Here is a 57,671-nt window from a genome sequence, read left to right on the forward strand (position 1 = left end):
CACCCTGATCGGCAGCGCCATCGCCAATGCCGATGGCACGTTCAGCATCGAGCTGAATCCTGCTCAAGCCAACGGCGAACTGCTGGATGTCGTTGCCATCGATGACAGCGGCGTTTCTTCGCTGCCGACGCAGGTCTCCGCGCCAGACATCACCGCGCCTGCCGCCCCGACTGACCTGGCTGTCAGCGCGGATGGTAGCGTCATCACCGGTCGTGCCGAACCAGGGAGCACTGTGCGTATCCTGGCTGCCGACGGCAGCGAACTGGGCACTGCCGTGGTCGGCCCGACCGGCGTGTTCAGCATCAACCTCAACCCGCCACAAGTCGATGGTGAAGTGCTGCAAACCACGGCAACAGATGCCGCCGGCAACACATCACCCACCAGCGCGGTTACCGCGCCGGACATCGACGGTGTCGATACCACGCCACCGGCAGCCCCGACTGACCTGGTAGTCGGCCTGGCCGGCAGCCAACTGAGTGGCCGCGGCGAAGCCGGCACTACCGTACAGGTACGCGATGCGGCAGGTACTGTGCTGGCCACCGGCACCGTCGGCGCCGATGGCAGCTTCGCAGTTACCCTGACCCCTGCCGTGAACGATGGCAGCGCCTTGCAAGTGACCCTGACCGATGCTGCTGGGAATGTGTCGCCACCCGGCTCGGTCACCTCGCCGGACCTGCAGGCCCCTGCCCAGCCCACTGAGCTGGCCCTGGCCGACGGCGTGACCTTCACCGGTCGCGGCGAACCGGGTACCACCGTGCAAGTGCGTGATGCCGCAGGCACTCTCATCGGCACTGGCACTGTTGGCGCCGATGGCCTGTTCAGCTTGACCCTGAACCCTGCGCAGGCCAATGGCGAAGCCTTGGATGTGCGCGTGGTGGATGCCGCCGGCAACAGCTCGGCGCCGCTGCAGTTCGATGCACCGGACATCACCCCGCCTGAGGCGGTCAGCAACATCGTGGTCGGCGCGGGTGGCACGGCCCTGAGTGGTCGCGGTGAAGCCGGTGCAACGGTCGAAGTGCGCGATGCCAACGGTACCGTGATCGGCACTGGCGTTGTCGGTGCCAACGGCACCTTCCTGATCGACCTTAGTCCAGCTGCACAACCGGGCGAACAGCTGAGCCTGGTGCAGACTGACCCAAGCGGCAACGCTTCCGTTGCCCTTGAATACGATGTACCACTGACCACTGCACCGGTCAGCCCGAGCAACCTGGCCGTCGATGCCGACGGCACCACCCTCACCGGTTCCGCCCCTGCCGGTACTCGCGTGGAGGTGCATGACGCCAATGGCACCCTGATCGGCAGCGCCATCGCCAATGCCGACGGCACCTTCAGCATCGAGCTGAATCCTGCTCAAGCCAACGGCGAACTGCTGGATGTCGTTGCCATCGATGACAGCGGCGTTTCTTCGCTGCCGGCGCAGGTCACCGCGCCGGATATCACCGCACCTGACGCTCCGACCGAACTGGCTGTCAGCGCGGATGGCACCGTGCTCACTGGCCGTGCCGAACCGGGCAGCACCGTGCGCATCGTTGCTGCCGACGGCAGCGAACTGGGCACTGCCGTGGTCGGCCCGACCGGCGTTTTCAGCATCAACCTCGCGCCGCCGCAAATAGACGGCGAAGTACTCCAAGCTACCGCTACCGATGCTGCTGGCAATACGTCCGTGGCCAGCTCGGTCACTGCGCCGGACATCGACGGTGGCGATACCACACCGCCAGACGCGCCTATCGACCTGGTAATCGGCCTGGCCGGCAGCCAGCTGAGCGGGCGTGGCGAGCCTGGCTCCACCGTACAGGTACGCGATGCGGCAGGTACCGTGCTGGCCACCGGCATCGTCGGCGCCGATGGCAGCTTCGCAGTTACCCTGACCCCTGCCGTTACCGATGGCAGCGCCTTGCAAGTGACCCTGACCGATGCTGCTGGGAATGTGTCGCAGCCGGGCTCGGTCGCCTCTACCGACCTGCTGCCGCCTGCTCAACCGACAGACCTGGCCTTGGCCGACGGCGTGACCTTCACCGGTCGCGGCGAGCCCGGTGCCACCGTGCAAGTACGTGATGCCGCCGGCACCCTTATCGGCACTGGCACTGTTGGCGCCGATGGCCTGTTCAACGTTACCCTTGCACCGGCCCAAGCCAACGGCGAAGCCCTGGATGTACGCCTGGTGGATGCCGCCGGCAACAGCTCGGCGCCGCTGCAGTTCGATGCACCGGACATCACCCCGCCTGAGGCGGTCAGCAACATCGTGGTCGGCGCGGGTGGCACGGCCCTGAGTGGTCGCGGTGAAGCCGGTGCAACGGTCGAAGTGCGCGATGCCAACGGCACCGTGATCGGCACTGGTGTAGTCGGTGCCAACGGCACCTTCCTGATCGACCTTAGTCCAGCTGCACAACCGGGCGAACAGCTGAGCCTGGTGCAGACTGACCCAAGCGGCAACGCTTCCGTTGCCCTTGAATACGATGTACCACTGACCACTGCACCGGTCAGCCCGAGCAACCTGGCCGTCGATGCCGACGGCACCACCCTCACCGGTTCCGCCCCTGCGGGTACCCGCGTAGAGGTACACGATGCCAACGGCACCCTGATCGGCAGCGCCATCGCCAATGCCGACGGCACCTTCAGCATCGAGCTCAACCCCGCTCAAGCCAACGGCGAACTGCTGGATGTCGTTGCCATCGATGACAGCGGCGTTTCTTCGCTGCCGGCGCAGGTCTCCGCGCCAGACATCACCGCGCCTGCCGCCCCGACTGACCTGGCTGTCAGCGCGGATGGTAGCGTCATCACCGGTCGTGCCGAACCAGGGAGCACCGTGCGTATCCTGGCTGCCGACGGCAGCGAACTGGGCACTGCCGTGGTCGGCCCGACCGGCGTGTTCAGCATCAACCTCAACCCGCCACAAGTCGATGGTGAAGTGCTGCAAACCACGGCAACAGATGCCGCCGGCAACACATCACCCACCAGCGCGGTTACCGCGCCGGACATCGACGGTGTCGATACCACGCCACCGGCAGCCCCGACTGACCTGGTAGTCGGCCTGGCCGGCAGCCAGCTGAGCGGGCGTGGCGAGCCTGGCACCACCGTGCAGGTACGCGATGCGGCAGGTACCGTGCTGGCCACCGGCACCGTCGGCGCCGATGGCAGCTTCGCAGTTACCCTGACCCCTGCCGTTACCGATGGCAGCGCCTTGCAAGTGACCCTGACCGATGCTGCTGGCAACGTCTCGCCACCCGGCTCGGTCACCTCGCCGGATCTGCAGGCCCCTGCCCAGCCCACCGAGCTGGCCCTGGCTGACGGCGTGACCTTAACCGGTCGCGGCGAACCCGGTACCACCGTGCAAGTACGTGATGCCGCCGGCACCCTTATCGGCACTGGCATAGTTGGCACCGACGGTCTTTTCAACGTTAGCCTTGCACCCGCTCAAGCCAACGGCGAAGTTCTGGATGTGCGCTTGGTAGATGGCGCTGGCAACAGTTCAGCGCCGCTGCAGTTCGATGCACCGGACATCACCCCGCCTGAGGCGGTCAGCAACATCGTGGTCGGCGCGGGTGGCACGGCCCTGAGTGGTCGCGGTGAAGCCGGTGCCACGGTCGAAGTGCGCGATGCCAACGGCAACGTGATCGGCACTGGCGTTGTCGGTGACAACGGCACCTTCCTGATCGACCTTAGTCCAGCTGCACAGCCGGGCGAACAGCTGAGCCTGGTGCAGACCGATCCGAGCGGCAACGCCTCCGTTGCCCTTGAATACGATGTACCGCTGACCACTGCACCAGACAGCCCGAGCAACCTGGCCGTCGATGCCGACGGCACCACCCTCACCGGTTCCGCCCGTGCGGGTACCCGCGTAGAGGTACACGATGCCAACGGCACCCTGATCGGCAGCGCCATCGCCAATGCCGACGGCACCTTCAGCATCGAGCTCAACCCCGCTCAAGCCAACGGCGAACTGCTGGATGTCGTTGCCATCGATGACAGCGGCGTTTCTTCGCTGCCGGCGCAGGTCTCCGCGCCAGACATCACCGCGCCTGCCGCCCCGACTGACCTGGCTGTCAGCGCGGATGGTAGCGTCATCACCGGCCGTGCCGAACCAGGGAGCACCGTGCGTATCCTGGCTGCCGACGGCAGCGAACTGGGCACTGCCGTGGTCGGCCCGACCGGCGTGTTCAGCATCAACCTCAACCCGCCACAAGTCGATGGTGAAGTGCTGCAAACCACGGCAACAGATGCCGCCGGCAACACATCACCCACCAGCGCGGTTACCGCGCCGGACATCGACGGTGTCGATACCACGCCACCGGCAGCCCCGACTGACCTGGTAGTCGGCCTGGCCGGCAGCCAGCTGAGCGGGCGTGGCGAGCCTGGCACCACCGTGCAGGTACGCGATGCGGCAGGTACCGTGCTGGCCACCGGCACCGTCGGCGCCGATGGCAGCTTCGCAGTTACCCTGACCCCTGCCGTTACCGATGGCAGCGCCTTGCAAGTGACCCTGACCGATGCTGCTGGGAATGTGTCGCCACCCGGCTCGGTCACCTCGCCGGACCTGCAGGCCCCTGCCCAGCCCACTGAGCTGGCCCTGGCCGACGGCGTGACCTTCACCGGTCGCGGCGAACCCGGTACCACCGTGCAAGTACGTGATGCCGCCGGCACCCTTATCGGCACTGGCATAGTTGGCACCGACGGTCTTTTCAACGTTAGCCTTGCACCCGCTCAAGCCAACGGCGAAGTTCTGGATGTGCGGTTGGTAGATGGCGCTGGCAACAGTTCAGCGCCGCTGCAGTTCGATGCACCGGACATCACCCCGCCTGAGGCGGTCAGCAACATCGTGGTCGGCGCGGGTGGCACGGCCCTGAGTGGTCGCGGTGAAGCCGGTGCCACTGTCGAAGTGCGCGATGCCAACGGCAACGTGATCGGCACTGGCGTTGTCGGTGACAACGGCACCTTCCTGATCGACCTTAGTCCAGCTGCACAGCCGGGCGAACAGCTGAGCCTGGTGCAGACCGATCCGAGCGGCAACGCCTCCGTTGCCCTTGAATACGATGTACCGCTGACCACTGCACCAGACAGCCCGAGCAACCTGGCCGTCGATGCCGACGGCACCACCCTCACCGGTTCCGCCCCTGCGGGTACCCGCGTAGAGGTACACGATGCCAACGGCACCCTGATCGGCAGCGCCATCGCCAATGCCGACGGCACCTTCAGCATCGAGCTGAACCCGGCCCAAGCCAACGGCGAACTGCTGGATGTGGTCGCCATCGATGACAGCGGCGTTTCTTCGCTGCCGACGCAGGTCACCGCACCGGACATCACCGCGCCCGCCGCTCCGACTGACCTGGCTGTCAGCGCGGATGGTAGCGTCATCACCGGCCGTGCCGAGCCCGGCAGCACCGTGCGCATCGTTGCCGCCGACGGCAGCGAACTGGGCACGGCCGTGGTCGGCCCGACCGGCGTGTTCAGCATCAACCTTGCTCCGCCACAGGTAGACGGTGAAGTACTCCAAGCTACCGCCACCGATGCCGCTGGTAATACGTCCATAGCCAGTTCGGTCACCGCGCCGGACATCGACGGCGTCGACACCACGCCGCCTGAAGCACCGACTGACCTGGTAATCGGCCTGGCCGGCAGCCAACTGAGCGGCCGTGGCGAAGCCGGCACCACGGTGCAGGTGCGTGATGCCGCTGGCAACATCATCGGCACGGGTGTAGTCGGCGCCGATGGCCTGTTCAGCGTGACCCTGAACCCTGCGCAGGCCAACGGCGAAGCACTGGACGTACGCCTGGTGGACGCGGCCGGCAACAGTTCGATACCACTGGAATTCACCGCCCCGGACATCACCCCGCCCGATGCGGTAAGCAACATCGTGGTTGGCAACGGCGGTCTGGCCCTGAGTGGTCGCGGTGAAGCCGGTGCCACTGTCGAAGTGCGCGATGCCAACGGCACCGTGATCGGCACTGGCGTTGTCGCTGCCAACGGCACCTTCCTGATCGACCTTAGTCCAGCTGCACAGCCGGGCGAACAGCTGAGCCTGGTGCAGACTGACCCAAGCGGCAACGCTTCCGTTGCCCTTGAATACGATGTACCACTGACCACTGCACCGGTCAGCCCGAGCAACCTGGCCGTCGATGCCGACGGCACCACCCTCACCGGTTCCGCGCCTGCCGGCACTCGCGTGGAGGTGCATGACGCCAATGGCACCCTGATCGGCAGCGCCATCGCCAATGCCGACGGCACCTTCAGCATCGAGCTGAATCCTGCTCAAGCCAACGGCGAACTGCTGGATGTGGTCGCCATCGATGACAGCGGCGTTTCTTCACTGCCGACGCAGGTCACCGCGCCGGACATCACCGCACCCGCCGCCCCGACCGAACTGGCCGTCAGCGCTGACGGCACCGTGCTCACCGGCCGTGCCGAACCGGGCAGCACCGTGCGTATCGTTGCTGCCGACGGCAGCGAACTGGGCACGGCCGTGGTCGGCCCGACCGGCGTGTTCAGCATCAATCTCAACCCGCCACAAGTCGATGGTGAAGTGCTGCAAGCCACGGCAACAGATGCCGCCGGCAACACATCACCCACCAGCGCGGTTACCGCGCCGGACATCGACGGTGTCGATACCACGCCACCGGCAGCCCCGACTGACCTGATAGTCGGCCTGGCCGGCAGCCAGCTGAGCGGGCGTGGCGAGCCTGGCACCACCGTGCAGGTACGCGATGCGGCAGGTACCGTGCTGGCCACCGGCACCGTCGGCGCCGATGGCAGCTTCGCAGTTACCCTGACCCCTGCCGTTACCGATGGCAGCGCCTTACAAGTGACCCTGACCGATGCGGCTGGCAACGTCTCGCCACCCGGCTCGGTCACCTCGCCGGATCTGCAGGCCCCTGCCCAGCCCACCGAGCTGGCCCTGGCTGACGGCGTGACCTTAACCGGTCGCGGCGAACCCGGTGCCACCGTGCAAGTGCGTGATGCCGCAGGCACCCTCATCGGCACTGGCACTGTTGGCGCCGATGGCCTGTTCAGCTTGACTCTGAACTTTGCGCAGGCCAATGGCGAAGCCCTGGATGTGCGCCTGGTGGATGCCACCGGCAACACCTCTGCCCCACTGCAGTTCGATGCACCGGACATCACCCCGCCTGAGGCGGTCAGCAACATCGTGGTCGGCAACGGCGGCCTGGCCCTGAGTGGTCGCGGCGAAGCCGGCGCCACTGTCGAAGTGCGCGATGCCAACGGCACCGTGATCGGCAGCGGTGTGGTCGCCGACAACGGCACCTTCCTCATCAACCTTGACCCAGCGGTGCAGCCGGGCGAGCAACTGAGCCTGGTGCAGACCGACCCAAGCGGCAACGCCTCCGAAGCGCTGCCTTTCGAAGTGCCGGTAGCCACCACCCCGGAAAGCCCCAGCGAGCTGGTGTTCGCCGAAGACGGCAGCAGTATCAGCGGTACGGCACCCGCCGGCACCCGCGTGGAAGTGCACGATGCCAACGGCATGCTGATTGGCAGTGTCGTGGCAGGCCCGGATGGTAGCTTCTCCGTGGTCCTCGACCCGGCCCAGGCCAATGGCCAACTGCTGGATGTGGTGGCCATCGACGATGCTGGCGTAGCGTCCCTGCCAACGCAGGTCTCCGCACCGGACATCACGGCACCTGTCGCCCCGAGCGAACTGGCCGTCAACGCTGACGGTACAGTAGTCACCGGCCGTGCCGAACCCGGCAGCACCGTGCGTGTGCTGGCCGCCGATGGCACCACCGTGCTGGGTAGCGTGGTGGTTGGCGCCACCGGCAGCTTCAGCATCACCCTCGACCCAGCACAGGTCGACGGCGAAGTACTGCAAGTCACCGCCACCGATGCAGCAGGCAACGCCTCGACCGCTGGGTCGGTCACCGCGCCAGACATCGACGGTGGAGATACCACGCCACCCGATGCACCAGCCAACCTGGTGATCGGCCTCGCCGGCAGCCAGTTGAGCGGGCGTGGGGAGGCCGGCACCACCGTACAGGTGCGTGACGCTGCGGGCACTGTTCTGGCAACCGGCACTGTCGGCCCGGATGGCACCTTCGCTGTAACCTTGTCCCCCGCCGTGAACGACGGCAGCACGTTGCAAGTCACCCTCACCGACGCAGCCGGCAACGCCTCGCAACCCGGCGCGGTCACCTCACCGGATCTACAGGCTCCTGCGCAGCCGACCGAACTGGCCCTGGCCGATGGCGTCACCTTTACCGGGCGCGGCGAACCCGGCGCCTCGGTGCAGGTGCGCAATAGCGCCGGCAACCTGATTGGCACCGGCCTGGTCAACCCAGACGGCACCTTCAGCGTCACCCTGTTCCCGGCTCAGGCCAATGGCGAGGCGCTGGACGTGCGGTTGGTAGATACTGCCGGCAACACCTCGGCGCCGCTGCAGTTCGATGCACCGGACATCACCCCGCCTGAGGCGGTCAGCAACATCGTGGTCGGTGCCGATGGCCTGGTGCTCAGCGGTCGCGGCGAGGCCCGTGCCACTGTTGAAGTGCGTGATGCCGTCGGTACTGTAATCGGCACCGCTACCGTCGGCGCCAACGGCTCCTTCGTGGTCAGCCTCGACCCGGCAGCCCAACCGGGCGCCGCACTGAGCCTGGTACAAACCGACCCGAGCGGCAACGCGTCCGAAGCCTTGCAATTTGAGGTGCCGCTGACCACTGCCCCCACCAGCCCAAGCGACCTGGAAGTCGCTGAGAATGGCACCAGCATCACGGGTTCTGCCCCGGCCGGAAGCCGCGTGGAAGTACACGATGCCAACGGCACGCTGGTAGGCAGTGTGGTGGTGGGTGCCGAAGGTACCTTCACCGTCATCCTCAACCCGGCCCAGGCCAATGGTGAGCTGCTGGAGCTGGTAGCCATCGATGGCACGGGAGCATCGTCCCTGCCGGTGCAGATCAGTGCGCCGGATATCACCGCCCCGGCCGCCCCGAGCGAACTCGCGATCAATGCCAACGGTACCGTCGTCACCGGCCGTGCCGAATCGGGCAGCACCGTGCGTGTGCTGGCAGCCGATGGCACTACCGTGCTGGGTACGGCGGTAGTGGGCGCCACCGGTAGCTTCAGTATCACCCTCAGCCCGGCACAGGTGGACGGTGAGGTGCTGCAAGTCACCGCTACCGACGCCGCCGGCAATGCCTCCAGCGCCGGTAGTGTCACTGCCCCAGATATCGACGGTATCGACATCACGCCACCCCAGGCCCCGACCAACCTGGTCGTCGGCCTTGCCGGTGGCCAGCTGAGCGGCCGTGGCGAAGCGGGCGCCAGCGTGCAAGTGCGCGATGCCCAGGGCAACGTGCTGGCTAACGGTACGGTCAACCCGGATGGCTCCTTCCAGGTCACCCTGGCCCCGGCGGTCGACGATGGCAGTACCCTGCAAGTGGTGCTGACCGATGCCGCCGGCAATGCCTCCACCCCTGGCACGGTGGCCACCCCAGACCTGCAAGCCCCTGCACAACCGACCGGCCTGGACCTGGCCGGCGGCGTCACCTTGACCGGTAGTGGTGAGCCTGGCGCTAGCGTGCAGGTACGCGACGCCTCGGGCAACGTGATTGGCACCGGCGTGGTCAACCCCAGCGGCAGCTTCAGCGTTACCCTGTCCCCTGCCCAAGCCAATGGCGAGGTCCTCGACATCCGCCTGGTGGACGCCGCTGGTAATGTCTCGACCCCGTTGCAGTTCGACGCGCCGGACACCACGCCCCCTGCCGTAGTCGACAACATCGTAGTCGGTGCAGACGGCCTGACCCTGAGCGGTCGCGGTGAAGCCGGGGCAACCGTCGAAGTGCGCGACGTCAATGGCACCGTGATCGGCACTGGCACGGTGACCGCCAACGGCACCTTCTTGCTCGACCTGGACCCGGCCGCGCTGCCGGGCGAGCGCCTGAGCCTGGTGCAGACCGACGCCAGCGGCAACGCGTCCGGGGCCTTGACCTTCGACGTACCGTTGGTGGCCACACCGGCCAGCCCGAGCGACCTGGTGGTCGCTGAGGATGGCACCAGCGTCAGCGGTTCCGCGCCGGTCGGCAGCCGCGTGGAAGTGCATGATGCCAACGGCGCCGTGGTCGGCAGCATCGTGGTTGGCGCCGAGGGCACCTTCACCGTGGTGCTCAACCCGGCCCAGGCCAACGGCGAGTTGCTGGACGTGGTCGCCATCGACAACAACGGGGCTTCGTCACTGCCGGTACAAGTGACCGCGCCCGACATCACCGCACCCGCCGCACCAAGCGAACTTGCAGTCAACGCCGATGGCAGCCTGGTGAGCGGGCGTGCCGAAGCCGGCAGCACCGTGCGCGTGCTGGCAGCCGACGGCACTACCGTACTGGGCAGCGTCGTAGTGGGTGCCAGCGGTACATTCAGCATCGGCCTCACCCCGCCACAAGTGGCGGGCGAGCAGTTGCAGGTGACCGCCACCGATACTGCAGGCAACGCCTCCACTGCCGGCAACGTCACTGCACCGATCATTGATAACGGCGGTGATACCACGCCGCCCGCGCCAGCCACCCAACTGGCCATCAGCGACGATGGCCGCACAGTCTCCGGCCGTGGTGAAGCAGGCACCACAGTGGAAGTGCGCAACGATCAGGGCCAGGTGCTGGTAAGCGGCACCGTTCAGCCCGATGGCAGCTTCAACGTGCAACTGCCAACCCCGGTGGTGGATGGCTCCTCCCTGCAAGTGACGCTGACTGACGCCGCCGGCAACGTCTCTACACCTAGCCCGCTGACCGCGCCGGACCAAGTGGCACCACTGCAACCCGCCGACCTGGTGCTGAGCAATGGCGATAGCCTGGTCGGCACTGCAGAAGGGGGCGCCCGGGTGGAGGTGAAAGATGCCTCGGGCAACCTCATCGGCAGCGCCATTGCCGGGCCGGATGGCAGCTTCAGCCTGACCCTCGACCCGCCACAGGCCAATGGCGAAACCCTGTCCATCACTGTGACCGATGCGGCAGGCAACACCTCGGTGCCGCTAAGCTACGCGGCCCCGGACATCACCGCACCGGCGATCGTCAGCGACGTGGTGGCAGGCGATGGCAGCCTGGCCGTGTCTGGCCGTGGTGAGCCTGGTGCCACGGTGGAAGTGCGTGATGCGCAAGGTACTGTCATCGGTACCGGCATCGTGGCGCCAAATGGCACCTTCGTGGTTGACCTGGAGGCACCGCTGGCCGCAGGTGAGGATATCGTGCTGGTGCAGACCGATGCCGCCGGCAATACCTCGGCAGGGGTCAGCGTGACGGTTGCCGATACACCGCTGCCCGAAAGCCCAAGCGGCGTGGTGGTGGCCGGCGACGGCTCCAGCGTTTCCGGTACTGCACCGGCCGGTACGCAGGTGCAAGTGCGTGACGCGCAGGGCAATGTCCTGGGCAGCATCGAGGCCGGCCAGGATGGCAGCTTCACCATCGGCCTGAGCCCGGCCCAGGCCAACGGCGAGACACTGGATGTGGTCGCGGTTGACGGCGCTGGCAACAGCTCGCTGCCTACCCAGATCACCGCCCCCGATATCACCCCGCCCAATGAAGCCAGCGAACTGCAACTGAGTGCCGATGGCGGCCTGCTCACCGGCCGCGGCGAAGCGGGCACCACCGTGCAGGTGATCAGTGCCGACGGCACTGTGCTGGGCAACGCCCAGGTTGGTGTCGACGGTGTGATCAGCGTGGTATTGAACCCACCGCAGACTGACGGTCAGGAACTGGACGTGGTGCTGCGCGACCCCGCGGGCAATACCTCGACCGCCACCATCGTGGCACCGGACACCGATGGCCCGCTGCAACCCTCGGGGCTCGCTATCGATACCGCTGGCATTCACCTTACCGGCCAAGGTCAGAGCGGCTCCATCGTCACCGTGCGTGACGCTGACGGCAACGTGCTGGGCACCGCGACCGTGGGCGGCGACGGCCGCTTCGACATCACCCTCGACGCACCGCAGCGCAATGGCGAAAGTCTGACCGTCGAAGCCACCGACAGCCTGGGCAACAGCGCAGGGCCGGTGAACTTCACGGCACCAGACTCTACTCCACCGCAAGTGGTCACCAGCCCGGCCATCGATGGCAACGGCACCACGGTCACCGGCAACGGCGAACCGGGCGCCACCGTCACCGTGCGCGGGCCGGACGGCAGCGTGCTGGGCAGCACCGTGGTCGGCACTGGCGGCGCATTCGAAATCACCCTCGATACGCCGCAGACCAACGGCCAGGCACTGACCGTGGAACAACGCGACCCGGCTGGCAACCTGTCAGCGGCGGTCGACTTGTCGGCGCCGGATACCCAGGCACCCGATATACCCACCGGCCTGGTCCTGGCTGGCGACGGCAGCAGCGTGAGCGGTAGCGGCGAGCCGGGTGCGCAGGTGACCGTGACCGGCACTGGCGGCGCTGTACTGGGCACCGCAACGGTCCAGCCTGACGGCACCTTCCAGGTGACAATCGACCCGCCACAGCTCAATGGCCAGACGCTGTCTGTCACTCAGGCCGACAATACTGGCAACGACTCGCTCGCTGGCACCGTCACCGCACCTGACCTCGAGGCACCGCTGGCGGCGCAAGGCCTGGGCCTTGACCCTACCGGCACAGTGCTCAGCGGGCAGGGTGAGGCTGGCAGCACCGTAGAGGTACGCAATGCTGCGGGCGACCTGCTAGGCACCATTGCGGTGGATACAGACGGCACGTTCGAAGTGACACTTGTCCCCGCCCAGACCAACGGTGAAGTATTGTCGGTGGTGCTGATCGATGGCGGCGGCAATGCCTCGCCGTCGGCCACCTTCACCGCTGACGACAGTACTGCGCCAACTGCGCCGGCCGGCCTCACCATCACCCCGGGCGGCAGCGCCATCCAGGGTACCGGTGAGGCAGGTTCCACGGTGGAGGTGCGGCTTGCCGACGGCACGCTGATAGGCACCATCGTCGTCCCTGCAGGCGGCAGCTTCACGGTGCCACTGTCGCCCGCCCAACTGGACGGCCAGGCCCTCGATGTGACACTGATCGATGCTGCCGGCAATACCTCGGAGCCCAGCCAGGTCTTCGCTCCGGACATCACGCCACCGGCACTGCCCACCGACGTGGTCGTCAACGGCGAAGGCACTGCTGTGACCGGTAACGCACCTGGCGCCAGCTCGGTGACCGTGAACGATGGGGCCGGCAATGTGATCACTGTGCCGGTCAACCCGGACGGCAGTTTCAGCGTGCCGCTGGATACCCCGCAGAACAACGGCCAAACCGTGACCGTGGTAGTGACCGACGCAGCCGGTAACGACTCGGCGCCGGTCTCTGTCACCGCCCCGGACACTACCGACCCACTGCCGGCCACTGGCATCAGCGTGAGCCCGGACGGCGGCACGGTCGGCGGCACCGCCGAACCTGGCAGCACGGTAGAAATCCGCAACCCTGATGACACCGTGCGCGGCACAGTACCCGTAGGGCCGGACGGGACCTTCGTGGTGCCGGTCGAGCCGCCCCTGACAACCGGCGAAACCGTCGCTGTGGTGGTGATCGACCCTGCTGGCAATGAGTCTCCCGAGGTGCCCGTAGCTGGCCCGACTGGCACCGAAGTGGCTACCCCGTCGGCCCTTGCCATCAGCGCCGACGGCTTCCTGTTGACCGGTCAAGGTACGGTCGGCTCGCTGATTACCGTGACCTCCGGGGGCACCACCCTGGGCACCGCCACGGTCGGCAACGACGGCACCTTCCGTGTGTTCTTGCAAAACGCCCAGCTCAACGCCCAGACCTTGCTGGTCAGTGCCAAGGCGACCGCCGATGGCGAGCCTTCGGTGCCGGCCATCATCGTGGCCAATGACACCACGGCCCCCAACACGCCGGCCCAGGTAGCCCTCAACGCCACCGGCAGTACCCTGACCGGCCAGGGCGAAGTGGGCGCAACGGTGCGCGTGACAGACGCACAAGGCACGCTGCTGGGGACTGCCACCGTCGGCAGCAATGGCCTGTTCAGCATCAGCTTCTCGCCGGCTGTGGACAATGGGCAGAACCTGATCGTGACCCAGGCAGATGCTGCGGGTAACGTTTCGCTCGCGGCCACCCTGCAGGCGCCCGACCTGCAGGCACCGCTGGCGGCCAGCAACCTCAGCCTCAACGGCGCAGCAACCGTGCTCAGTGGCCAGGGCGAAGCCGGTGCCAGCGTCACCGTACGCGACGCCAGTGGCGCCATCCTGGCCACCGGCACCGTCAACCAGAGCGGCCAGTTCCAGATCACCCTGCCCAACGCGCAGGTCACCGGCAGCCCGCTGCAGGTCACCCTCAGTGATGCTGCGGGCAACGTGTCCGGCCCAGCCAGCTTGGCCACACCAGACCGCACACCGCCAGCGGCCATCAGTAACCCGCAGTTGAGCCAGGACGGCCGGCAGCTTTCCGGCAGCGGTGAGGTGGGCGCCACGGTACAGGTACGCAACGCCGCAGGTGCCGTGCTCGGCACCGCCACGGTGGGCACCGACGGTCGCTTCACGGTGACCTTCGATACGCCGCAAGCCAACGGCCAGGCCATCGGCGTCACCCAAGTGGATGCCGCCGGCAACACCTCGCCAGCCGTCAACGTGCCGACCCCGGACCTGACCCCACCCGCACCGCTGACCAACGTGGTGCTGAACAACAACGGCCTGACCCTGACCGGCCAAGGCGAAGCTGGCGCCACGGTTACCGTTCACGGCCCGGACGGTACCATCATCGGCACCGGCGTGGTTGCCGCCAATGGCAGCTTTACCCTGACCCTGAACAGCGCACAGCTCAACGCCCAGCACCTGAGCGTTACGCAAACCGACGCGGGCAACAACACCTCCACCGCCGTGGCCGTCACCGCGCCGGACTTCACCCCGCCTGCGGCGCCCGCAGCACTCGCCCTGTCCAGTACCGGGCTGCAACTGACGGGTAACGCCGAAGCCGGCAGTACCGTGACCGTGCGCGATGCCAGCGGCAACGTGCTGGGCACGGCGGTAGCCGGCAGCAACGGCACCTTCCAGGTCGCCCTGAACAGTGCCCAGACCAATGGCCAGACCCTGCAGGTGACCGCCACCGACGCAGCCGGCAACGTGTCGCCGGCCGCGCCTTACACCGCAGCCGACACCACGCCGCCAGCCGCCGTGAGCAACCTGGCGGTCTCTGCCAGTGGCGCCACGCTGACAGGCAATGGCGAAGCAGGCGCAACCGTCACCGTGCGGGCACCCGACAATACCGTGCTGGGCACCGCCACGGTCGGCGCCGACGGCCACTTCAGCGTCACCCTGTCGCCGGCCGCGATCACCGGTGAAAGCCTGAGCGTGGTACAGGCCGATGCCGCACAGAACGTCTCCCCTGCGCAAAGCGTCACTGCGCCGGGCGTTCTGGCACCGGCCACGCCGGACAACCTGGTACTTGCCGCCGACGGCCTGTCGGTGACCGGCACGGCCGACGCGGGCAGCACAGTCAAGGTGTATGGCCCCAACGGCGAATTGCTGGGCAGCAGCCCGGTCGCCAACGACGGTACCTTCACGGTCAACCTGGGCAGTGCACAGGCCAATGGCGAGGTGCTGCAGGTCAGCGCAACGGGCACCGATGGCGCAGTATCGCTGCCCGCCACCCTCCAGGCACCGGACACCACGGCACCGCAACCGCTGACCAACCTGGTGCTGTCCAACGACGGCCTGGTACTCAGTGGCCGCGGTGAGGCAGGTGCCACCGTTCGCGTGCTTGGCGAAGGCGGTATCGACCTGGGTACTGCCGTGGTCGATGCCAGCGGCAACTTCAGCGTCAACCTGGGCGCCGCACAGATCAACGGCGAACAGCTCAGCGCGAGCCAGTCCGACGTGGCCGGCAACGAGTCCAACAGCGTCAGCCTGACCGCCCCTGACCGCGTCGCCCCGGATGCTGCCGACAACCTGGCCTTCGCCGGGGGCGGCAGCTTGCTAAACGGTACCGGCGAAGCGGGTGCCGCCGTACGTGTGCTGGGCGCAGACGGTTCGGTACTGGGCAGTGCAACGGTGCGCGCGGACGGCACCTTCCAGGTCAACCTCGCATCGCCTCAGGCCAACGGCCAGCAAGTGCAAGTGGTGCTGACCGATGCAGCGGGCAACCAATCTGCCGCCAGCGCCATCACCGCACCCGATACCACGCCGCCAACGGCACCAGGCGAACTGGCCGTTTCCGGAGATGGCGCCACCCTCACCGGCCGCGGCGAAGTTGGCGCGCTGGTGACCGTGACCAACCCGGCAGGCGAAGAAATCGGCAGCGCCACGGTCGATGCCAGCGGCCACTTCACCATCACCCTGAACCCGGCACTGGGCAACGCCGAGCTGCTCAGCTTCACCCAGGCCGATGCGGCCGGCAACGTGTCGGCAGTGGCAACCCTGCAAACCCCGGACTTCACCCCGCCCGCCCCGCTCACCCAGGTGGTGATCAACGCAGACGGCAGCGTTGTCAGCGGCCAGGGCGAAGCCGGCGCGACGGTAATCGTGAGCAACGCCGCCGGTACCGTACTGGGCACAGGTACCGTGCTTGCCGACGGCAGCTTCCGCGTCGAACTGTCACCGGCACAAATCAACGACCAGCTACTGTCGGTGCTACAGGCCGACCCACCCGGCAACGTCAGCCTGCCGGTCGACGTGCAGGCGCCCGACCTCACGCCGCCAGCTGCAGCAACCGAGCTGCGGCTCAATGCAGCAGGCGATGAGCTGGGCGGTGTCGGCGAAGCGGGGGCCACGGTGCGCGTCTATGTCGGTACCACACAGGTCGGTACTGGCACAGTGGGCGCCGATGGCACCTTTGTCGTCGAGCTTGATGCGGCGCAGCTCAACGGCCAGGTGCTGCAGGTAACCCTGACCGACGGCAAGGCCAACGTATCGGCGGTCAGCACTGTCACGGCCGTGGATATCACCCCACCGGCTAGCGTGATCGCCACCATCAACGACAGTGGCACCCAAGTGGTCGGTACCGCCGAAGCCGGCACCCGGGTTACCGTGGTCAACAACAACGGCGACCTGCTAGGCCAGGTGACGGTCGATCCGGACGGCACCTTTGTCCTCAACCTGAACAACCCGCAGATCAACGGTGAGGTCCTGACCGTCATCGCCCAGGACACCACCGGCAACCCGTCGGCGCCCCTGCAGGTGAACGCGCCAGACCTCACGGCGCCAGTGCAACCCGATAACCTGTTGCTCAACCCGGCAGGCACGTCGATGACCGGTACGGCAGAAGCCGGCACCACCATCACCGTGCGTGACCCGAACAACAACGTCGTAGGCACCGTGGAAGTGGGTGCAAACGGCCAGTTCACCGTGCCGATCAACCCGGCGCAGAACAACGGCCAGTTGCTCACAGTGGTGTCCACCGACGATGCCGGCAACGCCTCGGTGGTTGTCCCCTATCAAACCAACGACACCTCACCGCCTGGGGTGGTCACCGACATGGCCATCAACAACACGTTCAACGTGCTGACCGGCAAGGGTGAACCTAATGCCACCGTCACCATCAGCCGCGGCGGATCGGTGCTCGGCACTGGCACGGTAGATGCCGCGGGTAACTTCCAGATAACGCTGGTGCCGGCGGCGGGCTCGCTCGCAACCCTGGCAGTGACGCAATCCGACGGCATCAATACCTCTGCGGTCGCGACGTACATCACACCACTGATCGCACCGCCAGTGCCCCCCACCAACGTGACGCTGGGCAGCGACGGCCTGACCTTGGCCGGTAATGCGCCTAGCGGCGTGGGCATCCGCGTCTACGATGCCGCAGGCAACCTGATCGGCACAGGCGGCGCTACCCTGAACGGCACCTTTACCCTGACGCTGAACACAGCGCAGCTCAACGGCGAGCACATATCGGTGACTGCTGTGGCACTGGTGGGCGGCGAATCGCAGCCGACCTTCCTGCAAGCCGCTGACGTCACGCCACCGGCCAATCCGCTGGTGACCAGCCTGTCCCTCAACGGGCTGGTGCTGACCGGCACCGGTGAAGCCGGTGCCACGGTGACCGTGCGCGACGCCAGCAACAACGTGCTCGGCACGGCGGTGGTAAATGGCGGTGGCGTGTTCACCGTCAACCTGAACGCCGCACAGCTCAACGGCCAGGTACTGGGCGTGAGCCAGGCCGACGCTGCGGGCAATGTGTCCGGCAGCACCAGCTACACCGCCACAGACGTGCAACCACCTGCAACACCGACCAACGTCACCATCAACGGCGCGGGCACGGTGCTCACCGGTAACGGTGAAGCGGGCGCCACGGTTACGGTCCAAGGCCCGAACGGCCAGGTGGGTACCGGTGTGGTGCAAGCCGACGGCACCTTCACCATCAACCTGACCACGCCACAGAACGACGGGCAACTGCTGGTGGTGCGCCAGGCCGATGCTGCCGGTAACCTGTCCGGTAGCACCAGCCTGACCGCGCCAGACACCACCCCGCCAGCCGCACCGCTGGCCACCATCAACGCCAACGGCACCTCGGTCAGCGGTTCTGGCCAGATCGGCAGCACGGTCACCGTGCGCAACAGCGCCGGCACCGTGCTGGGGACTGCAACGGTGGGCAGCAACGGCCTGTTCGTGGTCAGCCTGACTGCGGCGCAGATCGACAACCAGGCGCTCAGCGTCACCCTCACCGACAGCGCCGGCAACGTCTCCACTGGCACTGGGCTGACCGCACCCGACCTGACCCCGCCTGCGGCTGCTGGCAACCTGCTGATCAGTGCCGACGGCGGTACCCTGACCGGTACTGGCGAAGTGGGCGCCACCGTGACCGTACGCAGCGCCAGCGGTACCGTGCTGCAAACCACGACGGTGCAGCCAGGCGGCACCTTTACCGTGACCCTGAGCCCGCCTCAGGACAACGGCCAGATCCTCTCGGTGACCCTCAGCGACCCGCGCGGCAACGTGTCGGGCAACGTCAACGTCACCGCGCCGGATGTGGATGCCAACGCGCCGGTCATCGCCAGCGACAACCTGGCCACCGCCACGGTGAACCTGGCAGCGGTCAGTGCCACCAAGACCTACAGCGACAGCTTCACCACGCTGCTGTCGGGCTTCTCGAAGACCTACACCTGGACGGTGGCGGCAGGCACCACGGCCGACCCGACCCTTACACTGACCACCAACAGCGTGCTGGCACTGCTCAACAACACCAGCTTCACCCTGCAGGTAAAAGACGCCAGCGGCGCCTGGGTGACCATCGCCACCGGCAACACGCAGGGCCTGCTGGACCTGATCGTGCTGCCGATCGGCTTGCAGGTGGACATCGGCGTGCTGCAAGCCGGTGACTACCGCCTGACCGTGGGCAGTGGCGGCATCGGCCTGGTGACCAACGTGAGCACCACGCTGGACATCACCTCGACCAGCCTGACCCAGTTCACCGGCACCGGTACGGCCACCTCGGGCAACGTCATCACCGATGTGGGCACCGATGGCGTGGTGGATGCCCGTGGCCCGGACAGCGCCGCCGTGCTGCAAGTGCTGAAAAACGGCAGCTATGTCTCGGCCGGTACCTCGACCACGGTTCAGGGCCAGTACGGCACCTTGGTGATCAGTGCCGATGGCAGTTACACCTACACACCTAACGGCAGCCCGAACAGTGTCGGCAAGGTGGACGTGTTCAGCTACCAGCTGGTGCACCCGAACGGCCTGTCCGATACCGCCAACCTGTACGTGCGCATCGACAGCCCGCAAGCCACGGAGGTCTGGAGCAACACCAACTACGCTGCACCGGCCACGGTGGTCGACGCAGTCAACGATGTCGGTACCAGCCACGTCACCCTGGCCAACCGCGTGGACACCAGCAGCAGTACGCTGGGCTCGCTGAGCCTGCCGGTGATCGGTACCCGCCAGGCCACCTACACCACCACGGTTGCCGCCGATACCACGGCCAACCTGCAGGTGGTGGTCAACTCCACCAACCTGTTGAGCCTGCTCAACGGCACCACCATCGAACTGCTCAAGCTCAACCCGGCCACCGGCCAGTACGTGCTGGTGCAGTCGGTGCCAGGCGGGTCGCTGATCAGCCTGCTGGGTGGCGGCGCGGGGTATACCTTCCAGAACCAGGGGGCCGGCACCTACCACGTACGTGTCACCGCCGGCGGCATCGGCCTGCTCAGCTCCATCACCACCAGCCTCAACGCCACCACCACACACCTGACCGAGTTCGTGGTCAGCGGCGCGACGGCAGCCACCGGCAACCTGCTGAGTGACGACAACGTCGGTTCGGCACTGACCGTGCTGAGCGTGCTGACAGCGGCCAACACCTACACCATCCCGGGCTACAACGGGGTGAGCGTGGCCGGCACCTACGGCACGCTGCTGGTGCATGCCGACGGCAGCTACACCTACACGCTCAACCCGGGGCTTACCTCGGCGGTGGTCGGCCAGCACGACACCTTCACCTACGAGCTGACCCACCCGAACGGCACCACCGACACCGCAACGCTGACCGTCAACCTGGACAACGCAGCAGGCCTCACCACGACCACCTCGCTGCTGGCCGACACCGGCGACGAGGCTGTGGCGCTAGCCAGCCTGGCAGCCGCCACCGATGTGATCGCCGGCACCGACGGCAACGACCATCTCGATGGCAGCCAAGGTGGCCACATCACCCTGCAGGGTGGTGCGGGTAACGACACGCTGGTGGTGGTCGACCAGAACTTCGCCAGCGTCGAAGGCGGTACGGGGACCGACACCCTGCTGTGGGGCGGCGGTGATGCCAGCATCGACCTGGGCAACCTGGCCGGGCGCGTGCACGACATCGAAATCATCGACCTCAACGACACCAGTTCGGTGGCGCTTACCCTCAACCTGGCGGACGTGGTGGCAATCACCGAAACCGGTACCGACACACTCATCATCAAAGGGGACGACAAAGACACGGTTCACATGACGGACAACTGGACGCTGGTCGGGAACCAAACTGCCGACGGTATCGACTATAACCAATACACGGCCCAGGAGGATCCAAGCCATCACCTGTGGGTACAGAACGGTATCCATGTGGTCTGAGGCCGCTGCAATCCCGCCGGGCAAATGCCCGGCGGCATGGACGACCAGCAGTAAGGGAACTATGTGAAGCGAAGCAGTCCGCTGTCACCGCTGTTGCTGGGAGCCTTCGGGCTCCTGGCCCTGAACTTCCACCCGGTTGCCCAGGCAGCCGATGATATAGACCCCCAACTGCGCCAAGTCGGGCCATCGCTGTTACGCGATGCGCCCGATGCAGTGCCTGCCCGCCCCGCCACCGGCATGGCCCCGGTCGCCAGTGGCGAGCGGCTGGGGCTGACCGACGCAGTGCTGCAGGCCGCTCAATGGCATCCCAGCATCGCCGAGGCCATCGGCAACCTGTACAAGCAGGGCGAAGGCATCAACGTCGCCCGCGCCGGGTATTACCCGCAGATTTCCGGCGGTATCCGCACCGGTTATGACACCGGTTATGGCGGCGACCGCAACAGCCAGGCCCTGAACCTGTCGCTAAAACAGATGCTCTATGACTTCGGCAAGGTCGACAGCGCCGTCAGCGCGGCCCAGGCTGCCGCCGCCCGCGCCCAGGCCAATATCCTGCTGGTGGTCGACGACCTGGCCCGCGACACCGCTTATGCCTGGATCGAAACCCGCCGCTACGAGCAACTGATGACTATTGCCCGCGACCAGATTCGCGGGGTGGGCGACATTGCCGGCATGGCCCGCCAGCGCAGCGACATGGGCGCCAGCACCCGCTCCGACGTGGTGCAGGCCGAGTCCCGGGTGGAAAGCGCCCGCGCCACGCTGGAGGAGTACCAGTCGCAGTACGAGCGCTGGCGTTCGACCTTGGCGGCACTGATGGGGCGCATCACCCCACCGGCGCTGGCCGAGGATTCGCCAGCAGCGCTGAACCAGGCCTGCAAGCGGCCCTCGCAAGGCGATGACCGCCTGCCTGCCGTGCTCATGGCCCTGGCCCAGCGCGCGCAGGGCCAGGCCGAACTGGCCCAGGCCAAGGCCGAGGCCTACCCGACGCTGTCGTTGCAACCGCAGGTCAACCACTACCTGGACAACGACTACAACCGCGACAACTCACGCATGGACCGCACCCAGGCGGGCATCTACCTGAACGTCGAGGTACCTATCTATCAAGGGGGTGCCATCAGCGCCCGCAGCCGCGCAGCCGGTCACGCCCTGACCGCCGCCGACTCCGCCGAGGATGCGGCCCGCCTGCAAGCCCGTCGTGGCCTTGCCGAGGCCATGGCACAAACCTCCGGGCTGGGCCGCCGACTGACTTCGCTGGAAGCGCGCCAGGTCAGCATCCAGGAAGCACGCATGCTCTACGGCCGCCAGTACCTGGACCTGGGCACGCGGCCGCTGCTCGACCTGCTCAACGCCGAGCAGGAGATATACCAGTCACGCTTCGAACTCGCCGGCACCCGCTCTGACCTGCTGCGCCTGGATGTCGACTGCCTGTACAACACCGGCGCCCTGCGCACGGCCTTTGGCCTTGAGGGGCGCAACCTGCAAGGGGTGGAGATCCAGCCATGACCGATTCGATCAATGTGACCCTGCCTGAACAACCCGCTGCCCCCGCGGCCGAAGCGCCTCATCGACCGGACCTTGGGCCTTGGCTGGAAGTGATGCTCCAGGTGGCGCACCACTACCGCCTGGACGTGTCGCCCCAGCGTATTCGCCTGGCCGCCGTCGAGGATGCCCGCCCGCTGGACGAGATACTTCGGCACATGGCGCGCCAGGCCGGCCTGGCCCTGCGCTTCGTGCGCTTCGACGCCAAGGGCTTGCGACAGTGGCGTACACCGCTGGTACTGGAACTGGATGATGGCCAACTGGCGGTGGTCGAGTCGGTCACCGAAGAGGACGACCTGGCGGTAGTGTTCGCGGGTGACCAGGGCCTGACCTCACGCCTGCCCCGTGACAGCCTCAAGGGCCGCATCAACCGCGTGGCCCTGCTGCGCCCGGCACGGCCGCTGCGTGATGTGCGCACCGATGACTACACCGCACCCTACGACCGCCACTGGTTTGCCCGCATCGTGCTGCGCGACCTGCGCCCTTATGGGCAGGTGATGGTCGCCTCGCTGGTGGCCAACGTCCTGGCCCTGGCGGGGGTACTGTTCTCGATGCAGGTGTACGACCGGGTGATCCCCGCCGAATCGCTGCCAACCCTGTACGTGTTGTTCGGTGGTGTAGTGCTGGCGCTGGTGTTCGACTTCAGCATGCGCCTGCTGCGCCTGAAGGTGACCGACCTGCTCGGCAAACGCGCCGACCTGCGGGTGAGCGACCTGGTCTACGGGCATGCCCTGCGCCTGCGCAACTCGGTGCGGCCGAAGTCCACCGGGTCGTTCATCTCGCAGCTGCGCGAGCTGGAATCGATCCGCGACCTGATCACTTCCAGCACCGCCACGGCGCTGGCCGACCTGCCGTTCTTCCTGCTGTTCCTGTTCGTGTTCTGGCTGATCGGCGGCGTGCTGGTATTCATCCCGCTGGTCGCTTTGCTGGCGATGGTGGTACCTGGGGTGCTGGCACAACGGCGCCTGGCGCGGCTGGCCAATGCCTCCATGCGCGAGTCGGCGCTGCGCAACGCCATGCTGGTAGAAAGCATCCAGGGCCTGGACGAGATCAAGGCACTGCAGGCCGAAGCACGCTTCGAGCGGCAGTGGAACCAGTACAACGCCGCCTGCGCCCATACCAACCTGCGCCTGCGCACCCTCACCAACGGCCTGGTGACCTGGACCCAGAACGTACAGGGCGCGGTGTTTGCCGTGGTCATCGTGGTCGGTGCACCGATGGTGATCGCCGGCGACCTTACGACCGGTAGCCTGGTGGCGGCGTCGATGCTGTCGTCGCGGATGATGGCGCCACTGGCGCAACTGACCCATGTGCTGACCCGCTGGCAGCAGGCCAAGGTGGCCCTGCAAGGGCTGGACAAGCTGATGCAGTCCCCCGTCGACCACCCCGAAGGCGAAGCCCGGGTGCACTTGCCGGCCATCCGCGGTGAATACCACTTGCGCCAGGCCAACTTCCGCTACAGCGAGGAATCCCCGCCAGTGCTGAACATCGGCCAGCTGGATATCCAGCCGGGCGAGCGGATTGCCGTGCTCGGGCGCAACGGTGCTGGCAAGTCGACCCTGCTGCAAGCCCTGGGTGGAGCCATGGACCTGGTGCAAGGCGAGGTCAGCCTGGACGGCATCGCCATGGGCCACCTCGACCCTGCAGACCTGCGCCGTGACGTGGGCCTGCTGCCACAGTACGCGCGCTTGTTCCACGGCACCCTGCGGGAAAACCTCACCCTCGGTGCCGGCCAGGCCAGCGACCAGGAACTGGTGGCCGCGCTGGCTGCCACGGGCGCGCTGGACTTCGTCCGCCGCCTGCCCAAGGGCATGGACCACCTGATCCTGGAAGGCGGCCTGGGCTTGTCTGGCGGCCAGCGCCAGGCCCTGGTGCTGTCGCGCCTGCTGGTGCGCCAGCCGCAAGTACTGCTGCTGGACGAGCCGACCGCGTCGCTGGACGACATGACCGAGCGCAAGCTGCTGGATAACCTCGAACGCTTCTGCCAGGGCCGCACCCTGGTCATCGCCACCCACCGCCTGAGCGTGCTGCAACGGGTCGACCGCATCCTGGTGCTGGACGGCGGGCGCATCGTCATCGATGACACCCGCGATGCCGCGCTGGCCAAACTGCAAGGAGCCCAGGCATGAGCAACCATGAACTACCGGCCTCCTACCTGGATGGGCAGGACGACCAGGCGGTGTTCCGCGCCGGCCGCATCATCACCATTTGCGCCTTGATGCTGGCCGCGTTCCTGGCCTGGGCCGCCTGGTTCGAGGTGACCGAGGTATCCACCGGCACCGGCAAGGTGATCCCCAGTTCGCGGGAGCAAGTAATCCAGTCGTTCGAGGGCGGCATCGTCGCGCAGATGAGCGTGGCCGAAGGCGACCTGGTCGAGCGCGGCCAGGTGCTGGCCCAGCTCGACCCGACCAAGACCGCCTCCAGTGTCGGCGAGAGCGACGCCAAGTACCGCGCTGCCAAGGCCAGCCAGGCCCGCCTGCAGGCGGAGGTGACTGGCAAGCCGCTGACCTTCCCGGAAAGCCTGCGCGACTCACCCGACCTGATCGAAGCCGAAACCGCGTTGTACCAGACCCGCCGCCGCGGCCTGGAGCAGACCCTGGCGGGTATCCAGGACTCGCTGCAACTGGTGCGCAGCGAGCTGAAGATTACCGAGAACCTGGCAAAGATGGGCGCCTCCAGCCGGGTTGAAGTGATCCGCCTGAATCGCCAGCGTTCGGAGCTGGAGCTCAAGGCCAACGAAGCCCGCTCCGACTACCTGGTGCGTGCCCGGGAAGAACTGGCCAAAGCCAGCGCCGAGGCCGACAGCCTGTCGGAAGTGGTCCGCGGGCGCAGTGACTCGCTTACCCGCCTGACCCTGCGCTCGCCGGTGCGTGGTATCGTCAAGGACATCGAGGTCAACACCCTGGGCGGCGTGGTGCAGCCCGGTGGCCAGGTGATGAAGATCGTGCCGATGGACGAACGCCTGCTGATCGAAACCCGCATCGCGCCGCGCGATATCGCCTTCATTCACCCGGACCAGGCGGCCAAGGTCAAGATCAGTGCCTATGACTATTCGGTGTATGGCGGGCTGGAAGGCAAGGTGGTAGGTATTTCGCCGGACACCCTGCAGGATGAGGTGAAACCGGAAATCTACTACTACCGGGTGTTCATCCGCACCGAGCAGGACAGCTTGCAGAACAAGGCCGGCAAGCACTTTGCGATCGTGCCGGGGATGATTGCCACGGTGGATATCCGCACCGGTGAGAAGACCATCCTCGATTACCTGATCAAGCCGCTGAACCGGGCCAAGGAGGCACTGCGCGAACGCTGATCCAGGCGTTTACACACATCCCCAGGTTCTGTGCAAAATGCCTAAAGCCCAACCGGAACAGGCCGATAACCGGTTATCCCCTGTTCCCCACCGAAGGTCACCATGGCCACGCAAAATGCCCGCGCGGACTCGTTGTCCCTGCTGCTGTTCACCCTGCGCAGCGGCAAGTTGATGGCAATCAACCTGCTCAAGGTCAGCGAAATCATCCCCTGCCCGCCGCTGACCAAACTGCCGGAATCGCACCCCAACGTGAAAGGTGTGGCGACCCTGCGTGGCCATTCGCTGTCGGTCATCGACCTGTCACGCGCCATCGGCGAGCGGCCACTGGAAGACCCGCAAGGCGGCTGCCTGATCGTCACCGAGATCAGCCGCTCGCGCCAGGGCCTGCATGTGCAGGCGGTCAGCCGCATCGTGCATTGCCTGAGCACGGATATCAAACCGCCGCCCTTTGCTTCGGGCAACCGCTCGTTCATCACCGGCGTGACCCGGGTCGACAACACCCTGGTGCAGGTGCTGGACATCGAAAAAGTCATCCACTCCATCGCCCCACCGCAGGCCGAACCGCCTCACGGCACCTTGAGCGAAGAAGACGCCAGCCTGCTGGCCGCCGCCAACATCCTGGTGGTGGACGACAGCCAGGTGGCCCTGCAGCAGTCGGTACATACCCTGCGCAACCTGGGCATCGAATGCCACACCGCGCGCAGCGCCAAAGATGCCATCAACGTGTTGCTGGAGCTGCAAGGCACCGCGCAGGAGATCAACATCATCGTCTCCGACATCGAAATGAGCGAAATGGACGGCTACGCCTTCACCCGCACCCTGCGCGAAACCCCTGACTTCCAGCACCTGTACGTGCTGCTGCACACCTCGCTGGACAGCGCCATGAGCAGCGAGAAGGCAACCCAGGCCGGGGCCAACGCCATCCTCACCAAGTTCTCCTCGCCAGAGCTGACCGATTGTCTGGTGGTGGCCGCGCGTACCGTGGTGTTTGCCGAGCACTGATATATTAAGCGACAAACTCCCCGGCTTGCCGCCGGGGGTGAGTCGGGCATAATTCGCGCCCCTTGCAAGCAACTTGCCGGAATCGCGTATGAAGTTTTTCAGCTCTATCCTGATCACCTGCGCCCTCTTCAGCGGTGTCACCCAGGCCTCCAGCAGCGAGGCCTGGAACGAGCAGCGCCAACAGATGCTCAAGGCCTGCCTGGCCGCCAGCCAGTTCAAGGATGCCCACGCCCGCGGCAAGCCCGCCGAGTTCGATGACCAAGTTGGCATGAGCGCCCTGCTCGTCGAAGGCGTCTATCCGCAAAAGCACATGCAGCAACGCACCGGCACCGAGCTGTGCCTGTACGACCGCCAGCACCAGCGTGCCTTCATCAGCGAGTGGAGCCCGGAAGCCAAGTGACCGACAGCTTGCGATTCGGATGTACCGGCTGCGGCAAGTGCTGCACCGGGCACCACGTGCCCCTGACGCTGGCTGAGGCCCGCCGCTGGGCAGATGATGCCGGCCAGGTGATAGTGCTGATCGAAGCCTTCGTGGCCGATGGCCCCGGCATGCCGCCTGAGCAGCGCGAACATGTGTTGCGCCGCTCGTATCCAGTGGCCTGCGGCGACGGCGAGGCACGTGTGTCGGTGACCTTTGCCGCGTTCAACCCCGGGCGTTGCCGCAACCTCGACGACAACGACCTGTGCACCATCTACGACCAGCGCCCGTTGGTCTGTCGCATCTACCCGGTGGAAATCAACCCGCACATTCCGCTGCGCCCAGACAGCAAGGACTGCCCGCCGGAGGCCTGGCAGCAAGGGCCAGAGCTGATTCACGGCACGCAACTGGTCGATGCGGAACTGCAAGCGCTGGTGCAAGCCTCGCGACAGGCCGACCGCGATGACATTGCCGCCAAGGTGGCGGTGTGTCAGGCGCTGGGCATGACCACCAGTGCGCTCAAGGGCAATGGCTTTACCGCCTACCTGCCGGACATGGGCGCGTTTGCCACGGCGCTGGCGCGCGAGCAGTGGGATGACGATGGGCAGTGGACCTTGCATGTGCAGGATGAACCGCTGGTCGCGAGCTTGCAGGGGCTTGGTTTGCGCACTACCAGTGAAACCCCGGTGTACTACGCCTTTATCGGTTTCTAGCCAAGACATACGCCATCCCCTTGTAGGAGCGGCCTTGTGTCGCGATCGGGCTGCGAAGTAGCCCCCGGGATTTCGGCGTTACCACATAGATTGCCGGGGCCGCTTCGCGGCCCGATCGCGACACAAGGCCGCTCCTACACGGGATCGCATTCTGCGGCACGCGAAACTGACAGCGCTGTCAGCCAGCCGTCACGCTGCCGACCCGGTTCGGGGGCTATAAGATTGAGTACAGACAACCGTTTCCCTCCCTTCTGGCCAAGGTGCCCGCACCGATGCGACGTCCGTCCCGCTCTGTCCTCCTCGCCGCCTTGGCGCTCCTGGCCCTGGTGGTAGCAGGCATCTGGTTCAGCCAGCGCCAACCCGCACCGGCTACTCGCGCGCAAACCGCCATACCGGTACGTGTGGTCAGCGTCGCCCAGCAGGACGTGCCGCGCTATGCCAGCGCCATCGGCTCGGTGTTGTCGCTGCACAGCGTCGAGGTCCGGCCACAAGTGGAGGGGATACTCACTCAAGTGCTGGTCAAGGAAGGCCAATGGGTCAAGCAAGGCGACCTGCTCGCCACCCTCGACGACCGCAGCATCCGCGCCAGCCTTGACCAGGCCCGCGCACAACTTGGCCAGAGCCAGGCACAGATCCAGGTGGCCGGTGTCGACCTCAAGCGCTACCGCCTGCTCAGCAGCGACGACGGCGTGTCCAAGCAAACCCTCGACCAGCAACAGGCACTGGTCAACCAGTTGCAGGCCACGGTCAAGGGCAACCAGGCGGCCATCGCCAACGCCCAGGTGCAACTCTCCTACACACAGATTCATTCACCGGTGACCGGGCGCGTCGGCATCCGCAATATCGACCCCGGCAACCTGGTGCGCACCAGCGACACCCAAGGGCTGTTCAGCGTGACCCAGATCGACCCGATCGCCGTGGAGTTCTCGCTGCCGCAACAGATGCTGCCGACCCTGCAAGGCCTGCTGAAGGCGCAAACCCCAGCGCTGGTCGAGGCCTACATGGACGCCGATGGCGATCGCAACCTGCTGGGCACAGGCCACCTTGCGCTGATCGACAACCAGATTTCGGCCAACACCGGCACCGTGCGGGTCAAGGCCGAGTTCGACAACAAGGACGGCCTGCTGTGGCCGGGGCAACTGGTCACCGTACGGTTGCGCACGGCAATGGACGAAAACGCTCTGGTGGTACCGCCCCCGGTGGTGCAACGCAGCATCGATGGCCACTTCGTCTACCGCCTCGACGGCGACAAGGTCACCAGCGTGCCGGTCAAGGTGCTGTACCAGGACAGCACGCTGAACATTGTCGCCGGGGTCAAGGCCGGTGACCAGCTGGTGCTCGACGGCCAGTCGCGCCTCAAACCCGGCTCCAGGGTCGAGATCACCCCTGATGCCCCGGCGCCTGCCGAGATGGCCGACCGCAGGAGCCAGCCATGAACACCCGCAATGGCGTCTCGGCCTGGTGCATCGACCACCCCATCGCCACCCTGCTGCTGACCTTCGCCCTGGTGCTGCTGGGCGCCATCGCCTTCCCGCGGCTGCCCGTGGCGCCGCTGCCCGAGGCCGACTTCCCGACCATCCAGGTCACCGCCCAACTGCCCGGTGCCAGCCCGGAAACCATGGCCTCTTCGGTGGCCACGCCGCTGGAGGTGCAGTTCAGCGCCATCCCCGGCATGACCCAGATGACCAGCAGCAGTGCGCTGGGCTCGACCACGCTGATCCTGCAGTTCACCCTCGACAAGAACATCGACACCGCCGCCCAGGAAGTGCAGGCGGCAATCAACACCGCCACCGCCCGCCTGCCCCAGGACCTGCCCAGCCCGCCCACCTGGCGCAAGGTCAACCCGGCCGACAGCCCGGTGGTAATCCTCACCGTCAGCTCTGCACAGATGCCCGGCAACGAGCTCAGCGACTACGCCGAAACCCTCTTGGCCCGCCAGCTCAGCCAGATCGACGGGGTCGGCCTGATCAACATCACCGGCCAACTGCGCCCGGCCATACGGGTGCAGGCACAACCCGAGAAACTGGCAGCCATCGGCCTGACCCTGGCCGACGTGCGCCTGGCCATCCAGCAGACCAGCCTGAACCTGGCCAAAGGCGCGCTGTACGGCGAGCACAGCGTGTCGACCATCGCCGCCAACGACCAGCTGTTTCACCCCGAGGACTATGCGCAGCTGATTGTCAGCTACCGCAACGGCGCCCCGGTGCACCTGAAGGACGTGGCCAAGGTCATCAACGGTGCCGAGAACGCGTATGTAAGGGCCTGGTCGGGCAATCAGCCGGGGCTTAACCTGGTGATCTTCCGCCAGCCCGGCGCCAATATCGTCGACACCGTGGACCGGGTGCTCGACGCCTTGCCACGCTTGCAGGAAATGCTCCCGGCCTCGGTTGAAGTGTCGGTGCTGCAGGACCGCACCCAGACCATCCGCAGCTCGCTGCACGAGGTCGAGCTGACCCTGATGATCGCGGTGGCGCTGGTGATCGGAGTAATGGCGCTGTTCCTGCGTCAGTGGTCGGCCACCTTCATTGTCTCCAGCGTGCTCGGCGTCTCGCTGATCGCCACCTGCGCGCTGATGTACGTGTTCGGTTTCAGCCTCAACAACCTGACCCTGGTGGCCATCGTCATTGCCGTCGGTTTCGTGGTCGATGACGCGATCGTCGTGGTGGAAAACATCCATCGCCACCTGGAAGCCGGCGACGATAGCCGCACCGCGGCGCTCAAAGGCGCCGGCGAGATCGGTTTCACCGTGGTGTCGATCAGTTTCTCGCTGATCGCCGCGTTCATTCCGCTGCTGTTCATGGGCGGTGTGGTGGGCCGGCTGTTCAAAGAGTTCGCCCTGACCGCCACCGCGACCATCCTGATTTCGGTGGTGGTATCGCTGACCCTGGCCCCCACCCTTTCGGCGCTGTTGATGCGGCGCCCACCCGGCGACCACCAGGGCGGGTTCGGCCAGCGCCTGCTGGGTTGGTACGAAAAAGGCCTGGACCGCGCGCTGGCCCACCGGCGGATTACCCTGGGGGTGTTCGGCATTACCCTGGCGCTGGCCGTGGCCGGCTACGTGGGCATCCCCAAAGGCTTCTTCCCGCTGCAGGACACCGGCTTCATCCTTGGCACCACCGAGGCAGCGGCGGATGTGTCCTACCCGTCAATGATCGAGAAGCACCTGGCGCTGGCGAAGATCATCGGTGACGACCCGGCAGTGCGCGCCTATTCGCACTCGGTGGGGGTGACCGGCAGCAACCAGACCATTGCCAACGGCCGCTTCTGGATCTCGCTCAAGCCCCGCGGCGAGCGAGACGTCTCGGCCAGCGAATGGATCGACCGGCTCCGCCCGAAACTGGCGCAGGTGCCGGGCATCGTCTTGTACATGCGCGCCGGCCAGGACATCAACCTCAGCTCCGGCCCGTCACGCACCCAATACCAGTACGTGCTCAAGAGCAACGACGGGGTCGCGCTCAACCTGTGGACCCAGCGCCTGACCGACCGCCTGCGGGAAAACCCGGCGCTGCGCGACCTGTCCAACGACCTGCAACTGGGCGCCAGCGTCACCCGCATCGATATCGACCGCCAGGCTGCGGCGCGTTTCGGCCTGACCACCACCGACGTCGACCAGGCCTTGTACGATGCCTTCGGCCAACGCCAGATCAGCGAATTCCAGACCGAGACCAACCAGTACAAGGTCATCCTCGAACTGGACGCGCAACAGCGTGGCAAGGCCGAAAGCCTCAATTTCTTCTACCTGCGCTCGCCCCTGACCAACGAGATGGTGCCGCTGTCAGCCCTGGCGCATGTCGCCGCGCCAAGCACCGGGCCGCTGTCGATCAGCCATGACGGCCTGTTCCCGGCCGCCAACCTGTCGTTCAACCTGGCCCCCGGCGTGGCCTTGGGCGACGCGGTGCAGATCCTGGAGCGTGCGCAGCGCGAGCTGGGCATGCCCGACTCGATCACCGGCAACTTCCAGGGCGCCGCCCAGGCGTTCCAGAGCTCGCTGTCGAGCCAGCCCTACCTGATCCTCGCCGCGCTGGTGGCGGTGTACATCATCCTCGGGGTGCTGTACGAGAGTTTCGTCCACCCGCTGACCATCATCTCCACCCTGCCCTCCGCCGGCCTGGGCGCGATCATCCTGCTGTGGGCCAGCGGGCAGGACTTCAGCATCATGGGCCTGATCGGCGTGGTACTGCTGATCGGCATCGTCAAGAAGAACGGCATCCTGCTCATCGACTTCGCGCTCGAAGCCCAGCGCCATCACGGCATGACGCCCGAGCAGGCGATACGCCAGGCCTGCCTGGTGCGTTTCCGCCCGATCATCATGACTACCCTGGCCGCATTGCTGGGCGCAGTGCCGCTGATGTTCGGCTTTGGCACCGGCGCCGAGCTGCGCCAGCCACTGGGCATTGCGGTGGTGGGTGGCCTGCTGGTGAGCCAGGCACTGACGCTGTTCACCACCCCGGTCATATACTTGGCCCTGGAGCGCCTGTTCCACCGCCGCCAGGCTGCCCCTGCGGCAGCGCCAAGTGCCAGCTAGGACAAGACCATGCGTGTGCTGATCATCGAAGACGAAGAAAAAACCGCCGACTACCTGCATCGCGGCCTGAGCGAACAGGGCTTTACCGTGGACCTGGCACGGGACGGCCTCGATGGCCTGCACCTGGCCCTGGAGGGCGACTACGCGGTAATCGTGCTGGATGTGATGCTGCCTGGCCTGGACGGCTATGGTGTGCTGCGCGCCTTGCGCGCGCGCAAGCAGACGCCGGTGATCATGCTGACCGCCCGCGAGCGGGTCGAAGACCGCATTCATGGCCTGCGTGAGGGCGCCGACGACTACCTGGGCAAGCCGTTTTCGTTTCTTGAACTGGTCGCCCGCCTGCAAGCCCTGACCCGCCGCAGCAGCAGCCATGAACCGTTGCAGGTGCAGGTGGCAGACTTGTGGATCGACCTTATGGCACGCAAGGCCACACGCGCCGGCCAGCGTCTGGACCTGACTGCCAAAGAGTTCTCGCTGCTCAGCGTGCTGGCCCGTCGGCAGGGTGAAATCCTGTCGAAGACGGCGATTGCCGAGCTGGTCTGGGACATCAACTTCGACAGCGATGCCAACGTCGTGGAAGTGGCGATCAAACGCCTGCGCGCCAAGCTCGACGGGCCCTTCGACAACAAGCTGCTGCACACCATCCGAGGCATGGGCTATGTCCTGGAAAACCGTGCGGGGTAATTCCATCGCCCTGCGTCTGTCGGCACTGTTCATCCTGGTGGCACTGGGGGTGTTCCTGCTGATTGGCTCGGCGCTGTATCGCCAGGTCGACCGCAGCCTGGACCTGCTGCCGCAGGCCGAACTGGACGCACGCTTCAGCGTGCTCGAATCCACCCTCAACCGCTTCGGCACGCAGGAACACTGGGCGAAGATCAACAACAAGCTCAACCTGCTCAGCGAAGAAGACAAGCGCATCCGCTTCTGGGTGGTCAGCAGCAACCCGGCCTACGAATACGGCCACCCCAGCGAGCTGGTACGTGCCTTCGCCGAAGGCCAGCAGGGTATGCGCGACCTGCACCTGCCCGACCAGCCCTACCCGTACAAGGTGCTGGTCAGTGAGCTGCCAGCGCTGGGCGAGCGGCCGGCGATGCGTTTTCTGATCGGCATCGACACCGAAACCTTCTGGCAGGCCCAGCACAGCCTGCTGGTGGCGATTGTCGGGCTGGCGGTGCTTGGCGTGCTGTTGGCTTCAATACTGGGCTACTGGGTGGCGCGCATTGGCCTGCGCCCGCTGCTGGCGTTGTCCAACGAGGCCCAGGCCCTTGCCCCGCCACGCCTGGACGGGCGTTTGCAAACCCACGCCCTGGCCCCGGAGCTGGCACAGTTCACGGGCGCCTTCAACGCCGCACTCGACCGGGTCAGCCAGGCCTACTCACGGCTGGAAGCCTTCAACGCCGACGTCGCCCACGAGCTGCGCTCGCCGCTGACCAACCTGATCGGCCAGACCCAGGTAGCGCTGACCCGCGGCCGCAGTGCCGAGCATTACTTCGAAGTACTGCAATCGAACCTGGAAGAGCTGGAGCGCCTGCGCAGCATCATCAACGACATGCTGTTCCTGGCCAGCGCCGACCAAGGCAGCAAGGCCACCGCCCTGACCCAGGCCTCCCTGGCCGAGGAAGTGGCAACCACCCTCGACTACCTGGACTACATCCTCGAAGACGCCCAGGTCAGCGTGAGCGTGATCGGCGACGCCCAGGCGCCCATCGAAAAGGCCCAACTGCGCCGGGCGCTGATCAACCTGCTGAACAACGCCGTGCAGCACACCGCGCCGCACCAGGTGATCCAGGTGCAGATCGCTGCCGGGCCAGATCAGGTCAGCATCGCGGTGAGCAACCCGGGGCCGGCGATTGACGATGAACACCTGCCGTTGCTGTTCGAACGCTTCTACCGCGTGGATGCGGCGCGCAGCAACAGCGGTGGCGGCAACCATGGGTTGGGGTTGGCCATCGTCAAGGCGATTGCACTGATGCATGGGGGGGAGGTGTTTGTGCGCAGTGGGGCCGGGCTCAATACCTTCGGTATCCAGTTGCCGATCCATACCTGACTCTCGACGCGCCACCCCCTGTGGGAGCGGGCAAGCCCGCGAACACGGGCGAAGCCCGTGCCATACACCGCGCTGCCTGCTTCGCGGGCTCGCCCGCTCCCACAAAGAATGCGTAACGCGTCTAGCGCGGGGTTTTACGGCCAAAGTCCTATTGCTTTCTCTGGGATCGTTACCTTTTGCGCAACAGTGCTTATCGCACTTCGCTCTGTTTCAAGTGCACTGAAAGGACTAACTTTACCCCTGTCCTCATTAGCACTTGCCCCGCAAGAAGGTAGTTTCAAATGTCCAACAGTATGGGTATTGCCAGCGTCTTCGTCCTGTCTTCCCTGTTGTTGTCGCCCCTGGCCATGGCCGAAGAATCCAGCGCTTTCGTCACCCGTAATGCAGAGCTCGCCGCCGTCCATCAAGACGCCCGCGACGCGGTAGCTGCAAACAAGGCCGACGCCGCCAAAGACGCAAAACAGACAGCTTCCAAAGTTTCTGTCGATGTCAACGCCGACAGCTGATCAAACGCTGTTGCTGCTCCCGATTTCCCTTGGCTACGCCATGGGCACCACCGGTGCCGATATGTTAGCCTTTTAAAGCCGCTGCCGATCAGCGGCTTTTTTTATGTGCTTTAACGCTCAGCCCGGCTGTAACGTCTACCTAAAAAAAGACGCACATTCAAAAACAAAAACTGCCCCACCGTCAGACCAAAGGAGCTAGTACCGGTGCCTTCCGCGTTCCGTTTTACCCCGCTGTTCATTGCGTTGACTGCAACGATCCCTTTCGCCGCCCAGGCAGATGAAGACAAGGCTGATGGCTTCATCGACGGGTCGTCCTTCAACCTGCACTTTCGTAATGCCTACTTCAACCGCGACAACCACAACGCCGGCGTGCGTGACACCCGCGAGTGGGGCCAGGGCGCTGTTGCGCGCTTCGAGTCGGGCTACACCCCAGGCGTGATCGGCTTTGGCCTGGATGCACATGCCATGCTGGGCCTCAAGCTGGACGGCGGTGGCGGCCATGCCGGCACCAGCATCCTGCCCGAGCACATCAAGGACGACGGCGAACTGGGTGCTGCCCCGCACTCGTTCTCCACTGCCGGCGCTGCGATCAAGCTCAAGGCGTTCGACACCGAACTGAAAGCCGGCGACCTGTTCCTCACCAACCCGGTGATCGCTGGCGGCGAAACCCGCATGCTGCCGCAGACCTTCCGTGGTGTGAGCCTGACTAACACCAGCATCGACGGCCTGCTGCTCGAAGGCGGCCAGGTGAGCTTCACCCACCCGTACAACCAGAGCGGCCACCGCCGCATCGACACCTACTATGGGTCGCTGGACGAGCACGACAAGAGCAAGCACCTGAACTGGGCCGGCGCGTCGTGGAGCGGTACCGAGAACATCACCACCAACCTTTACGCCGCCGAGCTGAAGGACATCTGGAACCAGTACTACGCTGACTTCGACTACACCTACGTGGTCAACGACCTGGTCAGCCTGAACCCAGGCGTGCACTTCTACCACACCCAGGACACCGGCCAGGCCCTGCTGGGCAAGATCGACAACAACACCTACAGCGTGCACTTCACCGTCAACGCAGGCTTCCACAGCGTCACCGCCGCCTACCAGCGGGTCAATGGCAACACGCCATTCGACTACATCAACCTGGGCGACAGCGTGTACCTGGACAACTCGCGCATGTACTCGGACTTCAACGCGCCAAACGAGCGCTCGTGGAAGCTGCAGTACGACTATGACTTCGCCGGTGTCGGCCTGCCTGGCCTGACCACCTCGCTGTCGTACTCGCGCGGTGAAGCCGACCTGACCAAAGCCACGCAGGACACCAGCCACTACGACTACTACCGTGAAGATGGCAAGAACGCCATGCACTGGGAACGTGACCTGGACGTGAAGTACGTGTTCCAGGAGGGTGACCTCAAGGACCTGTCGGTACTGGTGCGCTACGCCACCCACCGTGGCAGCCAGGGTTATGCGTCGATCGACAGCAACAGCGACAACGATGAACTGCGGCTGATCGTGGACTACCCGCTGAACGTGTTCTGATCCAGGACCTCTAGCGAGGGCTCCGCCCTCGATCGCCGGCAAGCCAGCTCCCACAGGTACTGCACAACCGCTAAGCCTGACGCAGTACCTGTGGGAGCTGGCTTGCCGGCGAAGGGCTGCGCAGCAGCCCCAGACGTGATTCCGTCGGACAAATCTTGTCCGACAATCACGGCTTCCCTAGAATGTCGCCGCCGCGAATGGCCCTGCCCACGCAGTAGCGAGCATGCCCACCCGATTACCGCGTTTCGCATTTTTCAGGTCCCACCCCGAGCTGACCCTCAACCTGGGCAGTTGCCTTGCCGTGCTCGCCATCGTGGCCATCGTCAGCTTCTTGCTGGCGCGTGAACGTGACAGCGTCGAGCTGTCGGCGATTCGCTCGTCCAACAACATCGTCCAGCTGATCGAAAGCGACATCCTGCGCAACGCCGAACTCTACGACCAGTCACTGCAGGGCCTGATCTGGGCCGTCGGGCGCAAGGAGCTGCCGGAAATACCCGGGCCGTTGCGCCAACGCCTGCTGTTCAATGAAGCCTTCGTCGACCGCAAACGCGGTGACGTGCTGTGGCTCGACAAGCAAGGCAATGTGGTGGGGGACTCCACCAGCAATGTGCGCAAGGCCAACTTTGGCGAAACCGGTGTGTTCAAGGCACACCAGGCCAACGCCAATCTGGGCTTGCTGGTAGGCCCGCCATTCAAGGCCAAGCTCGGCGACCTGGACTGGTGTATCAGCTTCAGCCGGCGCATCTCCGGCCCCGATGGCGAGTTTGCCGGGCTGGCAGCAGGCGCATTGCGCTTGTCGTACTTCAGTGAGCTGTTCCAGCGCCTGGACATTGGTGACGACAGCAGCATCAACCTGTTCAATACCGACGGGCAGCTCCTCGCCCGCCAGCCCTCACGCCCGCAAGACCCGCTGATCGGCAGCAACTATGCCGAGCGGCCCAACTTCAAGCGCATCCTCAGCGAACAAAGCGGTAACTTCACTGCCCGCTCTGGCAGCGACGGCAACCCGCGCATGTACACCTTCGCCCGGGTCGCGCAGTTGCCGCTGATCGTGCTGGTGGTGCACCCGGCCGATGAGGTGTTCCAGTCGTGGCGCCGCACCGCGATCCTGGTCAGCGTCGCCACTGGGGTGCTGTGCGTGGGCATTCTCTGGCTAACCCTGCTGCTAGGCCGCGAACTGCGCCGCCGCCAGGACGCTGAGCAGGGTCTGGCGACGTTGGCCGCCACCGACAGCCTGACCGGCCTGGCCAACCGTCGTCGCCTGGACCAGGTGCTGCGCCATGAGTGGTCGCGCGCCCAACGCAGTGGCAAGCCGCTGGCGGTGCTGATGATTGATGTGGACCACTTCAAGGCGTTCAACCAGCGCCATGGCCACGCCGGTGGTGATCACGCATTGCGTGAGGTGGCCAAGACCATCGAGGCGAGTATTCGTCGCCCGGCAGATCTGGCTGCTCGTTATGGCGGGGAGGAGTTTCAGGTGGTGCTGCCAGAAACGGATCTTGCGGGCGCGCAGCTACTAGCCGAGCGGATTCGCACCAGCGTCGAAGCACTGGCACCGTTTGCCGATGATGCCCACGCGGTTACGGTGAGCATCGGCATCGGCGTGTCCGGCACCCAGCACGACCTGAGCGGCGTGCTGGGTGCTGCGGACGAAGCGCTCTACCGGGCAAAGGCCAAGGGCCGTAACCAGGTAGAAGGGCCTGACGCCTAGGAACGGGCGCGGGCGGCGTTGCGCAGGGCTTTTACCTGGTCATGGTTGCGCTGCACGCCCTGCAGCTGTTTCTCCACAAGGTTGTAGGTCATGTCGCTGGCACTGCGGCCCAGTTTTACCAGCTTCTCGCGCGCTTCCTTGTAGGCTTTGAGGGCGTGGTCCTCACCGCGCTCAACCTCGTTCAGCACCGCTTCTTCGTCCTTGCCGGTGACCATCGACTTCAGGTTGACCCACCCGCGATGCAAGTCGCCGCTGATGCTGGTGGAGGTTTCCGGGTCGCCGCCCAGACGGCGCACTTCACTTTGCAGTTCGCCAGCGGCGTTGGCGCATTCACCGGCTCGCTGAGCGAAGAACGCTTTCAGCTCGGGATTCTTCACATCATCGGCCGAGGCTTTGAAACCTTTCTCGCCATCCTTGCTGTATTCGATCAGGTCGTTGAGTACGTCAATCACGTCTTTGTTGGGGTTGCTCATGGTCGAACTCCTTGGCAGGTGATAGTCATCTACACCGGTGCAGCGTTCGTGCCACGCTTTCAAATTAAATAAATTCTTTATTTTTCAATTAGTTATATAAAACCGGAAAACGACTGATGGCTGCGTTCTGCATGATTGCCGCTTGGGCCTTCGTGCAGATTGCAGTATGGTCGGCGCTTTTCCACAGCCAGGTGCATTGATGATGAAGCCGGAAATGCTCGAATTGCTGGTGACCCGCAGCATGCCGTTCGGCAAATACCAGGGGCGCATCATTGCCGACCTGCCGGGGGACTACCTGGCGTGGTTTGCGCGCAAGGGTTTCCCCGCGGGTGAGTTGGGCGGATTGCTGGCGTTGATGCATGAAATCGACCACAACGGGCTGGGTGACCTGCTGGTGCCGTTGCGGCAGAAGCATCGGCGTTGACCTGTCCCGCCCTATCGCCGCCAAGCCAGCTCCCACAGGGATAGTGCAGATCCTGGAGCTCAGCGTAGTCCTGTGGGAGCTGGCTTGCCGGCGATAGGGCCAGCAGGGCCAACCAATGGCCCTAGCCCTTCACCGTTGCCACGGCCAGCTCTACCCGCTCGCTCTTCTTGATCACCGCATACACCACCGCCGTCAGCAGGCTACCCGCCACGATAGCCAGCAAATACAGCAAAGCATGGTTGATCGCATTGGGAATCAGCAGCACGAACAAGCCGCCATGCGGCGCCATCAGCTTGCAGCCAAAGTACATCGACAATGCCCCCGTCAGCGCACCACCGGCGATACTGGCCGGGATCACCCGCAGCGGGTCCTTGGCAGCGAACGGGATCGCCCCTTCAGAAATGAAGCACAGCCCCAGCGCCAAGGCGGCCTTGCCCGCCTCGCGCTCGCTCTGGGCGAACTTGCGCCGGGCCAGGAAGGTGGCGATGCCCAGGCCGATCGGCGGCACCATGCCGGCGGCCATGGTCGCCGCCATCGGTGCGTAGCTCGACGACGCTAGCAACCCCACCGAGAAGGCATAGGCGGCCTTGTTGATCGGCCCACCGAGGTCGACACACATCATGCCGCCCAGCAACAGCCCCAGCAGAATGGCATTGGTGGTGCCCATGCTGTCGAGGAAGTGCGTGAGGCCTTCGAGCATGGCTGCCACCGGCTGGCCGACCACATAGATCATCACCAGGCCAGTGATCAGGCTGGCCAGCAGCGGAATGATCAAGATCGGCTTGAGCGCCTCCAGGCTGCTGGGCAAGCGCGCCCAGCGGGCAATAGCCTTGGCGCTGTATCCGGCAATGAAGCCGGCGACGATGCCACCGATGAAGCCGGCACCCAAGGTGCTGGCCAGCAGGCCACCGATCATGCCCGGCGCAAGCCCCGGGCGGTCGGCAATAGACCAGGCGATATAGCCCGCCAGCAGCGGCACCATCAGCTTGAACGCAGCCTCCCCGCCGATTTGCATCAACGCAGCCGGCAAGGTGCCCGGCTGTTTGTAGGCCTCGATGCCGAACACGAACGACAGGGCAATCAGCAGGCCGCCAGCCACCACCATGGGCAGCATGAACGACACGCCGGTGAGCAGGTGCTTGTACACACCGGTCTTTTCACCCTTCGCTGTCGTGGCCGCCGCTGCGGCATCGGCGCTGTTTTCCACCTTGGCTTCGGCCAGCGCCTTGTCCAGGGTGGCAGGTGCCTGCTTGAGTGCAATGCCGGTGCCGCACCGGTAGATACGCTTGCCGGCAAACCGCGCGGTCGGCACTTCAATGTCAGCAGCCAACAGCACCACATCCGCTTCAGCGATGGCCTGGGCTGACAAAGGGTTGCGCGCACCGACCGAGCCTTGGGTCTCGACCGTGAGCTGATAACCCATTTGCTGTGCGGCTTGCTGCAAGGCCTCCGCCGCCATGAACGTGTGCGCGACGCCCGTCGGGCAGGCAGTGACTGCGACGATGCGTGTGCCCGTGCTGCCAACCTCGGCCGGCGCACCTGCTGCAGCCAGCAGCGGTTGGGCATTGGCCGCCGCTTCGTCGAGGAAGCCCTCGCGGTCGGCCAGGGCCTGGGCCGGCGTGCTCTGGTACACGCGCTTGCCGACGAAGCGGGCCAGGTCCACCGGGCCGGTGCTGACCACCAGCACCCAATCGGCCTCAGCGATCTGCGCGGCGCTCAGTTGCCGCTCGGGGTGCCCGGCATCCTGCACTTCCACACTGGTGCTCCAGCCGCGCCGCTGGGCAGCGGCAGACAGCAAGCGCGCGCTCAGCACACTCGACACCTGGCCGTTGGGGCAGGCGGTGACAATGGCAATGTTCATCGGCAACCCTCTTGTTGTTCTGTCAGTTGCACCGCGGCTTGCAGGCGCGCCAGCTGCTCACGGTCACGGATGCCGAAGCCAACCTGGGTGACGGCCTGGGCGGCAATCGCCGTGGCGCGGGCCAGCGTCTGGGCAGGGGCCTCGCCCTGCAGCAGGCCATGGACCATGCCGGCCACCAGCGAATCCCCCGCCCCCACCGTGCTGGCAACCCGCACAGTGGGCGGGCAGGCATGCAGGGCCAGGTTGCGGGCGAACCAGCTGACGCCCTGCTCGCCCGCAGACACCACTACATGTTCGACACCGCTGGCCAACAGCTGCTCGGCAGCGGCGCGCTGCTGCGCAGGGTTATCCACAGCCTGGCCCAGCACTTCGCCAAGCTCTTCGGTATTGGGTTTTACCAACCAGGGCGCGCTTTGCAGGCCGGCGCGCAAGGCTTCGCCGCTGCTGTCCAGCGCCACCTTCAGGCCAAGGGCCTTCAACCGGTCCAGTAACTGGCGGAACCAGTCAGCGCTAATCCCTCGCGGCAGGCTGCCCGCCACCACCACGGCATCGTGCCCCGGGGCGACCTGCTGCAGGCGCTGCAGCAAGGCACTGCATGCCGCCTCGTCGACCTCCGGGCCTTGGCCATTGATGTCCGTGACGCGGCCATCGGCCTCAACCAGCTTGATGTTGCTGCGGGTTTCGCCCGGCACGCGAACAAAGCAGTCGGTAAAGCCGCGCCAGTCGATCAGCGCCTCGAAGGGCTGCAGGTTATCGCGCCCGAGGAAACCAGCAACGGTCACGCTGTGCCCCAGGTCGGCCAATACCTGGGCAACGTTCAGCCCTTTGCCCGCCGCGTGGCTCTGTTGGGCCTGGCTGCGGTTGACCTGCCCCGGGCGCAGGGTATCGAGGCCGATGGTGATATCCAGCGCCGGGTTCAGGGTGAGGGTGAGGATCTTGGCCATTCAGTAACGCTCCACCAGCGCGCGAACCGCTGCGGCGCTGTCTTGTTGCAGGGCCTCACGCGCCAGGGCGCGGGCCGTCTGATGATCGGCCTGGCGCACCAGGGCCTTGACTTCGGCGATGCTGCGCGCGGACACGCTGAGTTCGTCCACGTCCAGCCCCAGCAGCACAGGCACCGCCTGGGGGTCGGCCGCCAGCTCGCCGCACACGCCCACCCACTTGCCGTGGGCATGGGCGGCGCGCACGGTCATGTCGATCAGGCTCAGTACCGCCGGGTGCAGGCCGTCGGCCTGGGCCGAAAGGCTGGGGTGGCCACGGTCGATGGCCAGGGTGTATTGAGTCAGGTCGTTGGTGCCGATACTGAAGAAGTCCACTTCGCGGGCCAGTTGCGCGGCCAGCAGCGCCGCCGAAGGCACCTCGACCATGATGCCCAGTTGCAGGTCGGCCACCGGGATTTCTGCACGCAGGCGCTCGACCATGGCCCGCGCCTCGCGCCACTCATGCACCTGGCCCACCATCGGGAACATGATGCGCAGCGGGCGCTGGTCGGCAGCCCTGAGCAAGGCGCGCAGCTGGTCTTCCATCACTTGCGGGCGTTGCAAGGTCAGGCGGACGCCACGCACGCCGAGGAAGGGGTTTTCCTCGGCGGTGATCGGCCAGTACGGCAGCGGCTTGTCGCCGCCAACATCGAGGGTGCGCACCACCAGCGGCCGCCCGTCCAGGCCATCGAGCACACGACGGTACTCGGCCTCCTGGGTGGCAACGTCCGGGGCCTGGGGGTGGGCCATGAAAATCAGTTCGGTGCGCAGCAAGCCCACACCTTCGGCGCCCTGCTCCACCACCTTGGCGATACCGCTGCTCTCACCGATGTTGGCGAACACTTCCACGGCGTGGCCATCGCGGGTGACAGCCGGTTCAAAACGGTTGGCCCAGGCCGCCTGCAAACGCTGTTCGCGCGCATCACGCTCGGCCAGCGCGCGTTGCAATTCATCCTCCGGCGGTGCCACGCTGACCACGCCGCGCTGGCCATCAAGCAGCAATGGTGTGCCCGCTTCCAGCAGCAGCATAGCCGCCCCTGCGCCCACCACAGCCGGGATGCCCAAGGCACGGGCGACAATGGCGCTGTGTGCAGTGGCGCCACCCTGGGCAGTGACGATACCGGCGACCCGGCTTGGGTCCAGCCGGGCGACATCGGACGGGCCGACTTCGGTCATCACCAGTACGTAGGGTTGCTCGGGCTCAGCCTGGGCGTGCACACCGCACAAGTGCGCCAGCACGCGGCGGCCGATGTCGCGCAAGTCAGCGGCGCGCTCGGCCAGCAGGGCATCGTGCAACGCCTCTTGCTGGCGCGCTGCGGCCTCTATCACTGCCATCCACGCCGCCGCAGCACTCTCACCCTGGGCAAGGCGCTGCTCGACATCATCGGTCAAGGCCGGGTCGGCGAGCATTTCCTGGTGCGTGACGAAAATTTCGCCAATGGCCTTGTCGCTGCGCTGGACCAAGGCCTGCAGCTCACTGTCCACCGTTGCCATGGCCTGGCGCAGCTTTTGCCGTTCCTGGGCACAGGATTCACCCCGCAGGGGGTAGTCGAACTCACGCTCGACACACACATGGGCAGGGCCACTGGCAATGCCCGGGGCAGCGCCCACGCCCTGAACGCGGCTACCGGCGGCGGGGGCTTGCAGCACTTGGGCGGCGACACTGGCAACGGGCTCCGCACTTTGCGGCAGCGGCTCCACCTCTTCACCCAGGCCTTGTTCGATAGCGGCCAGCAGCACCGGCAAGGCATCGGCGGCGATACCCGGCTCGGCCACCAGTTCCAGGGCCTGGCCACGACGTGCACCGAGGCTGAGCAGCTTGCTCAGGCTCTTCACCGACACCGCCGGCTGCGCGCTGTCGACCAGGCGTATGCGGATTTCCCCTTCGAAGCCTTTCGCCAGTTGCGCCAGCACCTTGGCCGGGCGGGCATGCAGGCCATGCGGGTTGGCCAGCACGATGCGCGCGCTAGGCCAGTCCGCTGGCGCCTCGCCGCCCAGCACTGCCAGTACCGCACGGCTGCTGGTGGCCTGGTAGAGCATCTGCCCGCGGCCTTCGATCAGCACTTCGCACAGGCGCTCAAGCAGGGCCTGGTGAGCAGCGCCAAGGCTGGCCAGGCAGAACAGGCCATTGAGCGGCTGGTCGCGGTAACGCAGGGGCTGCTGTGGGGTAATAAAGGCCAGGCCCGGCTGGCGCACCTGGCGCTCGCTGTGCAGCCACCACAGGCCCTCGCCCAGCGGCAGCGGCTCGGCCTGCTGCAGCACAGCGGCAAAACCGCTGTCGACGCAGTCGGCACGCTGCAACAGGCGGGCACCACGCCAGGCCAGTTCGTCGAAGTCTTCAGCCGGCAGGTTCAGGCCGACCAGTTGCGCATCCAGCGCCAGCTCTTGGGGCGCGCCTTGCAGCAGCTTGAGCAGCGCTTCGGCGGAACTGGCACGGCGCAGCGCTTCGGCCAGGTCGGTTTCGCCCAACGCGCGGGTCAGCAGCTGCAGCAAGCGCAGGTGTTCGTCGGAACGGGCGGCGATACCGATGGCGAGGTAGACCATTTGCCCATCGCCCCAGTCCACGCCCTCGGGAAACTGCAACAGACGCACGCCGGTGGCATACACCAGGTCACGGGTTTGCGGGGTGCCATGGGGGATGGCGATGCCCTGGCCAAGGAAGGTGGAGCCTTGCGCCTCGCGGTCCTGCAGCCCCTGCAGGTACCCTTGCGCGACAAGGCCATCGGCAACCAGCCGGTCCGCCAGCAGGCGCAACGCCCCGGCCTTGTCGGCGGCCGTCTGGCCCATGGCTATCTGCTCCTTGGCGAGTTCGAGCATGACCTTCTCCTTTTGCAGTTCCCGGTCGGGTACTGGAGTATTGTTGTGAAATTCACATGAAGGGCCAGTTCAACAGCCTTGCACAGATGGCAGCCGAGGCAGAAAATTCGGCAGCTGAAACGTTTAATCTGACCAGACGGCCACGTTACTCGATAATCTGCCCGGTAAAAAGCCCCATCCTGTCGGACAATTGCGACAATGGTCGTCTGCGCATGGCGCCGGTGCCGGGTCAAAATACCCGGTCCGGCCTCACAGCCAGCCCCGGAAATAACAAGGAAAATTCGGTGAAACTCAGCGATATCGCCCGTCTGGCCGGTGTGTCCGTGACCACCGCCAGCTACGTCATCAACGGCAAGGCTGAACAGCAGCGCATCAGCAACGCCACTGTCGAACGGGTGCGCGCGGTGGTCGAAGCCCACGGCTTCACACCCAACCCGCAGGCCGCTGGCCTGCGCAGCCGACACACCCGCACCCTGGGCTTCATTCTCCCGGATCTGGAGAACCCCAGCTACGCCCGCATCGCCAAGCAGCTGGAGCAAGGCGCCCGCGCCCGTGGCTACCAGTTGCTGATCGCCAGCAGCGACGACCAGCCCGACAGCGAGCGCCAGTTGCAGCAACTGTTCCGCGCGCGCCGTTGTGATGCCCTGTTCGTCGCCAGCTGCCTGCCGCCAGAAGACGACAGCTACCGTGAATTGCAGGACAAAGGCCTGCCGGTGATAGCCATTGACCGCCGCCTGGACCCTGCGCACTTCTGCTCGGTGATCAGCGATGATCGCGATGCCAGCCGCCAACTGGCCGCCAGCCTGCTCAACGCAGCACCACGCAGCATTGCCCTGATTGGCGCACGCCCCGAGCTGTCGGTGAGCCAGGCGCGTGCCGGCGGGTTCGACGAAGCCCTGCAAGGCTATGCCGGTGAAGTCCGTCGCTACCAGGGCGAAGCGTTCAGCCGTGAGTGCGGCCAGCGCCTTATGCAACAGCTTATCCATGACCTGGGCGGCCTGCCGGATGCCCTGGTGACCACCTCGTATGTGTTGCTGCAAGGGGTGTTCGACACCCTGCAGGCCCGCCCTGCCGACTCGCGCCAGTTGCAGCTGGGCACCTTTGGTGACAACCAGTTGCTCGACTTCCTGCCGCTGCCGGTCAATGCCATGGCCCAGCAGCATGGCCTGATTGCCGCCACCGCGCTGGAACTGGCGCTGGCCGCGATCGAGGAGAAACGCTACGACCCGGGCGTGCATGCCGTCGGCCGCACCTTCAAGCAGCGCATCACGGCGGCCTGAACATGCGCCTGATCGACACCCACACCCATCTGGACTTCCCTGAGTTCGAGGCCGACCGCCCGCGTGTGCTGGCCAACGCAGCGGCACGCGGAGTGGAACGGATGGTGGTGCTGGGGGTTTACCAGGCGAATTTCCAACGGGTGTGGGACCTGGCCTGCGCCGATCAGCGCCTGTTTGCAGCATTTGGCCTGCACCCGGTGTACCTCGACCAGCATCGCCCAGAGCATTTGACGCAATTGCGCGAATGGCTGGCGCGCCTGCACGGCGACCCACGGCTGTGCGCCGTGGGTGAGTTTGGCCTGGACTACTACCTCGAAGACTTGGACAAGACGCGTCAACAGGCGCTGTTCGAAGTGCAACTGCAAATGGCCTGCGACTTCGAACTGCCCGCGCTGTTGCACGTACGCCGCAGCCATGCCCAGGTAATCGCCACGCTCAAGCGCTACAAGCCGGCGCGGGCGGGCGTGATTCATGCGTTTGCCGGCAGTTACGAAGAGGCGCGCGAATACATCAAGCTAGGCTTTCGGCTTGGGCTTGGCGGTGCCGGCACCTGGCCACAGGCGCTGCGGCTGCGCAAGACGCTGGCGCGGCTGCCACTGGAGAGTGTGGTGCTGGAGACCGATTCGCCGGATATGGCGCCGGTGATGTACCCGGGGGAACGGAACAGCCCGGAGCATTTGCCGGACATTGCCGGGGCGCTGGCCCAAGTGATGGGCGTGGATGTAGAGGCGCTGGCGCAGGCCAGTAGCCGCAATGCTTGCGAGTTGTTTGGCTGGTGCTCGCCTTTGTAGTTGCTGCGCTCGATCTGCCAGGCGACGCAAATAGCAAGGCGACCCTATGTCAAACCAGCACGGTCCACAGCGCGAACCCGGCATACCACAACACCGCACAGCGCAACAGCAGCTCCCACAGGCTGTCCAGCCGCCCCAGCCCACGCTGGCTGTCTTCTTCATCGGGAATGTCATCGGCAATGCGCCCCACCCGTGCCACCAGATGCGCAGCACTGATGTGCCAGTTGAGCACCTCGTGCAGCATCACCCGGGTCACTGCAAGGAAGTTGCCCACCAGCGCAAAGCTCAACGCCAGCATGCGAACCGGTAGCCAGTCCATGATGTGCCGCAGTTGTTCGGCACGCGCCTTCAGCTCCGGCTGCTGGCTGTGCTCGCCGCACAGCGCCAACAGGCGATAAGCCAGCGCCGCACCAGGCCCCAGCACGAAATACCAGAAAATCACCGCAAAAAAGCCTTGGTACACCTGCCACAGCAGGTTGCCCTGCACACGCACCAACAGGCTATGCGGCTCATCCGCCACTACGCCCAGGTCGCGCTCAGCAACATGCAGCGCCGCTTGATCATCACCGCGCCGCCAGGCATCACGGAACGGCCCCAGCGACGCCTTGGCATCGCCACGGCCCAGGCTGTAGACCAATACCAGCAGATGCACCGGCAAGGCCAACAGCCCATAGGCCACCGGTTCCAGCACATGCAGCAGCAACACCAGCAGCGCTACCGGTGCCAACACCACGATGGTCAGCGTCCACCAAGGGTGCACCTTGCCACCGCGTTCCAGGCGAACCAGCTCGCCCAGGAAGAACCCATCACGCTGCACTTGATGGCGCAGGGCCGAAAATTTCTCGACCCACAGTGCCAGCAACAACACCAGAAAACTCATGCCTTGTCCTCGTTGTGCAACAACGCTTCGCGGTAGCGCGGCCAATCGAAGGACGGGCCGGGGTCGGTCTTGCGTTGCGGGGCAATGTCGCTGTGGCCCTGAATGCGGCCCAGGTCGATGGCCGGCCAGGCGCTACGAATGTGCCAGGTAAGCTCCTCCAGCACGCCATATTGAGCATCGGTATAGGGCACCTCGTCAGTGCCCTCCAGCTCGATGCCGATGGAAAAATCGTTGCAGCCTTCACGCCCGTCGAAGCACGACACACCCGCGTGCCAGGCGCGATCGAGCAACGAAACGAACTGGGTCACCGCGCCGTCACGCTCGACGAACAGGTGCGCCGACACGGTCAGGTGGCCGATGCTGGCGAAATAAGGGTGTTCGTTGGGGTCCAGCCGGTTCTGGAAGAACTGCTGCACCTTGCCGGTACCAAAACAGGCCGGCGGCAGGCTGATGTTGTGTATCACCAGCAGGGAAACTGATTCGCCTTCGGGGCGGGCATTGAAGTTCGGCGAGGGGCAGTGGGTGATTCCGATTCCGTGGAACCAGCCAGTGGCACGGTCCAATTGCATGGGGCAAATCCTGAAAGCGCCTTGAACAGAGCCACAGTATGCCCTGCCGTCAACACCGTTTGCATGTGAATGATTGTAATGTTGCCGCCTACCGCACGTGCGGCTGCCGCAGCCTGTCGAGCGCCGCCTCCAGCGCCCGCTCGAACAACAACCCGTCATCCAGCACCCGCACGTCCCCTCGGTACAGCGCCTGCGCCAGGCCGGCACCGTTCCACTCTCGCACCTTCATGCCGGTGCGGTTGGCAAACACCAGCCTGTCGCCGCTGTCGATTTGCGCCACCAGTTTGCAGCGCAGCGGTTCGTCGTCATCAAGTACTTCAACCCAGGTACCGATGCGTAAGCGCTGCACCTGCCGCAATGCCGCGGCCTGGCCCTCGGCGACGTGCAGCGGCGCACAGGAGGGTTCTTCGGCAATCGCCAGCACGATCTCTTCATCCACCAGCACTTCGGCCAAGGGTTGGTCATGGCCAACCGGTAGCCCGGCACCTGTGCAGGCACGCAGGTGCAATTGCTCCAGTTGCAGGAAGAACTCACGGGTTGCCGCCGAGTTCAAGGCCACGCTGGCCAACCCGTCACGCAGCGCCTTGAGCAGGCCAGGTACCTGCTGCAACAGGGTTTGCGGCTCATGCCCAGGGGTGATGCTGACCAATAGCGTGTCCAGGGTGTACAGGGCATCTTGCCAAGCCTGCGAGGCCTCACCCTGCTTGAGCCAGGCCAGCAGCAGCACCTGGCTCCAGGCCTGCACCAGCATTTGCACGACCACCAGGGGCAAGACACGGCCGCGCAGGCGCTGGTTGAGCACCCGCTGCACCTGCTGACGGGCCTGCAAGGCACGGGCGCGCCCTTCTTCGGCGTCGCGGGTGCGTTGCTCAAGCAACTCGTTGCGCCGCCGCTCCTCCTGACTGAACGCAAGGAAATCATCAAGAAGTTCGGCAAAAATACCAACATCTTCGACAAAATCATTGATTAAACGCTGGACTATGCGCTCTACCCGCAAGTGCAGGCTGTCACGCAGCCCTTCGCCGCTGCACGCCCAGCCAATGGCTGCGCCAGCAATTTCGTTGAGCAGCCGGCGTGCAGGGTGACTGGCCCGGCTGAACAGCCCCTTGTCCAGCAGGGCGACCTTGAGCAGCGGGATATGCAGGCGGGCGATCAGCGCACGCAGGCTGGCCGGCAGGTTGTCGTCGCCTTGAATACAGGCGAACAGCAGGCCGACCAGGTTGATCATGTCCTCGTCGGCCACGGCGATGCGCCGGCGCGTGCCGCTGCGCACGCTGACCCTCAGCAGCAGTTGTTCAAGCTGTTGGCCAAGCTCGAAGTCCTCAATCTCGGCGGTTGCAGGCACGTAGTGCTGCAAATGCGAAAGCAGGCGGACCAGGTCTGCGGTGCTGATCGACTGGGCGGCAGCCACCGCCTGCAATCGCGGTGCGAACTGCCCACGCGCTGGGGCCAGCAAGGTTTGCAACGAGGCAAAGAACGCCTGCCCTGCCGCGTCCGCACCCACTTCCTGGCCTTGGTTCGCCGGCCCTCGTCCTGCCCTCATGCGCCGGTCCTCGGCGCGGCGGCGCGGGGGCGGTTGCAACTCGGGCAGCACACCGGCTACGGCCAGCAACTGGTTGGCTTCGGCATAGATAACGTCAACGTCGCGCAAGACGAAACGCTCGAACAGCTTCAGCAGGACCAGTTTGACCCTCAGGCCAACCCCAAGGTTACGGCCAGCCTCCAGGAAGTAGCCGCACAACGCGGCAGGCCCCAGCGGGTTGCGTTGCTCATGCACGGGGCGATCGAGCAAGGCCTGCAAACGCAGGCCCAGTTGCTGCAGGGCGATGCCATCGCGCGACAGCACCCGCGCAACCATGCCTTCGATGGCCGCAGCCCGCTCTAGCTGCACCTTGCTCCGCAGGGGGTCCGGTGCGGCCAGATGCGCCAGCAGGTCGACCTGGCCGATGCCGGCGTAGGTCTCGTAAAAAGTATCAAGGAAGCCGCGTTCAATACTTTTGCGCTTCAGGCGCAGATCGCGCATGGCCTCGAAGTAAAGGTTCTGGTCGCAACGATCAACGGCCTTGTCGGCCATCTCGAACAAGGTGTCGTCGGCATTGTCGAACAGCGCTTGCAAGCCTTGACGCAATTGCAACGCCGCCTTGTCGCGCACTTGCAGGAGCAATACAGGAAGGCAAGGCAGAGGCGTACGCCCCCCTCGATCGATGGCTGCCGCCAGGGGCACCACCTTGCCTTCTTTCTGCATCCTGGACTCCTTGCAGGGTGTCATGCCCGAAGGGGCTGAAATCGTCAAAGCTATGACGCCAAATACTGGTCGCCATTATCGGTAAAAAATCGCACAGCTGCCAGCGCCTATTCATGGAAGGGTTAATGACCCGCGTTTGCAGTCACTGCTCACCAAGACCGACCAAAGGTCATTGCCGGGGCGGCTGTACACATCGGTCCCCTGCCCTATAATCGCCGGCATCTAGCTTGTGGAGCCAACCATGCCGAACCTACGCCTTGCCGACCTGACCGCTGAAATCGAAGCCAACGTGCGCCGCGCATTGCTGGAGGACATTGGCAGTGGCGATATCACCGCGCAGCTGATCCCGGCCGAGCGCCTGGCCAAGGCCACCATCATCACCCGCGAAGACTGCGTGATTGCCGGCACTGCCTGGGTCGACGCCGTGTTTCGCCAGCTTGACCCGCGTGTGGCCGTGCACTGGCAGGTGGCCGACGGTGATCGCGCAACGGCCAACCAGCCGCTGTTTCACCTGGAAGGCCCGGCCCGTTCGCTGCTCAGTGGTGAACGCAGTGCGCTGAACTTCCTGCAGATGCTGTCGGGGGTTGCCACCCGTGCGCATTTCCTGGCCGACCTGGTGGAAGGCACCCAGGTGCGCCTGCTGGACACCCGCAAAACCCTGCCAGGCCTGCGCTTGGCGCAGAAGTACGCGGTAACCTGCGGCGGCTGCGACAACCACCGCATAGGCCTGTACGACGCCTTCCTGATCAAGGAAAACCACATTGCCGCCAGCGGCGGCGTAGCCCAGGCAGTGGCTGCGGCGCACCGCATTGCTCCGGGCAAGCCGGTGGAAATCGAAGTGGAGAGCCTGGATGAACTACGCGAGGCGCTGGCCGCTGGCGCAGACATCATCATGCTCGACGAGCTGAACCTGGACGAAATGCGCGAAGCAGTGCGTATTAACGCGGGCAAGGCCAAGCTGGAGGCCAGTGGCGGAGTCAACGAAACGACCCTGCGGGTAATTGCCGAGACTGGCGTGGACTACATCTCGATTGGTGCCATGACCAAGGATGTGAAAGCCGTGGACCTGTCGATGCGGTTGAGCCTGTGAGCTGACCGCAGGCAATAAAAAACCGGCCATTGAGCCGGTTTTTTTTGTCGTTGCCGAGGGCCCTGTCGCCGGCAAGCCAGCTCCCACAGGTAACGCACTACCTTCAGGCCTTTAGCATTACCTGTGGGAGCTGGCTTGCCGGCGATGGGCCGCAAAGCGGCCCCGGTGTTGCCGGATCAGAACGAGGCGTTGGCCAGCCCGTCCAGGTAACGCTCCACGTCCAGAGCCGCCATGCAGCCGGCACCGGCCGAGGTAATGGCCTGACGGTAAACGTGGTCAGCCACGTCACCTGCAGCGAACACACCTTCAACGTTGGTGGTGGTAGCGTTGCCGTCACGGCCGCCGTTGACCACCAGGTAGCCGTCCTTGAGGGTCAGCTGGCCTTCGAACAGCGAGGTGTTCGGGGTGTGGCCAATGGCGATGAATACGCCGTCGACCTTGATTTCGTCGCTGCTGCCGTCGTTGTTCTTCAGGCGAGCACCGGTCACGCCCATGTTGTCACCCAACACTTCGTCCAGGGTGGCGTTGAGCTTGAGCTCGATCTTGCCTTCGGCCACACGGGCGTTGAGCTTGTCGACCAGGATCTTCTCGGCGCGGAAGGTCTCGCGACGGTGCACCAGGGTTACCTTGCTGGCGATGTTGGCCAGGTACAGCGCCTCTTCCACGGCAGTGTTGCCGCCACCAACCACAGCGACCGGCTTGTTGCGGTAGAAGAAACCGTCGCAGGTGGCGCAGGCCGAAACGCCCTTGCCCATGAAGGTTTCTTCCGACGGCAGGCCCAGGTAGCGGGCGCTGGCACCGGTGGCGATGATCAGTGCGTCACAGGTGTATTTGCCGCTGTCACCCTGCAGGGTGAACGGCTTGTTGGCCAGGTCGACGGCGTTGATGTGGTCGAAGACGATTTCGGTTTCGAATCGCTCGGCGTGTTCCTGCATGCGCTGCATCAAGGCCGGGCCGGTCAGGCCATGGGGGTCGCCCGGCCAGTTGTCGACCTCGGTAGTGGTGGTCAGCTGGCCGCCCGCCTGCATGCCGGTGATCAGCAGCGGCTTGAGGTTGGCACGGGCAGCGTACACCGCAGCGCTGTAACCGGCAGGGCCGGAACCGAGAATGATGACGCGCGAATGACGTACTTCAGACATGTCGAACTCCTGTCGAGCCGGCCGCTCGGGCCGGCATCGGTGTACCGGCTGCGCCAGCTGGAAAATTAAAATGGACCCACGCAGCACTTGGGGAAGGCTACAACGCGCAGGCCCGAAAAGCGGAAAGTTGAGCGCACTGTAGCGAGGTCGCAAAGATTAAGGAAATATCCTTAGACAATCCACCTCATAGGCACCGTCTATTCAGTGATTTCATCCATAGCTCAGCCCCGGCACTTTTGTTACAGCCCGTGTCCCGCTTGCCAGTCACCTTTCGTCGGCGCGGCAAACTCGGTAAGGTCAGCGCGTTTTCCTTCTCTGCGGAGTCTCCCGATGCAAGCCCCTGTCCTCTCCGGCCCCCAATACCTGCGCGAAGGCCTGAAACTGGTGCTGAGCCCCAACCTGCGGCTGTTCGTGCTGCTGCCGCTGGCGGTCAACCTGTTGCTGTTCGGTGGCATGGTCTACTTCGCCGGCCACCAGTTCGGCCTGTGGCTCGATGCCCTGATGCCGACGCTGCCAGATTGGTTGAGCTTCCTCAGCTACATACTCTGGCCGCTGTTCGTCGCCTTGCTGGTGCTGATGGTGTTCTTCACCTTCACCTTGGTGGCCAACATCATCGCCGCGCCGTTCAATGGCTTCCTGGCGGAAAAGGTCGAAGTGGTGGTGCGTGGCGAAGACACCTTCCCGGCGTTCAGCTGGGGCGAGCTGGTGGCCATGGTGCCCCGCACCTTCAGCCGCGAAATGCGCAAGCTGGGCTACTTCCTGCCACGGGCTGTCGGCCTGTTCATCCTGTCGCTGATCCCGGTGGTCAACGTCGTCGCCGCGCCACTGTGGCTGATGTTCGGGGTATGGATGATGGCCATCCAGTACATCGACTACCCGGCGGACAACAACAAGATGAGCTGGCAGGACATGCTCGCCTGGCTGCGCAGCAAGCGCTGGCAGTCGCTGGGCTTTGGCGGCATCACCTACCTGGCGCTGATGATTCCAGGGGTGAACGTGTTGATGATGCCGGCGGCGGTGGCGGGGGCTACGTTGTTCTGGGTGCGGGAGCGCAACTGACTGCCGAGGTGTACGCGCCCCCTGTAGGAGCAGCCTGAGTGATGGTGAAAGACATTGGGTCCATCAAAAGGCAGACCAAATCTGCTCGGGGCTCTACTGCCCCAACCGGCTGGAGAACTGCCCCACCACATCCACCACCCGCTTCGCCCCGTCCTGGATCTCGACAATTACGTTGCCCGTTTCGTCAGCCAGCGCCAGCCCCTGCTCGGCCTGGCGTTTGCTGGTGTCGATGATCGCCACTGCCGCCTGCGCCAGTTGCTCGTTCTGCTTCACTACCCGGGCAATTTCCTCGGTAGCGGTGCTGGTGCGCGAAGCCAGCTGGCGCACTTCGTCGGCAACCACGGCAAAACCTCGCCCTTGCTCGCCCGCGCGGGCCGCTTCAATGGCCGCGTTAAGGGCCAGCAGGTTGGTCTGCCCGGCAATGTCGCTGATGGTCTTGATGATCGACCCGATCACCCGTGACTGGGTGTCCAGCGCCTGGATGCCCTCCGCCGCCTCTTGCATCGAGGCCTCAAGGCCGCGCATCACACTGACGGTCTGGGTGACCACCTCGGTGGCCTTGCGCGCGCTGACATCGGTACCCAGCGAGGTGCTATAGGCTACATCTGCCGCCTGGGCCACGGCCTGCTCCTGGTTGACCTGGTCGGTGATCACAGTGGCGAACTTGACCACCTTGTACAGCACATCGTGGGCATCGAAGATCGGGTTGTACGAAGCCTCCAGCCAGATTACCCGGCCATGGGCATCGATACGCTTGAAACGTTCGGCAACGTATTCACCCCGGCGCAGCTTGTCCCAGAACGCCTGATAGCCGGCCGAGTTAACCTCCTCCGGCTCGCAGAACATACGGTGGTGCTTGCCGCGAATCTGCTCCAGGCGATAACCGACTGTGGCCAGGAAACGCTCGTTGGCAGTGAGGATGGTGCCGTCGAGGTCGAACTCGATCACTGCAGTAGAGCGCATCAGCGCCTTGATCAGGCTTTCGTGCTCGCGAGACGTCTCGATGGTGCGGGTCAGGTCGCTGGAGTGCAGCGTGAAGTACTTGATGCGCCCCTCGCTGTTCTTGACCGGCTGCAGGATCGAGCGCAGCCAGGCTTCCTGGCCGTTGCCACGCAGCAGGCGGAAGGCGCCGTTCAGGTGCTCGCCACGGCTGATCGCGCTTTTCATGCGCTGGTAGAAGTCGAGTGACTTCACGTGGGAAGGGACAATGTCCTCGATGTTGCGTCCAAGCAATTGTTCGCAACGGTAGAGCATTTCGCTCTCGAAATTACCGTTGACCATCTCGATCCGTCCCTGTGGATCGAGCTGAAGTACCAGCATCTCGCTGTCGAGACTACTCTTGACCTGTTCCACGGACATCAGGTCTTCGCGCAGCTGCCGGATTTCTTGCTTGAGCTTGCTGTTGAACATCACCGCACTCCTGGAGCGCATCGCCTTTTCGAATGCATCTTCATCGGCTGCCGGTTACACCTTCTTGAGCACCGTGCAACGAAATATTCATGCAGGCAAAAGCGTCAGCGGTCAGGCGTCATCTGTACGTCACATTACGGTCACATTGGCGCAATCCGGCAGGCGGAAACTTTTTGTCATGAATACAGCCGCCCTACGCATTACCCTGGTCAGTGAAACCTTCCCACCCGAAATCAACGGCGTGGCCAACACACTTGGCCGCCTTGGCGAAGGGCTGCGCCAGCGCGGCCATGAGGTCGAGGTGGTACGCCCGCGCCAGGCCGGCGAAGCGCCTTTGCACAACGACCCGCACCTGATGCTGTGCCGTGGCTGGGCGCTGCCCGGCTACCCGGGATTGCAGTGGGGCGAGGTGTCCATGCATTCGTTGTTGCGCCGCTGGCGGCGCCAGCGCCCGGACGTGCTGTACATCGCCACCGAGGGGCCGCTGGGGCTCAGCGCCCTGCGCGCGGCCAGGCGCCTGGGCATCGCGGTGGTCAGCGGCTTCCACACCAACTTCCCGCAGTACTCCGGCCAGTACGGCCTGGGGTTGCTGGCACGCCTGCTCACCCACTACCTGCGCTGGTTCCATCGGCGCACGGCGATTACCCTGGTGCCCAGCCTCAGCCAGCGCCTGGAGCTTGAACGCCGTGGTTTCGAGCGCCTGGAACTGCTGGCCCGGGGTGTCGATGCCTGCCTGTTCAACCCGGCCCGGCGCAGCCTGGCGTTGCGCGAAAGCTGGGGGCTGGGCCCGGAGGATATCGCCGTGTTGCATGTCGGGCGGCTGGCGGTGGAAAAAAACCTCGGGCTATTGCGCCCATGCCTGGAGGCATTGCAGAAGACTTATCCACAGAAACGCCTGCGCCTGATCCTGGTGGGTGACGGCCCACAGCGTGCCGCCCTCCAGCAGCAGATGCCAGGTGCCATGTTCTGCGGCGCCCAGCGCGGTGAGGTGCTGGCCGAGCACTACGCCAGCGGTGACCTGTTCCTGTTCCCGAGCCTGACCGAAACCTTTGGCAACGTAGTACTCGAAGCCATGGCTTCGGGGTTGGCGGTGGTTGCTTATGACGAGGCAGCCGCAGCGCAGCACATACGCCATGGTCACAGTGGGGCGCTGGCCATGCCGGGGGACCAGGCGGCGTTTGTCGATGCGACTTGCTGGCTGCTGGAGGAAGAGGAAACCTTGCGCCGGGTACGCCTGAATGCGCGGCAGCATGCCAGCCGCCAGGGTTGGCCGGCGATTGTCGAGGAATTTGAGGGGTACCTCGATGCGGCCCGGAACCAGGCTGCGGCCTCACCCGCTTCGCGGCTGGGTGCTACGCGATCTGTGTAGGAGCGGCCTTGTGTCGCGAAAAGGCTGCAAAGCAGCCCCTCGATCCTTGCAGCAACGCTGATATCCGGGGGCCGCTATGCGGCCCGATCGCGACACAAGGCCGCTCCTACAGAGGGACCGTTTTAAACGCTTCAGGCCAGCGCTTTCTCGATTGCCTGCACCACCGCCGGGTCATCCGGCGCCGTGCGCGGCGAAAAACGCGCCAGCACCCGCCCGTCCTTGCCCACCAGAAACTTCTCGAAGTTCCAGGTGATGTCGCCAGGGAACTCGGCCCCCTCGCCCGCCAGCAGGCGGTACAACGAATGGCGTTGCGGCCCGTTGACCTCCAGCTTGCCCCCCAGCGGGAAGCTCACCCCGTAGTTGAGGCTGCAGAATTCCTGGATTTCCTTTTCGCTGCCCGGCTCCTGCCCGGCAAACTGGTTGCATGGCAGGCCAAGCACGTTGAAGCCCTTGGCCTTGTAAACCTGGTAGAGGTTTTCAAGGGCCTTGTATTGCGGCGTGAGACCACATTTGGAGGCAACGTTGACCACCAGCACCACTTGGCCCTTGAACGGTGCGAGGGACAGCTCCCCACCGTTCAGCGCGTCCAGTTTCAGGTCGTGAAATGCACTCATCATGAAATCCCCTCTCAGGTTCCCGGTTGCCGCGCAGGCGAATTCCGCCCACTAAAAAGGCGCCCGTCCAAACCGTCCACCTCCCGTAGGAAGGCAAATCGGCTTGCCCGAGCGCCTGGCGACTTTCTGAGCTTAGCGCAGAAAATCAGTGGTGATGGCCACCTTCACCGTGGATGTGACGGTGAGCGATTTCTTCTTCGCTGGCGTCACGCACGTCGACTACCTTGACCTGGAAGGTCAGGCGCTGGCCGGCCAGCGGGTGGTTGCCGTCAACGGTGACATCGTCGCCGTCGAGGTCGCGGATGGTGACGATCTGCATCTGGCCGTCCGGCGCCGAAGCGTGGAACTGCATGCCTACTTCCAGCTCGTCAACGCCTTCGAACAGGCTGCGGTTCAGGGTGCTTACCAGCTCGGCCAGGTATTCG

At 65.3% G+C, this 57,671-nt stretch carries 31 protein-coding genes and 1 pseudogene (1 of these 32 running past the window's edge); 20 read left to right on the forward strand and 12 right to left on the reverse strand.

The window, feature by feature from the left end; translation table 11 throughout:
• The 14 genes from JOY50_RS19225 to JOY50_RS19290 all read left to right on the forward strand — a co-directional run.
• The coding region (locus JOY50_RS19225; protein WP_243055645.1) for a BapA/Bap/LapF family large adhesin at positions 1-20,938 on the forward strand (20,938 nt) is incomplete at its 5' end.
• A 63-nt stretch (positions 20,939-21,001) separates the two neighbouring features.
• Positions 21,002-22,438, forward strand: a complete 1,437-nt coding sequence (locus JOY50_RS19230; protein ID WP_132846388.1) for a TolC family outer membrane protein — start codon at positions 21,002-21,004, stop codon at positions 22,436-22,438.
• Positions 22,435-24,603: a type I secretion system permease/ATPase gene (locus JOY50_RS19235; RefSeq protein WP_138737418.1), complete on the forward strand. Its 2,169-nt coding sequence runs from the start codon at positions 22,435-22,437 to the stop codon at positions 24,601-24,603. Before JOY50_RS19230 ends, JOY50_RS19235 begins: the two co-directional genes overlap by 4 nt.
• Positions 24,600-25,784 carry an HlyD family type I secretion periplasmic adaptor subunit gene (locus JOY50_RS19240; RefSeq protein WP_028614156.1) on the forward strand — a complete coding sequence of 395 codons (1,185 nt, stop codon included), beginning with the start codon at positions 24,600-24,602 and terminating at the stop codon, positions 25,782-25,784. Before JOY50_RS19235 ends, JOY50_RS19240 begins: the two co-directional genes overlap by 4 nt.
• Positions 25,785-25,886: 102 nt before the next feature.
• The gene (locus JOY50_RS19245; RefSeq protein WP_063424909.1) at positions 25,887-26,786 is read left to right on the forward strand and encodes a chemotaxis protein; all 900 of its coding nucleotides are present in this window, start codon (positions 25,887-25,889) and stop codon (positions 26,784-26,786) included.
• An 88-nt stretch (positions 26,787-26,874) separates the two neighbouring features.
• Positions 26,875-27,186, forward strand: coding sequence for a hypothetical protein (locus JOY50_RS19250; RefSeq protein WP_243055646.1), 312 nt, complete (start codon positions 26,875-26,877; stop codon positions 27,184-27,186).
• Positions 27,183-27,917 (forward strand): YkgJ family cysteine cluster protein, encoded by a 735-nt coding sequence (locus tag JOY50_RS19255; RefSeq protein WP_132846386.1) that lies wholly within the window; start codon positions 27,183-27,185, stop codon positions 27,915-27,917. The genes JOY50_RS19250 and JOY50_RS19255 overlap by 4 nt, the downstream gene beginning before the upstream one ends.
• Positions 27,918-28,189: 272 nt before the next feature.
• Positions 28,190-29,353 carry an efflux RND transporter periplasmic adaptor subunit gene (locus JOY50_RS19260; protein WP_132846385.1) on the forward strand — a complete coding sequence of 388 codons (1,164 nt, stop codon included), beginning with the start codon at positions 28,190-28,192 and terminating at the stop codon, positions 29,351-29,353.
• Complete coding sequence (locus JOY50_RS19265; protein WP_132846384.1) at positions 29,350-32,442, forward strand: multidrug efflux RND transporter permease subunit; 3,093 nt, start codon at positions 29,350-29,352, stop codon at positions 32,440-32,442. Before JOY50_RS19260 ends, JOY50_RS19265 begins: the two co-directional genes overlap by 4 nt.
• Before the next feature lie 9 nt (positions 32,443-32,451).
• On the forward strand, positions 32,452-33,126 hold the full coding sequence (locus tag JOY50_RS19270) for a heavy metal response regulator transcription factor (RefSeq protein WP_132846383.1): 675 nt from the start codon (positions 32,452-32,454) through the stop codon (positions 33,124-33,126).
• Positions 33,101-34,489, forward strand: coding sequence for a heavy metal sensor histidine kinase (locus JOY50_RS19275; RefSeq protein WP_243055647.1), 1,389 nt, complete (start codon positions 33,101-33,103; stop codon positions 34,487-34,489). Before JOY50_RS19270 ends, JOY50_RS19275 begins: the two co-directional genes overlap by 26 nt.
• Positions 34,490-34,770: 281 nt before the next feature.
• Complete coding sequence (locus JOY50_RS19280; RefSeq protein ID WP_132846381.1) at positions 34,771-34,995, forward strand: hypothetical protein; 225 nt, start codon at positions 34,771-34,773, stop codon at positions 34,993-34,995.
• 204 nt (positions 34,996-35,199) lie between these two features.
• On the forward strand, positions 35,200-36,534 hold the full coding sequence (locus JOY50_RS19285; protein ID WP_138737423.1) for an OprD family porin: 1,335 nt from the start codon (positions 35,200-35,202) through the stop codon (positions 36,532-36,534).
• Positions 36,535-36,757: 223 nt separating this feature from the next.
• Complete coding sequence (locus JOY50_RS19290; protein WP_132846379.1) at positions 36,758-38,245, forward strand: GGDEF domain-containing protein; 1,488 nt, start codon at positions 36,758-36,760, stop codon at positions 38,243-38,245.
• Here the strand turns inward: JOY50_RS19290 and JOY50_RS19295 are convergent.
• Positions 38,242-38,718, reverse strand: a complete 477-nt coding sequence (locus tag JOY50_RS19295; protein ID WP_243055648.1) for a PA2169 family four-helix-bundle protein — start codon at positions 38,716-38,718, stop codon at positions 38,242-38,244. The genes JOY50_RS19290 and JOY50_RS19295 overlap by 4 nt on opposite strands.
• A 202-nt stretch (positions 38,719-38,920) precedes the next feature.
• On the opposite strand from JOY50_RS19295, the gene JOY50_RS19300 reads away from it, so the two are divergent.
• Positions 38,921-39,142 carry a DUF3820 family protein gene (locus JOY50_RS19300; RefSeq protein ID WP_132846455.1) on the forward strand — a complete coding sequence of 74 codons (222 nt, stop codon included), beginning with the start codon at positions 38,921-38,923 and terminating at the stop codon, positions 39,140-39,142.
• Between the two features lie 121 nt (positions 39,143-39,263).
• Here the strand turns inward: JOY50_RS19300 and JOY50_RS19305 are convergent, their stop codons facing one another.
• Genes JOY50_RS19305 through ptsP form a run of 3 tightly spaced genes read right to left on the reverse strand, consistent with a single transcriptional unit; the run spans position 39,264 to position 44,800 of the window.
• Positions 39,264-41,003, reverse strand: coding sequence for a PTS fructose-like transporter subunit IIB (locus JOY50_RS19305; RefSeq protein WP_132846377.1), 1,740 nt, complete (start codon positions 41,001-41,003; stop codon positions 39,264-39,266).
• Complete coding sequence (gene pfkB / locus JOY50_RS19310; protein WP_132846376.1) at positions 41,000-41,947, reverse strand: 1-phosphofructokinase; 948 nt, start codon at positions 41,945-41,947, stop codon at positions 41,000-41,002. The genes JOY50_RS19305 and pfkB overlap by 4 nt, the downstream gene beginning before the upstream one ends.
• Positions 41,948-44,800, reverse strand: a complete 2,853-nt coding sequence (gene ptsP / locus JOY50_RS19315; RefSeq protein ID WP_243055649.1) for a phosphoenolpyruvate--protein phosphotransferase — start codon at positions 44,798-44,800, stop codon at positions 41,948-41,950. It abuts the gene before it with no gap.
• 284 nt (positions 44,801-45,084) lie between these two features.
• On the opposite strand from ptsP, the gene cra reads away from it, so the two are divergent.
• Entirely contained in the window at positions 45,085-46,080 is a 996-nt protein-coding gene (cra, locus tag JOY50_RS19320; RefSeq protein WP_132846374.1) for a catabolite repressor/activator, read from the forward strand.
• Positions 46,081-46,082: 2 nt separating this feature from the next.
• Positions 46,083-46,871 (forward strand): TatD family hydrolase, encoded by a 789-nt coding sequence (locus JOY50_RS19325; protein ID WP_132846373.1) that lies wholly within the window; start codon positions 46,083-46,085, stop codon positions 46,869-46,871.
• A 49-nt stretch (positions 46,872-46,920) separates the two neighbouring features.
• Here JOY50_RS19325 and ampE read toward each other — a convergent pair whose 3' ends face one another.
• The 3 genes from ampE to JOY50_RS19340 all read right to left on the reverse strand — a co-directional run bounded on the left by ampE (position 46,921) and on the right by JOY50_RS19340 (position 50,565).
• Positions 46,921-47,751 (reverse strand): regulatory signaling modulator protein AmpE, encoded by an 831-nt coding sequence (gene ampE, locus JOY50_RS19330; protein WP_019472450.1) that lies wholly within the window; start codon positions 47,749-47,751, stop codon positions 46,921-46,923.
• On the reverse strand, positions 47,748-48,320 hold the full coding sequence (gene ampD / locus JOY50_RS19335; RefSeq protein WP_132846372.1) for a 1,6-anhydro-N-acetylmuramyl-L-alanine amidase AmpD: 573 nt from the start codon (positions 48,318-48,320) through the stop codon (positions 47,748-47,750). Before ampD ends, ampE begins: the two co-directional genes overlap by 4 nt.
• A gap of 88 nt (positions 48,321-48,408) precedes the next feature.
• Positions 48,409-50,565, reverse strand: a complete 2,157-nt coding sequence (locus JOY50_RS19340) for a DUF1631 domain-containing protein (protein WP_132846371.1) — start codon at positions 50,563-50,565, stop codon at positions 48,409-48,411.
• Between the two features lie 241 nt (positions 50,566-50,806).
• Between JOY50_RS19340 and nadC the strand changes: the two genes are divergently transcribed.
• Entirely contained in the window at positions 50,807-51,655 is an 849-nt protein-coding gene (gene nadC, locus JOY50_RS19345) for a carboxylating nicotinate-nucleotide diphosphorylase (protein WP_132846370.1), read from the forward strand.
• Positions 51,656-51,831: 176 nt separating this feature from the next.
• Here the strand turns inward: nadC and trxB are convergent, their stop codons facing one another.
• The gene (trxB, locus tag JOY50_RS19350) at positions 51,832-52,794 is read right to left on the reverse strand and encodes a thioredoxin-disulfide reductase (protein ID WP_243055650.1); all 963 of its coding nucleotides are present in this window, start codon (positions 52,792-52,794) and stop codon (positions 51,832-51,834) included.
• Between the two features lie 330 nt (positions 52,795-53,124).
• Here trxB and cysZ point away from each other — a divergent pair, with 330 nt between their 5' ends.
• On the forward strand, positions 53,125-53,853 hold the full coding sequence (cysZ, locus tag JOY50_RS19355; protein WP_243055651.1) for a sulfate transporter CysZ: 729 nt from the start codon (positions 53,125-53,127) through the stop codon (positions 53,851-53,853).
• Positions 53,854-53,946: 93 nt separating this feature from the next.
• Here the strand turns inward: cysZ and JOY50_RS29315 are convergent, their stop codons facing one another.
• On the reverse strand, positions 53,947-54,378 hold the full coding sequence (locus JOY50_RS29315; protein ID WP_405045994.1) for a methyl-accepting chemotaxis protein: 432 nt from the start codon (positions 54,376-54,378) through the stop codon (positions 53,947-53,949).
• Between the two features lie 156 nt (positions 54,379-54,534).
• Positions 54,535-55,284: pseudogene (locus tag JOY50_RS29320) on the reverse strand (PAS domain-containing protein); the annotation flags it as partial.
• A gap of 157 nt (positions 55,285-55,441) precedes the next feature.
• On the opposite strand from JOY50_RS29320, the gene JOY50_RS19365 reads away from it, so the two are divergent.
• The gene (locus tag JOY50_RS19365; RefSeq protein ID WP_132846357.1) at positions 55,442-56,632 is read left to right on the forward strand and encodes a glycosyltransferase family 1 protein; all 1,191 of its coding nucleotides are present in this window, start codon (positions 55,442-55,444) and stop codon (positions 56,630-56,632) included.
• Positions 56,633-56,763: 131 nt separating this feature from the next.
• On the opposite strand, the gene JOY50_RS19370 is transcribed toward JOY50_RS19365, so the two are convergent.
• Both JOY50_RS19370 and JOY50_RS19375 read right to left on the reverse strand, forming a co-directional pair.
• The gene (locus tag JOY50_RS19370) at positions 56,764-57,246 is read right to left on the reverse strand and encodes a glutathione peroxidase (protein ID WP_026034578.1); all 483 of its coding nucleotides are present in this window, start codon (positions 57,244-57,246) and stop codon (positions 56,764-56,766) included.
• 145 nt (positions 57,247-57,391) lie between these two features.
• Positions 57,392-57,671, reverse strand: partial view of a peptidylprolyl isomerase gene (locus JOY50_RS19375; protein ID WP_016484906.1) — the 3' portion only. Its footprint extends 206 nt past the window's final position; the window shows 280 of its 486 coding nt (coding positions 207-486); its start codon lies beyond the right edge, outside the window; its stop codon occupies positions 57,392-57,394.

Source organism: Pseudomonas sp. BP01 (assembly GCF_022760795.1).
Taxonomy (GTDB): Bacteria; Pseudomonadota; Gammaproteobacteria; order Pseudomonadales; family Pseudomonadaceae; genus Aquipseudomonas; species Aquipseudomonas putida_Q.

Excerpts from the sequence above, each read along its gene's own strand:
- JOY50_RS19235 (WP_138737418.1), top strand. The coding sequence starts at position 22,435 with ATGACCGATTCGATCAATGTGACCCTGCCTGAACAACCCGCTGCCCCC.
- JOY50_RS19240 (WP_028614156.1), top strand. The coding sequence starts at position 24,600 with ATGAGCAACCATGAACTACCGGCCTCCTACCTGGATGGGCAGGACGAC.
- JOY50_RS19245 (WP_063424909.1), top strand. The coding sequence starts at position 25,887 with ATGGCCACGCAAAATGCCCGCGCGGACTCGTTGTCCCTGCTGCTGTTC.
- JOY50_RS19250 (WP_243055646.1), top strand. The coding sequence starts at position 26,875 with ATGAAGTTTTTCAGCTCTATCCTGATCACCTGCGCCCTCTTCAGCGGT.
- JOY50_RS19260 (WP_132846385.1), top strand. The coding sequence starts at position 28,190 with ATGCGACGTCCGTCCCGCTCTGTCCTCCTCGCCGCCTTGGCGCTCCTG.
- JOY50_RS19265 (WP_132846384.1), top strand. The coding sequence starts at position 29,350 with ATGAACACCCGCAATGGCGTCTCGGCCTGGTGCATCGACCACCCCATC.
- JOY50_RS19270 (WP_132846383.1), top strand. The coding sequence starts at position 32,452 with ATGCGTGTGCTGATCATCGAAGACGAAGAAAAAACCGCCGACTACCTG.
- JOY50_RS19275 (WP_243055647.1), top strand. The coding sequence starts at position 33,101 with ATGTCCTGGAAAACCGTGCGGGGTAATTCCATCGCCCTGCGTCTGTCG.
- JOY50_RS19280 (WP_132846381.1), top strand. The coding sequence starts at position 34,771 with ATGTCCAACAGTATGGGTATTGCCAGCGTCTTCGTCCTGTCTTCCCTG.
- JOY50_RS19290 (WP_132846379.1), top strand. The coding sequence starts at position 36,758 with ATGCCCACCCGATTACCGCGTTTCGCATTTTTCAGGTCCCACCCCGAG.
- JOY50_RS19295 (WP_243055648.1), bottom strand. The coding sequence starts at position 38,718 with ATGAGCAACCCCAACAAAGACGTGATTGACGTACTCAACGACCTGATC.
- JOY50_RS19300 (WP_132846455.1), top strand. The coding sequence starts at position 38,921 with ATGAAGCCGGAAATGCTCGAATTGCTGGTGACCCGCAGCATGCCGTTC.
- JOY50_RS19305 (WP_132846377.1), bottom strand. The coding sequence starts at position 41,003 with ATGAACATTGCCATTGTCACCGCCTGCCCCAACGGCCAGGTGTCGAGT.
- pfkB (WP_132846376.1), bottom strand. The coding sequence starts at position 41,947 with ATGGCCAAGATCCTCACCCTCACCCTGAACCCGGCGCTGGATATCACC.
- ptsP (WP_243055649.1), bottom strand. The coding sequence starts at position 44,800 with ATGCTCGAACTCGCCAAGGAGCAGATAGCCATGGGCCAGACGGCCGCC.
- JOY50_RS19325 (WP_132846373.1), top strand. The coding sequence starts at position 46,083 with ATGCGCCTGATCGACACCCACACCCATCTGGACTTCCCTGAGTTCGAG.
- ampE (WP_019472450.1), bottom strand. The coding sequence starts at position 47,751 with ATGAGTTTTCTGGTGTTGTTGCTGGCACTGTGGGTCGAGAAATTTTCG.
- ampD (WP_132846372.1), bottom strand. The coding sequence starts at position 48,320 with ATGCAATTGGACCGTGCCACTGGCTGGTTCCACGGAATCGGAATCACC.
- JOY50_RS19340 (WP_132846371.1), bottom strand. The coding sequence starts at position 50,565 with ATGCAGAAAGAAGGCAAGGTGGTGCCCCTGGCGGCAGCCATCGATCGA.
- nadC (WP_132846370.1), top strand. The coding sequence starts at position 50,807 with ATGCCGAACCTACGCCTTGCCGACCTGACCGCTGAAATCGAAGCCAAC.
- trxB (WP_243055650.1), bottom strand. The coding sequence starts at position 52,794 with ATGTCTGAAGTACGTCATTCGCGCGTCATCATTCTCGGTTCCGGCCCT.
- cysZ (WP_243055651.1), top strand. The coding sequence starts at position 53,125 with ATGCAAGCCCCTGTCCTCTCCGGCCCCCAATACCTGCGCGAAGGCCTG.
- JOY50_RS29315 (WP_405045994.1), bottom strand. The coding sequence starts at position 54,378 with ATGCGCGGCCTTGAGGCCTCGATGCAAGAGGCGGCGGAGGGCATCCAG.
- JOY50_RS19365 (WP_132846357.1), top strand. The coding sequence starts at position 55,442 with ATGAATACAGCCGCCCTACGCATTACCCTGGTCAGTGAAACCTTCCCA.
- JOY50_RS19370 (WP_026034578.1), bottom strand. The coding sequence starts at position 57,246 with ATGAGTGCATTTCACGACCTGAAACTGGACGCGCTGAACGGTGGGGAG.